This is a genomic window from Amycolatopsis sp. NPDC088138, from assembly GCF_044741685.1.
GTDB lineage: Bacteria > Actinomycetota > Actinomycetes > Mycobacteriales > Pseudonocardiaceae > Amycolatopsis.
Map to the genome: position 1 here is coordinate 478,811 of NZ_JBIUTB010000006.1, position 53,294 is coordinate 532,104.

The 53,294-nt window shown below is 72.3% G+C and carries 58 protein-coding genes, 1 tRNA gene and 1 pseudogene; 27 read left to right on the top strand and 33 right to left on the bottom strand.

What is annotated here, in order from left to right; translation table 11 throughout:
• Positions 1-522: 522 nt before the first annotated feature.
• Both ACIOD2_RS34075 and ACIOD2_RS34080 read right to left on the bottom strand, forming a co-directional pair.
• Positions 523-1,440: a hypothetical protein gene (locus ACIOD2_RS34075; protein WP_400547541.1), complete on the bottom strand. Its 918-nt coding sequence runs from the start codon at positions 1,438-1,440 to the stop codon at positions 523-525.
• A complete protein-coding gene (locus ACIOD2_RS34080; protein WP_400547544.1) occupies positions 1,437-2,306 on the bottom strand; it encodes a helix-turn-helix domain-containing protein in 870 nt (289 codons plus the stop codon). The genes ACIOD2_RS34075 and ACIOD2_RS34080 overlap by 4 nt, the downstream gene beginning before the upstream one ends.
• A 133-nt stretch (positions 2,307-2,439) precedes the next feature.
• Between ACIOD2_RS34080 and ACIOD2_RS34085 the strand changes: the two genes are divergently transcribed.
• On the top strand, positions 2,440-3,765 hold the full coding sequence (locus ACIOD2_RS34085) for an alginate lyase family protein (RefSeq protein ID WP_400547547.1): 1,326 nt from the start codon (positions 2,440-2,442) through the stop codon (positions 3,763-3,765).
• Between the two features lie 11 nt (positions 3,766-3,776).
• Here the strand turns inward: ACIOD2_RS34085 and ACIOD2_RS34090 are convergent, their stop codons facing one another.
• Positions 3,777-4,175, bottom strand: coding sequence for a hypothetical protein (locus ACIOD2_RS34090; RefSeq protein ID WP_400547550.1), 399 nt, complete (start codon positions 4,173-4,175; stop codon positions 3,777-3,779).
• A 176-nt stretch (positions 4,176-4,351) separates the two neighbouring features.
• Between ACIOD2_RS34090 and ACIOD2_RS34095 the strand changes: the two genes are divergently transcribed.
• Both ACIOD2_RS34095 and ACIOD2_RS34100 read left to right on the top strand, forming a co-directional pair.
• On the top strand, positions 4,352-5,806 hold the full coding sequence (locus ACIOD2_RS34095) for a glycoside hydrolase family 76 protein (RefSeq protein WP_400548879.1): 1,455 nt from the start codon (positions 4,352-4,354) through the stop codon (positions 5,804-5,806).
• 36 nt (positions 5,807-5,842) lie between these two features.
• Positions 5,843-7,393: an FG-GAP-like repeat-containing protein gene (locus tag ACIOD2_RS34100; protein WP_400547553.1), complete on the top strand. Its 1,551-nt coding sequence runs from the start codon at positions 5,843-5,845 to the stop codon at positions 7,391-7,393.
• Here the strand turns inward: ACIOD2_RS34100 and dapA are convergent.
• Positions 7,319-8,251: a 4-hydroxy-tetrahydrodipicolinate synthase gene (gene dapA / locus ACIOD2_RS34105; protein ID WP_400547556.1), complete on the bottom strand. Its 933-nt coding sequence runs from the start codon at positions 8,249-8,251 to the stop codon at positions 7,319-7,321. The genes ACIOD2_RS34100 and dapA overlap by 75 nt on opposite strands.
• 73 nt (positions 8,252-8,324) lie before the next feature.
• On the opposite strand from dapA, the gene ACIOD2_RS34110 reads away from it, so the two are divergent.
• Together ACIOD2_RS34110 and ACIOD2_RS34115 are read left to right on the top strand one after the other, a co-directional pair.
• Positions 8,325-9,263 carry a LysR family transcriptional regulator gene (locus ACIOD2_RS34110; protein ID WP_400547559.1) on the top strand — a complete coding sequence of 313 codons (939 nt, stop codon included), beginning with the start codon at positions 8,325-8,327 and terminating at the stop codon, positions 9,261-9,263.
• Positions 9,260-9,850 carry an RDD family protein gene (locus tag ACIOD2_RS34115; RefSeq protein WP_400547562.1) on the top strand — a complete coding sequence of 197 codons (591 nt, stop codon included), beginning with the start codon at positions 9,260-9,262 and terminating at the stop codon, positions 9,848-9,850. The genes ACIOD2_RS34110 and ACIOD2_RS34115 overlap by 4 nt, the downstream gene beginning before the upstream one ends.
• Here the strand turns inward: ACIOD2_RS34115 and ACIOD2_RS34120 are convergent.
• Positions 9,731-10,381: a response regulator gene (locus ACIOD2_RS34120; RefSeq protein ID WP_400547565.1), complete on the bottom strand. Its 651-nt coding sequence runs from the start codon at positions 10,379-10,381 to the stop codon at positions 9,731-9,733. The genes ACIOD2_RS34115 and ACIOD2_RS34120 overlap by 120 nt on opposite strands.
• 11 nt (positions 10,382-10,392) lie before the next feature.
• A complete protein-coding gene (locus ACIOD2_RS34125) occupies positions 10,393-11,571 on the bottom strand; it encodes a sensor histidine kinase (protein ID WP_400547568.1) in 1,179 nt (392 codons plus the stop codon).
• A 162-nt stretch (positions 11,572-11,733) separates the two neighbouring features.
• On the opposite strand from ACIOD2_RS34125, the gene ACIOD2_RS34130 reads away from it, so the two are divergent.
• A complete protein-coding gene (locus ACIOD2_RS34130) occupies positions 11,734-12,186 on the top strand; it encodes a hypothetical protein (RefSeq protein WP_400547569.1) in 453 nt (150 codons plus the stop codon).
• 3 nt (positions 12,187-12,189) lie between these two features.
• On the opposite strand, the gene ACIOD2_RS34135 is transcribed toward ACIOD2_RS34130, so the two are convergent.
• The gene (locus ACIOD2_RS34135) at positions 12,190-12,954 is read right to left on the bottom strand and encodes a DUF1206 domain-containing protein (RefSeq protein ID WP_400547572.1); all 765 of its coding nucleotides are present in this window, start codon (positions 12,952-12,954) and stop codon (positions 12,190-12,192) included.
• A gap of 100 nt (positions 12,955-13,054) precedes the next feature.
• On the opposite strand from ACIOD2_RS34135, the gene ACIOD2_RS34140 reads away from it, so the two are divergent.
• A complete protein-coding gene (locus tag ACIOD2_RS34140; protein ID WP_400547575.1) occupies positions 13,055-14,167 on the top strand; it encodes a DNA alkylation repair protein in 1,113 nt (370 codons plus the stop codon).
• Positions 14,168-14,602: 435 nt separating this feature from the next.
• Here the strand turns inward: ACIOD2_RS34140 and ACIOD2_RS34145 are convergent, their stop codons facing one another.
• The gene (locus ACIOD2_RS34145; protein ID WP_400547578.1) at positions 14,603-15,532 is read right to left on the bottom strand and encodes an NADP-dependent oxidoreductase; all 930 of its coding nucleotides are present in this window, start codon (positions 15,530-15,532) and stop codon (positions 14,603-14,605) included.
• A gap of 61 nt (positions 15,533-15,593) precedes the next feature.
• On the opposite strand from ACIOD2_RS34145, the gene ACIOD2_RS34150 reads away from it, so the two are divergent.
• Positions 15,594-16,247 (top strand): TetR/AcrR family transcriptional regulator, encoded by a 654-nt coding sequence (locus tag ACIOD2_RS34150; protein WP_400547581.1) that lies wholly within the window; start codon positions 15,594-15,596, stop codon positions 16,245-16,247.
• On the opposite strand, the gene ACIOD2_RS34155 is transcribed toward ACIOD2_RS34150, so the two are convergent.
• Both ACIOD2_RS34155 and ACIOD2_RS34160 read right to left on the bottom strand, forming a co-directional pair.
• On the bottom strand, positions 16,207-16,584 hold the full coding sequence (locus tag ACIOD2_RS34155) for a hypothetical protein (RefSeq protein ID WP_400547584.1): 378 nt from the start codon (positions 16,582-16,584) through the stop codon (positions 16,207-16,209). The genes ACIOD2_RS34150 and ACIOD2_RS34155 overlap by 41 nt on opposite strands.
• 77 nt (positions 16,585-16,661) lie before the next feature.
• Complete coding sequence (locus ACIOD2_RS34160) at positions 16,662-17,558, bottom strand: RNA polymerase sigma-70 factor (RefSeq protein WP_400547587.1); 897 nt, start codon at positions 17,556-17,558, stop codon at positions 16,662-16,664.
• 157 nt (positions 17,559-17,715) lie between these two features.
• Here ACIOD2_RS34160 and ACIOD2_RS34165 point away from each other — a divergent pair, with 157 nt between their 5' ends.
• The gene (locus ACIOD2_RS34165; protein WP_400547590.1) at positions 17,716-18,207 is read left to right on the top strand and encodes a carboxymuconolactone decarboxylase family protein; all 492 of its coding nucleotides are present in this window, start codon (positions 17,716-17,718) and stop codon (positions 18,205-18,207) included.
• Positions 18,208-18,238: 31 nt separating this feature from the next.
• Entirely contained in the window at positions 18,239-19,042 is an 804-nt protein-coding gene (locus tag ACIOD2_RS34170) for a helix-turn-helix domain-containing protein (protein WP_400547593.1), read from the top strand.
• A 4-nt stretch (positions 19,043-19,046) separates the two neighbouring features.
• On the opposite strand, the gene ACIOD2_RS34175 is transcribed toward ACIOD2_RS34170, so the two are convergent.
• A complete protein-coding gene (locus tag ACIOD2_RS34175; RefSeq protein WP_400547596.1) occupies positions 19,047-19,403 on the bottom strand; it encodes a nuclear transport factor 2 family protein in 357 nt (118 codons plus the stop codon).
• A gap of 146 nt (positions 19,404-19,549) precedes the next feature.
• Here ACIOD2_RS34175 and ACIOD2_RS34180 point away from each other — a divergent pair.
• Positions 19,550-19,789: pseudogene (locus ACIOD2_RS34180) on the top strand (SDR family oxidoreductase); the annotation flags it as partial.
• A 165-nt stretch (positions 19,790-19,954) separates the two neighbouring features.
• On the opposite strand, the gene ACIOD2_RS34185 reads toward ACIOD2_RS34180, so the two are convergent.
• Positions 19,955-20,830 (bottom strand): LLM class flavin-dependent oxidoreductase, encoded by an 876-nt coding sequence (locus tag ACIOD2_RS34185; RefSeq protein ID WP_400547598.1) that lies wholly within the window; start codon positions 20,828-20,830, stop codon positions 19,955-19,957.
• A gap of 1 nt (position 20,831) precedes the next feature.
• Positions 20,832-21,851 carry an aldo/keto reductase gene (locus ACIOD2_RS34190; protein ID WP_400547601.1) on the bottom strand — a complete coding sequence of 340 codons (1,020 nt, stop codon included), beginning with the start codon at positions 21,849-21,851 and terminating at the stop codon, positions 20,832-20,834.
• A 92-nt stretch (positions 21,852-21,943) separates the two neighbouring features.
• Here ACIOD2_RS34190 and ACIOD2_RS34195 point away from each other — a divergent pair, with 92 nt between their 5' ends.
• The 3 genes from ACIOD2_RS34195 to ACIOD2_RS34205 all read left to right on the top strand — a co-directional run bounded on the left by ACIOD2_RS34195 (position 21,944) and on the right by ACIOD2_RS34205 (position 24,387).
• A complete protein-coding gene (locus ACIOD2_RS34195; RefSeq protein WP_400547604.1) occupies positions 21,944-22,519 on the top strand; it encodes a TetR/AcrR family transcriptional regulator in 576 nt (191 codons plus the stop codon).
• A gap of 84 nt (positions 22,520-22,603) precedes the next feature.
• Positions 22,604-23,230 (top strand): isochorismatase family protein, encoded by a 627-nt coding sequence (locus tag ACIOD2_RS34200; RefSeq protein WP_400547607.1) that lies wholly within the window; start codon positions 22,604-22,606, stop codon positions 23,228-23,230.
• A 20-nt stretch (positions 23,231-23,250) separates the two neighbouring features.
• A complete protein-coding gene (locus ACIOD2_RS34205) occupies positions 23,251-24,387 on the top strand; it encodes an alpha/beta fold hydrolase (protein ID WP_400547610.1) in 1,137 nt (378 codons plus the stop codon).
• Here the strand turns inward: ACIOD2_RS34205 and ACIOD2_RS34210 are convergent.
• Entirely contained in the window at positions 24,374-24,835 is a 462-nt protein-coding gene (locus tag ACIOD2_RS34210; protein WP_400547613.1) for a MarR family winged helix-turn-helix transcriptional regulator, read from the bottom strand. The genes ACIOD2_RS34205 and ACIOD2_RS34210 overlap by 14 nt on opposite strands.
• Before the next feature lie 400 nt (positions 24,836-25,235).
• Between ACIOD2_RS34210 and ACIOD2_RS34215 the strand changes: the two genes are divergently transcribed.
• Positions 25,236-26,087, top strand: a complete 852-nt coding sequence (locus ACIOD2_RS34215; RefSeq protein WP_400547616.1) for a geranyl diphosphate 2-C-methyltransferase — start codon at positions 25,236-25,238, stop codon at positions 26,085-26,087.
• A gap of 44 nt (positions 26,088-26,131) precedes the next feature.
• Complete coding sequence (locus tag ACIOD2_RS34220; protein WP_400547619.1) at positions 26,132-27,205, top strand: family 2 encapsulin nanocompartment cargo protein terpene cyclase; 1,074 nt, start codon at positions 26,132-26,134, stop codon at positions 27,203-27,205.
• Here ACIOD2_RS34220 and ACIOD2_RS34225 read toward each other — a convergent pair.
• Positions 27,193-28,605, bottom strand: a complete 1,413-nt coding sequence (locus ACIOD2_RS34225; protein ID WP_400547622.1) for an MDR family MFS transporter — start codon at positions 28,603-28,605, stop codon at positions 27,193-27,195. The genes ACIOD2_RS34220 and ACIOD2_RS34225 overlap by 13 nt on opposite strands.
• Before the next feature lie 109 nt (positions 28,606-28,714).
• Between ACIOD2_RS34225 and ACIOD2_RS34230 the strand changes: the two genes are divergently transcribed.
• Positions 28,715-29,299 (top strand): TetR/AcrR family transcriptional regulator, encoded by a 585-nt coding sequence (locus ACIOD2_RS34230; RefSeq protein WP_400547625.1) that lies wholly within the window; start codon positions 28,715-28,717, stop codon positions 29,297-29,299.
• Positions 29,300-29,307: 8 nt separating this feature from the next.
• On the opposite strand, the gene ACIOD2_RS34235 is transcribed toward ACIOD2_RS34230, so the two are convergent.
• From ACIOD2_RS34235 to ACIOD2_RS34275, 9 genes are all read right to left on the bottom strand, one after another.
• On the bottom strand, positions 29,308-30,141 hold the full coding sequence (locus ACIOD2_RS34235; protein WP_400547628.1) for a hypothetical protein: 834 nt from the start codon (positions 30,139-30,141) through the stop codon (positions 29,308-29,310).
• A complete protein-coding gene (locus ACIOD2_RS34240; RefSeq protein ID WP_400547631.1) occupies positions 30,138-30,767 on the bottom strand; it encodes a hypothetical protein in 630 nt (209 codons plus the stop codon). Before ACIOD2_RS34240 ends, ACIOD2_RS34235 begins: the two co-directional genes overlap by 4 nt.
• A gap of 48 nt (positions 30,768-30,815) precedes the next feature.
• Positions 30,816-31,901, bottom strand: coding sequence for a hypothetical protein (locus tag ACIOD2_RS34245; protein WP_400547634.1), 1,086 nt, complete (start codon positions 31,899-31,901; stop codon positions 30,816-30,818).
• A 141-nt stretch (positions 31,902-32,042) separates the two neighbouring features.
• The gene (locus tag ACIOD2_RS34250; protein WP_400547637.1) at positions 32,043-32,597 is read right to left on the bottom strand and encodes a GTP-binding protein; all 555 of its coding nucleotides are present in this window, start codon (positions 32,595-32,597) and stop codon (positions 32,043-32,045) included.
• Between the two features lie 16 nt (positions 32,598-32,613).
• Complete coding sequence (locus tag ACIOD2_RS34255; RefSeq protein WP_400547640.1) at positions 32,614-32,985, bottom strand: DUF742 domain-containing protein; 372 nt, start codon at positions 32,983-32,985, stop codon at positions 32,614-32,616.
• A complete protein-coding gene (locus tag ACIOD2_RS34260; protein ID WP_392762778.1) occupies positions 32,982-33,407 on the bottom strand; it encodes a roadblock/LC7 domain-containing protein in 426 nt (141 codons plus the stop codon). The genes ACIOD2_RS34255 and ACIOD2_RS34260 overlap by 4 nt, the downstream gene beginning before the upstream one ends.
• A 69-nt stretch (positions 33,408-33,476) precedes the next feature.
• Complete coding sequence (locus ACIOD2_RS34265; protein WP_400547644.1) at positions 33,477-35,876, bottom strand: nitrate- and nitrite sensing domain-containing protein; 2,400 nt, start codon at positions 35,874-35,876, stop codon at positions 33,477-33,479.
• A 369-nt stretch (positions 35,877-36,245) separates the two neighbouring features.
• Positions 36,246-37,247: a helix-turn-helix transcriptional regulator gene (locus tag ACIOD2_RS34270; protein ID WP_400547646.1), complete on the bottom strand. Its 1,002-nt coding sequence runs from the start codon at positions 37,245-37,247 to the stop codon at positions 36,246-36,248.
• 49 nt (positions 37,248-37,296) lie between these two features.
• Entirely contained in the window at positions 37,297-37,569 is a 273-nt protein-coding gene (locus ACIOD2_RS34275; RefSeq protein ID WP_400547649.1) for a hypothetical protein, read from the bottom strand.
• A 508-nt stretch (positions 37,570-38,077) separates the two neighbouring features.
• Here ACIOD2_RS34275 and ACIOD2_RS34280 point away from each other — a divergent pair.
• Genes ACIOD2_RS34280 through ACIOD2_RS34295 form a run of 4 tightly spaced genes read left to right on the top strand, consistent with a single transcriptional unit; the run spans position 38,078 to position 41,433 of the window.
• Positions 38,078-39,475 carry a fatty acid desaturase gene (locus ACIOD2_RS34280; RefSeq protein WP_400547652.1) on the top strand — a complete coding sequence of 466 codons (1,398 nt, stop codon included), beginning with the start codon at positions 38,078-38,080 and terminating at the stop codon, positions 39,473-39,475.
• Positions 39,475-39,663 carry a ferredoxin gene (locus ACIOD2_RS34285; RefSeq protein ID WP_400547655.1) on the top strand — a complete coding sequence of 63 codons (189 nt, stop codon included), beginning with the start codon at positions 39,475-39,477 and terminating at the stop codon, positions 39,661-39,663. The genes ACIOD2_RS34280 and ACIOD2_RS34285 overlap by 1 nt, the downstream gene beginning before the upstream one ends.
• Positions 39,660-40,805: an NAD(P)/FAD-dependent oxidoreductase gene (locus ACIOD2_RS34290; RefSeq protein ID WP_400547658.1), complete on the top strand. Its 1,146-nt coding sequence runs from the start codon at positions 39,660-39,662 to the stop codon at positions 40,803-40,805. Before ACIOD2_RS34285 ends, ACIOD2_RS34290 begins: the two co-directional genes overlap by 4 nt.
• A 1-nt stretch (position 40,806) precedes the next feature.
• Positions 40,807-41,433: a TetR family transcriptional regulator gene (locus ACIOD2_RS34295; protein ID WP_400547661.1), complete on the top strand. Its 627-nt coding sequence runs from the start codon at positions 40,807-40,809 to the stop codon at positions 41,431-41,433.
• Positions 41,434-41,497: 64 nt separating this feature from the next.
• On the opposite strand, the gene ACIOD2_RS34300 is transcribed toward ACIOD2_RS34295, so the two are convergent.
• From ACIOD2_RS34300 to ACIOD2_RS34320, 5 genes are all read right to left on the bottom strand, one after another.
• Complete coding sequence (locus ACIOD2_RS34300; protein ID WP_400547664.1) at positions 41,498-43,234, bottom strand: pyruvate dehydrogenase; 1,737 nt, start codon at positions 43,232-43,234, stop codon at positions 41,498-41,500.
• Positions 43,235-43,276: 42 nt separating this feature from the next.
• Positions 43,277-44,128, bottom strand: coding sequence for a haloalkane dehalogenase (locus tag ACIOD2_RS34305; RefSeq protein WP_400547667.1), 852 nt, complete (start codon positions 44,126-44,128; stop codon positions 43,277-43,279).
• A gap of 10 nt (positions 44,129-44,138) precedes the next feature.
• Complete coding sequence (locus tag ACIOD2_RS34310; protein WP_400547670.1) at positions 44,139-44,597, bottom strand: MarR family winged helix-turn-helix transcriptional regulator; 459 nt, start codon at positions 44,595-44,597, stop codon at positions 44,139-44,141.
• 61 nt (positions 44,598-44,658) lie between these two features.
• Entirely contained in the window at positions 44,659-45,879 is a 1,221-nt protein-coding gene (locus tag ACIOD2_RS34315) for a kynureninase (protein ID WP_400548882.1), read from the bottom strand.
• Positions 45,876-46,259 carry a DUF5997 family protein gene (locus tag ACIOD2_RS34320; protein WP_400547673.1) on the bottom strand — a complete coding sequence of 128 codons (384 nt, stop codon included), beginning with the start codon at positions 46,257-46,259 and terminating at the stop codon, positions 45,876-45,878. The genes ACIOD2_RS34315 and ACIOD2_RS34320 overlap by 4 nt, the downstream gene beginning before the upstream one ends.
• Positions 46,260-46,300: 41 nt before the next feature.
• Here ACIOD2_RS34320 and ACIOD2_RS34325 point away from each other — a divergent pair, with 41 nt between their 5' ends.
• Positions 46,301-47,044, top strand: coding sequence for a LysR substrate-binding domain-containing protein (locus ACIOD2_RS34325; protein ID WP_400547676.1), 744 nt, complete (start codon positions 46,301-46,303; stop codon positions 47,042-47,044).
• A 13-nt stretch (positions 47,045-47,057) separates the two neighbouring features.
• Here the strand turns inward: ACIOD2_RS34325 and ACIOD2_RS34330 are convergent, their stop codons facing one another.
• Entirely contained in the window at positions 47,058-47,339 is a 282-nt protein-coding gene (locus ACIOD2_RS34330) for an isoamylase (protein ID WP_323331519.1), read from the bottom strand.
• Positions 47,340-47,546: 207 nt separating this feature from the next.
• Here ACIOD2_RS34330 and ACIOD2_RS34335 point away from each other — a divergent pair, with 207 nt between their 5' ends.
• Entirely contained in the window at positions 47,547-48,062 is a 516-nt protein-coding gene (locus tag ACIOD2_RS34335; protein WP_400547680.1) for a hypothetical protein, read from the top strand.
• A gap of 45 nt (positions 48,063-48,107) precedes the next feature.
• Positions 48,108-48,290 (top strand): hypothetical protein, encoded by a 183-nt coding sequence (locus ACIOD2_RS34340; RefSeq protein ID WP_400547683.1) that lies wholly within the window; start codon positions 48,108-48,110, stop codon positions 48,288-48,290.
• Between the two features lie 164 nt (positions 48,291-48,454).
• On the opposite strand, the gene ACIOD2_RS34345 is transcribed toward ACIOD2_RS34340, so the two are convergent.
• On the bottom strand, positions 48,455-49,456 hold the full coding sequence (locus tag ACIOD2_RS34345; RefSeq protein WP_400547686.1) for a hypothetical protein: 1,002 nt from the start codon (positions 49,454-49,456) through the stop codon (positions 48,455-48,457).
• A gap of 190 nt (positions 49,457-49,646) precedes the next feature.
• Here ACIOD2_RS34345 and ACIOD2_RS34350 point away from each other — a divergent pair, with 190 nt between their 5' ends.
• Both ACIOD2_RS34350 and ACIOD2_RS34355 read left to right on the top strand, forming a co-directional pair.
• Positions 49,647-50,609 carry a hypothetical protein gene (locus tag ACIOD2_RS34350; protein WP_400547689.1) on the top strand — a complete coding sequence of 321 codons (963 nt, stop codon included), beginning with the start codon at positions 49,647-49,649 and terminating at the stop codon, positions 50,607-50,609.
• Between the two features lie 55 nt (positions 50,610-50,664).
• Positions 50,665-51,138: a hypothetical protein gene (locus ACIOD2_RS34355; RefSeq protein ID WP_400547692.1), complete on the top strand. Its 474-nt coding sequence runs from the start codon at positions 50,665-50,667 to the stop codon at positions 51,136-51,138.
• Positions 51,139-51,191: 53 nt separating this feature from the next.
• Here the strand turns inward: ACIOD2_RS34355 and ACIOD2_RS34360 are convergent, their stop codons facing one another.
• Positions 51,192-51,464 (bottom strand): hypothetical protein, encoded by a 273-nt coding sequence (locus ACIOD2_RS34360; RefSeq protein WP_400547695.1) that lies wholly within the window; start codon positions 51,462-51,464, stop codon positions 51,192-51,194.
• 178 nt (positions 51,465-51,642) lie between these two features.
• Here ACIOD2_RS34360 and ACIOD2_RS34365 point away from each other — a divergent pair.
• Positions 51,643-51,716 (top strand) — tRNA-Ile (locus tag ACIOD2_RS34365).
• 180 nt (positions 51,717-51,896) lie between these two features.
• On the opposite strand, the gene ACIOD2_RS34370 is transcribed toward ACIOD2_RS34365, so the two are convergent.
• A complete protein-coding gene (locus ACIOD2_RS34370) occupies positions 51,897-53,216 on the bottom strand; it encodes a hypothetical protein (protein ID WP_400547698.1) in 1,320 nt (439 codons plus the stop codon).
• Positions 53,217-53,294: the final 78 nt, after the last annotated feature.

Sequence of the window (53,294 nt, forward strand, 5' to 3'; positions counted from 1 at the left end):
CGCGTCGGTCGGCGATGGCGGCGATCGCCTAGCAGGGTCGTGCTCGGGGTGCGGTGAGGCCTGCTGCTTGTCTGGCGGGGGATTGTGAGCGCGGAGGTGACGGCCTTCGGGTGCGCGGCAAAGGATGTTGCGGCGCGGCGTGTGGCCCGCCGCTCGTCCGGCCGGAAACGGGAGCGCGGAGCTGAAGCGGTGGTGGTAGTTTCCGCGGATGCCGGCCGACGACGAGTGGTACGCCGTGCGCTGCGTCTTCCGGTGGGACGGCGCCGGTGGCACGCCGTTCGAGGAGCGGATCACCTTGTGGCGGGCCGGAAGTCTCGACGCCGCCACCGAGCTGGCCGAGCGGGAAGCTCGCGAGTACGCCGAAGCCGCGGGCGTGACCTACCTAGGCGTACGCGCGCGCTGCGGGAACGGGGCGAGATCCGGCCGGGTACCGAGATGTTCTCGTTGCTGCGGGACAGTTCCCTGCCGCCGTCGGAGTACCTGGACGCGTACTTCGACGACGGCCGGGAACACCAGGGCCGCTCAGCAGCGGGCTAGCGTCGTCCGCAGCAGGTTCGGGTCGGTCTGCGTGAGGTAAGCCGCGCTGAACACGTAGACCTCGTTGCCCCGCACCGCGATCGACGTCGGGTTCTGCAAACCGTCCGCGGCGTCCAGGATCGTCGACGCCACTCCGTCGGCGCCGATCCGGACGACCTTGTTCGGGCTGTCGAGCGCGGCGAGGATCTCGTTGCCGCGGCCGGTGAACGTGAAGTCGTCGACCCCCGCAAGATCGGTGGCTTTGACCTGAGGCGCGCCCGCCCGGCCGTCCGGGAGGATCGGGATGCGGAGCACCGTGCCGCGGTCGAGGTTGGTCACCCACAGCGCGCCGTCGTGGAGCTTGGCGCCGTTCGCGCCGAGGAAGCCGGCCGGGGCCAGCTCGGCCGCGGTCGACCAGGATTTCGCCGCACCACCAACGAAAGGGACCGTCCACACGGTACCGAGCACCGAATCGGTGACGTAGAACCGGTGGCTGTCGAACGCCAGGCCGTTCGGCAGCCCGGTCCCCGGCAGGGCCGCGATCCGCACCGGCGTGCCGCCCGGCCGCAGCCGCCACAGGCCGGTCAGGTCGTCGGTGCCGGTCGCGTACAGGACGTACAGGGTGCCGTCGGACGTCCGGACGATGCCGGTCGTCAGCGGGAACCCCAGTGCCGGAGCGCCGCCGCCGCCGGTAGGTGCGGGCAGCGTGGCCAGGATCCGGGTCCGGCCCGCCCGGTCCACGCGGGCGACCTGGCGCGCGCCGGCGAAGGTGACGTCGGCGGAACCGTCGGGTTCCAGGGCGACGTTCTCCGGCTGCTGCCCGGCGGCGACGTCGAAGTGCACGACGGTGCGTGACGCGGCGGAAGCCGGGGTGGCGGTGAAAACAGTCGCCAGAACAGTGAGGGTCAAGAGCGTCTTCTTCATGATTCCTTCGTTATCGGCGAAAGGGTCAAAGCCGGCCGGGCGAGCAGCAGCAACGCGTGCGCCGAGGCCGAATCCGGCTCCGCCGTCGCGACCACGACCTTCTGCCCCGGCTCGGTGTGCAACGTCTGCTGGGTGACCGTCATGGCCCCCACGACCGGATGGTGCATCTCGTGGATCCCGACGTCGCAGGCGCGGACGCGGTGGTCCGACCACAGCGCGGCGAACTCCGGGCTCTTCATGGAGAGTTCGCCGATCAACGACGCCAGCAGCGGGTCGTCGGGGTGCTGCCCGGCCGTCAAGCGCAGGTTGCCGACGACGTCGCGGGCCTTCGCCGCCCAGCCGGGGTACAGCTCGCGGGTGTGCGCGTCGGTGAACACCAGCCGCGTCATGTTGGGACGGGCGGCTTTGTCGCCGGGCGAGCCGAACGCGAGGTGCCCGGCGTGGAGCGCGTGGCCCGTGCGGTTCCAGGCGAGGACGTCGCCACGCCGGCCGAGCACGACGACCGGGACGTCCCCGAGCGCGGCCACCAGCTGCCGCGTCGCGGGCGACAGCCGTTCGGGCGCTACCCGGCGGCGTCCGGGCCCGCGGCGAGGAGCGGCCAGGTTGTGCAGGTGACGGCGTTCGTCGTCGTCCAGCCCGAGCGCTCCCGCGAGCGCGTCGAGCACCTCGGCCGAGGCGTTGAGTGAGTAACCCTGCTCCAGCCGCGCGTAGTACGACGCGCTGACGCCCGCCAGCAGCGCGAGCTCCTCGCGCCGCAGGCCCGGCACCCGCCGCCGGTCCCCGTACGGGGTGAGCCCGGCGGCCTCGGGGCTCACCTGCGAGCGCCGGGTCCGCAGGAACTCACCGAGCTGCCGTCGTCCGTCCATGGCTCCAGTCTCGGCGCTCCGGACGTCCCCAGCCACACCCTGGCACGGGGACCCTTGTGGAACCGACGACGTTCAGGTATCCAATCAAGCGTCACATTTATGTTTTGTGTTCATGTACATGAACGGAGTAGCAGTGTCGCCACTCAGAACCTTCCGCCGTCTCGGTGTCCTGACCTTGGTGACGGCGACCCTCACCCTGCCGCTGTCCGGGATCGCGTCCGCGGCGCCGGCCCAGGACAGCGGCAGCGTGTGCTCGCTACCCGGGATCGAACGGCTCTGCCCGCCGAAGACCGTCGTGCTCGACGGGAACCGCCTGCTGCTGAACAAGCTCGCGCTGCTCGTCGGGGACCGGACCGTGAAGACATCGCTCGGGAACCTGATCAAGCAGGCCGACGTCGCCGTCAAGGACGGCCCGTGGACCGTCGCCGACAAGGAGCGGGTGCCGCCCAGCGGGGACAAGCACGACTACCTGAGCCTCGCGCCGTACTGGTGGCCCAGCCAGCCGAAGACCGACGCGAACCCGCTCGGCTGCCCGTACGTCCAGCGCGACGGCGTCCTCAACCCCGAGACCACCGCGGTGTCGGACAAGGCCGAGCGGCTCAAGGCGTTCAGCTCGATCTACCAGCTCTCGCTGGCCTGGTACTACACCGGCAAGGCCGACTACGCGCGGCGCGCGGCGCTCGACCTGCGCACCTGGTTCCTCGACGCCGCGACCAAGATGAACCCGAACCTGAACTTCGCGCAGGGCATCCCGTGCAAGAACGACGGGCGCGGGATCGGCATCATCGAGTTCTCCTACACCTTCACCCAGGTGCTCGACGCCGCCGCGATCCTGAGCACCGGCGCACCGGGCTGGTCGAAGGCCGACGAAGGCGCGTTCAAGGGCTGGTCGGGCGAGTTCCTGACCTGGCTGCGGACCAGCCAGTACGGCAAGGACGAGGCCGCGGCCCAGAACAACCACGGCACGTTCATGGACATGCTGACCGCCGGGATCGCGCTCTACACCGGGCAGGACGCCGTCACCAAGGACATCCTCCAGAAGGCCAAGGCGGGCCGGATCGACCACCAGATCGCCGCGGACGGCAGCCAGCCGGAAGAGGTGGCGCGCACCCGCACGTTCCACTACTCGACGTTCAACCTGGTCGCGCTGACCCGGCTCGCGCAGATCGGCCGCCACGCCGGCGTTGACCTGTGGGGCTACCGGAACCCGCAGGGCGGCAGCATCTTCAAGGCCGTCGACTTCCTGCTCCCGGCGGCCACCGGCGGCGCGTCGCAGTGGCACTACCCGGACCTGAACTTCACCCAGTACGCGGCGCTGGACAGCGTGCACGCCGCCGCGGACGCCGGTGACCGGCAGGCCCGCGCGGCACTCCCGAAGGTCCCGGCACCGCCGGGCGGCGACCTCTACCCGGTCCGGCCGGCGGCCGAGCAGCTGGACGACATCTCGACGACCGGCTGAGCCCCCCCGGTTCAGCTGAGCAGCTCCGTGATCGCCGCGGTGGGGACGAACTCGTCCGCCACCGCGGCGAGCGCGGGGTCGAGGGTGACGAACCGGTCGGCCTGCAGCTTGGCGACGGCGAGGTACTCGGCCATCCCGACGTCGGGCCAGTCCAGCCGCACCGCGATCTTCCACGCCGTCGAGCGCGACACGCGGTCGCCGAGCAGGCGAATCTTGAGGCCCGCCAAGCGCTCCAGCAGGACGAGGCCTTCCTCGTCCGTCCGCTCGCCGCGCCGGACGCTCTGGTAAAGGTGCTCCATCGCGTGCGACCGCAGCACGTTCGGGGCGACGAGCCGGTGCTCGGGCGCCACCACCACCTGGCCCTCGGCCAGGCGCAGTGCGGTCAGGGCGTCGATGCCGTACCTGGTCATGCCCCAGGATAACCGGCCCGCAATTTGTCTGGACCAAAAACCGGACAATCGTTGACAGCCGACCGGTTCGGGGCTCAACCTGAAACCGGTTCACCGCCGGGCCCGGGCGGGTTCTCCCTGCCCCCAGTGATCTTCACGCGGATCTCGTGTTCAGCGAGGAGTTCGTCATGCCCGGAATCTGGTTTTCCGTCGTGCTCACCGCCGCGGCACTCGTGGCCCCGCCGACCGCGACCCCCAGTGCGACCCCCACCGCGACCCCGGCCTCGGTGCTCGCCACCATCTGCAACAAGTACTGCGACGCCGCCGATCCGGCGAGCTCGCCCGGCGACCGCCGACCCGTGTCCTCGACGCTGTTCTCGCGCACGATCGCGCTGCACTTCGACGACAGCGACGCGATGGGCTGGGCCACGATCGACAACGGCAGCCCGGGTGACGAGGTGTGGCTCGACCGTTCCTTCGACGGCGGCCGGTCGTGGGCCTCGGGCAGCAGGCTCGGCGCCACCGCCGTCCCCGCGAACAACCGCGGCTGGCGCACCCTGATGTACAACGTGGACGACTGGAACAACACCGGCGTCGGCGCGCTGCGGGCGTGCGGGAAAGCCGTGGACCGGGCGGACATCGCCTGCACGGCGTGGGCCCGCACGACCTGGAACGCCGGGGAGCGGCGGACGGCCGCGGCCACCGCGCAGATGATGTTCTACAACAACTCCACGGGCTTGTTCGACACCACCGGCTGGTGGAACTCGGCGAACGCGCTCACCGCGGTGATCCGCAACGTCCAGGTCACCGGGATGCCCAGCTACCGCTACGCGATCGCGCGGACCTATGACAAGAACTTGGGCGGCGCGCTGGGGCAGTTCCGCAACGACTACATCGACGACACCGGCTGGTGGGGCCTCGCCTGGGTGCTGGCCTACGACGTCACCGGCGACAGCCGCTACCTGAACACCGCCCGCGCCGACGCCGACCACATGGCCTCCTACTGGGACGGCACGTGCGGCGGCGGGGTCTGGTGGAGCACCGCGCGGACGTACAAGAACGCGATCGCCAACTCCCTCTACATCCAGCTCAGCGCGGCGCTGCACAACCGGATCGGCGGCGACAGCGTCTACCTGAACCGCGCGAAGAGCGGCTGGACCTGGTTCCAGGGCACCGGCATGGTGAACGGCTCGTCCCTGGTCAACGACGGCGTCGACCTGGGCACGTGCCGCAACAACGGCAGCACGGTCTGGTCGTACAACCAGGGCGTGCTGATCAACGCGCTGACCGAGCTGAACCGCGCGACCGGCGACGCCGGGCTGCTGACGACGGCACGACGGCTGGGCGACGCCAACGTGAACTCGTCGTCGCTCAACACCTCCGACGGCATCCTGCGCGACCCGTGCGAGGGCGGCGACTGCGGCGGCGACGGCCCGTCCTTCAAGGGCGCCGACGTCCGCGGCCTGGCCGCGCTCAACGCGGCGCTGAGCGACCACCCGTACACGACGTACCTGCGCCGCCAGGCCGATCGGGCGTACTCGGCGGACCGCAACGCGCTCGACCAGTACGGCCTGCGCTGGGCCGGCCCGCTCGACAAGATCGACGCCGCCCGCCAGCAGAGCGCGCTCGACATGGTCAACGCGGCGTCCTGAATGGACGGTGCACCCGGCTTCCGGAGGTTTCCCTTGATGCGCCGCCTTTTCGTCGTCACCGCCTTGTTGGCGTTCAGCGTCGTCGTGGTGCCGGCGGCGTCCGCCGCGGCGCTCGGGCCCGCCGTCCGGATCATGCCGCTCGGCGACTCGATCACCTGGGGCGTCGGCAGCGCCACGACGTCGTCGTACCGGGCGCCGCTGTCGCGGATGCTGGACGCGCAGTCGCGGTATTCGGCGCGGTTCGTCGGGACGCAGGCGTCGGGAAGCCTGCCGGGGCCCGCCAACGAGGGCCACAGCGGGTACACGATCGACCAGCTCACCGCCGGGATCGACGGCTGGGCCGCGTTCGCCCGGCCCGACGTGGTGCTGCTGCACGTCGGGATCAACGACCTCAACCGCGGCGTCGACGTCGCCCATGCGCCGCAACGGTTGCGGACGCTCGTGGACCGGATCTTCGCGGACCGGCCCGGAGTCGCGCTGCTGTTCCTGGGACTCATCCCGACCACTCCCGGGCTGGAGAGCGCGACCGCGTCGTTCAACAGCCAGGTGAAGGCCATGCAGGCGAGTGAACAGCAGGCGGGACACCGGTTCCGCTACGTCGACCCGCCGGCGCTGACCTCCGCCGAGATGGCCGACGGCTTACACCCGGACGACGCCGGGTACCAGCGGATGGCCCAAGCCCTGTACGGGCCGCTGGACCAGGCCTACACCGACGGCTGGATCGCGACGCACCCCACGCTCGGCGCGGCTTCGGAAGCCGGTTCGGGAAAGGTGCGCTGGGCGGACTTCGACGGTGACGGCCGGGCGGACTACCTGACGATCGCGAGCACCGGTGCGGTGTCGGCGTACGTGAACCGGGGTGGTGACGGCCGTGGTGGCTGGTCGGTGCTGGGCCAGGTGGCGACCGGCACGACCACGGATCCGGCACGGGCGCGGCTCGCGGATTTCGACGGTGACGGCCGAGCGGACTACCTGACGATCGCGAGCACCGGTGCGGTGTCGGTGTTCCTGAACCGCGGCGGTGACGGCCGCGGCGGCTGGCTGAACCTCGGCCAGGTGGCGACGGGCACGACCACGGACCCGGCGCGCGTCCGGTTCGCGGATTTCGACGGCGACGGGCGGACGGACTACCTGACGATCGCGAGCACTGGCGCGGTTTCCGTCTACCTGAACCGCGGGGGAGACGGCCGCGGCGGCTGGCTCGGCCTGGGCCAGGTCGCGACCGGGACGACGACCGACCCGGCGCGCGTCCGGTTCGCCGACTTCGACGGCGACGGCGCGGCCGACTACGCGGCGATCGCCGATTCCGGCGCGGTCACCCTGTACCTGAACCGCGGCGGCGACGGCCGCGGCGGCTGGTGGCAGTACGGCCAGGTCGCCACCGGCCTGACCACGACGGCCGACCGCGTCGCGTTCGCCGACTTCACCGGCGGCGGCACCGCCGACTTCACCGGCGGCGGCACCGCCGACTACACCCTGACCGACCCGTCGACCAACGCGGCGACGGTCTATTCATGGCAGGGCGGCGACGGCCACGGCGGCTGGACCGACCTCGGCAAGGTGGCCGCCGGCGTCCCCGTCGGCTAGGACCTCCCGCAGCCGTTGGAGGTGGTGTGGCGGTGACTCCAGCAGCGGCAGCCGCACCGTCGCGTGGGGGATGATTCCCCGCTGTGCCAACGCCGCCTTCGCCATGATCGCCCCCTGGGACGTCCGCATGATCGCCTCGGCCACCGGGAGCAGCGACGCCTGGATCGCCCTCGCCGTGCCCAGATCGCCGCCGCGGACCGCGTGGATCAGGGCCGCGTTGCGGTCGGCGAAGACGTTGCCCACCACGCTGACCAAGCCCGTCGCGCCGGCCGCGAGGTAGGGCAGGTTCAGCTCGTCGATGCCGCAGTAGTAGGCCAGCGATGTGCGGGCCAGGACCGTCATCGCCTCGAACAGGTCGCCCTTGGCGTCCTTGACCGCCTGGATGCGCGGGTGACCGGCCAGCTCCAGCAGGGTCGGGACCTCGAAAGTGACGCCGGTGCGCGCGGGGACGTCGTAGAGCATCACCGGCAGCGAGGTCGCGTCGGCGACCGCGACGCAGTGGGCCACCACCCCGGCCTGGGTGGGCCGCGAGTAGTACGGGCAGACGAGCAGCAGCGCGTCGGCGCCCGCGGCCTCGGCTTCGCGGGCGCGGCGGACGCTCGTGGCCGTGTCGTAGGTGCCGATCCCGGCGGTCACCCGCGCCCGGCCCGCCGCCCGCGCGGCCACGGCGCGGACGAGCCGGGCCGACTCGGCGTCGGTCAGCGTGGGGGATTCGCCGGTCGTCCCGCCGACGACCAGGCCGTCGCAGCCGGTGGCCAGCAGGTGGTCGACCAGGCTCGCGAGCCCGGGGTCGCCGATCGCGCCGCCGGGGTTCATCGGGGTCACCATGGCGACGAGGTTGGTGCCGAAAGGCGTCATGGCGCCGACTCTCCCGCGCTCGACTACCACGGTCCAGCGATGCTATTTCGCCAGTATTGAGTAGCTTGGCTTCATGATCGACGTCGATGCCCTGCGTGCGCTCCGGTCCGTGGCGGCGCTCGGGACGCTGGTGCGGGCGGCCGACGAGCTCGGGTTCACGGCCTCGGCGGTGTCGCAGCAGCTCAAGCGGCTGGAACGGCAGCTCGGCGTGGCCGTGCTCGCGCCGGCCGGCCGCGGGGTCGTGCTCACCCCGGCCGGGCGGGCCCTCGTCGACGCGGCGCCCGAGGTGTTCCAGGCCCTGGAGCGCTGCGCCGAAGCCGCCCAGTCGGTCTCGGCGGGCGCGCCGCGCGGCACACTCCACGTCGTGGCCTTCTCGACCGGCATCCGCGGGCTGCTCGCGCCCACCCTGGCGGGGCTCGCGGCGCGCTGCCCCGACCTGCGCGTCCGGATCACCGAGCAGGACCCCGACGAGGCGCTGCACAGCGTCGACGCCGGCACCGCCGACGTCGCCCTGGTCCACGACGCCGACGGCCTGCCGGTCCCGCTGCGCCCGTCCCTGACCCGGCGACACCTGCACACCGACGTCGGCGACGTCGTGCTGAGCCGGGCGCACCCGCTCGCCGAGCGCGGCGAGCCCCTCGACGAGGGTGATCTCGCCGGGCACGCGTGGGTGACCAGCCCGCCCGGCACGGTGTGCCACCAGTGGTTCCGGCGGCTCGTACCCGACGAACCCGACGTGCGGCACCTCGTCGACGATTTCGCCACCCAGCTGGCACTCGTCGCCGCGGGGGACGTCCTCGCGCTGGTTCCCCGGCTGGCCCGCCCGCCGCTGGGCGGCGGACTCGTCTCGCGATCCCTGCGGCGGCCACCGAAACGCGAGGTCCACGCCGTGTGGCGCCGCAGCGCGGACGCCAGCCCGGCGATCCGGGCACTGCTCGCCGAACTGTCCACAAGGGACAAAGAGAGGCTCAACGCGCGCCCCGACCCCGGGGCGGAGATCATAGGGCCATGACCGGTTCCCCGCCCGAGGGCCGCATCGGGCCCGGCGTCGTCGGGCGCAGGCTCGTCCAGTTCTTCCTGGACGAGATGCTCGTCTTCGTGCCGATGCTGCTGCTCGCCGTGCTGGTGGTGGTGCTGTTCCACCCGAGCGGGCTGGTGGCGCTGGTGACGTTCCTCAAGGTCGTCTTCATCACCATGATGGTGCTGGACTTCCTGGGCCTGTGGTTCGTCACGACGTGGTGGCCCTACCGGCACGGCGGCCAGACGCCGGCGATGCGGTGGCTGCGGCTGCGCGTCGTCATGCTCGACGGCTCGCACCCGCCGTTCCGGCTGTTCTTCGTGCGCCAGCTGCTGATGCTCATCGACGGTTTCGCGTGGGGGATCGCCGGGGTCGTCGTGATGCTGTGCACGCGGCGGCGCCAGCGGTTCGGGGACGTCGTGGCGCGCACCGTCGTCGTCCGGGTGCCCAAGCGGGCGAAGTCAGCGGACGAGGCCGCTTTCCCAGGCCCAGATGGCTATCTCGGTGCGGTTGCGGGCCCCGAGCTTGCGCTTGGCCGCGCCGATGTGCGTCTTGACGGTGGGCAGCGACACCACGAGTGAGCGGCAGATCTCGTCGTTCGTCGCGCCGCGGGCGATCGCTCGGACGACGTCGAGCTCGCGCGGGGTCAACGGGTTCTCCGGTGCGGTGGCGCGCCGGGGATCTCGGTGCGCGTAGTGCGCCAGCAGCCGGGTCGTGATCGCCGGAGACACGAGCGCCTCGCCGTGGGCGGCCGCGTGCACCGCCTCGATGAGCAGGCTCGGCCCGGCGTCCTTGAGCAGGAAGCCGCAGGCGCCGGCGCGCAGGGCCGCGTGGACGTTCTCGTCGAGGCCGAACGTCGTGACCATCACGACGTGCAGCGGGTCCGGCACGTCCGGGCCGGCGAGCAGCTCGGTGGCCCGCAGCCCGTCCACGCCGGGCATCCGGATGTCCATCAGCGTCACGTCCGGGCGCAGCTCCCGGGCCGCGCGCACGGCCTGCTCGCCGTCGGCCGCTTCGCCGACGACCTCGATGTCCGGTTCGCCTTCGAGGATCAGCCGGAACCCCGCGCGGACCATCGCCTGGTCGTCGGCGATCAACACTCGCGTGGGCAACCGTTCCCTCCTCAGCCGGGCCCCAGCGGCAGCCGCGCGGCCACCCGCCAGCGCTGCCCCTCCACCGGGCCCGCGTGCACCGTACCGCCCACCGCCGCCACCCGCTCGGCCATCCCGAGCAGGCCGTAGCCGCCGCGGCGGGCGGGCCGGGCGGCGCCGTCGTTGACCACCTCGACCCGCAGCTCACCGCGGGGTTCGTGGCGCACGAGCACCCGGACCTCGGCGGCGTCGGGCGCGTGCCGTCGCACGTTGGTGAGTGATTCGGTGAGCAGCCGGTGCGTGGTCGTCACGACCTCGGGCGTCACCGGGAGGACCGCGAGGTCGTCGCTGACGTCGAGGTGGATGCGGGTGTCGTCGGGCACCGCGCGGTCGACGGCGGTGGCGAGGTCGGCGGGCGGGACGAAGAGGTCCTCGCCGTCGGTCCGCAGCGCGCCGACGAGCCGGCGCATCGCGGAAAGCGCCGCCGCACCGGCGGTTTCGAGCTCGGCGAACGTCGCGGTGTCGCCGTCGGTGCGTTCGGCGACGCGGTGCGCGGCCTGCACGCGCACGACGATGCCGGTGATCTGGTGCGCGACGAGGTCGTGCAGCTCCCGGGCGAGCCGAAGCCGTTCGGTGGTGCGGATTTCGAGGACGTCGGCGCGGTTGCGGGCCTCGGCGTCGCGCAGGACCAGCCCGACGGCGAGCGCGCCGCCCCACAGCAGCGCGGCCACGGCGGCGAAGAGCGCGGCCGGGGTGCCGGCGCCGTAGCGCAGGATCGGGGCGAGGGTGGTGGCCGCGCCGCCGAGGATTGCGAGGGCGGCTGCGGGCCGCGGGGCGAGCCGGTGGCAGCAGGCGCCGACCAGCAGCGCGATGGCGAGCGCTTCGGCCCCGCTGGGCAACGGCGGCAGGCGCTGGCCCGCCGCCCCGATCACCGCCGTGATCGCCGTGCCCAGCAGGGAAAGCCCGGACACCGCGGCCGCGAGCGCCGCGGTGTGGTCGGGAAACCGGCGGCGCAGCACGGCCAGCAGCGCGACGACCGGGCCGAGCCCGGGGGCGAACTCGAGGGTGAGCGTGGCGAGGTTGCCCTGGGCCGGTCCGGCGCGGATGGCGAGGGTCATGTCGAGCAGCACCAGCGCGCCGAGGACGGCCGCCTCGGCCACGAGCGGGCCGCGGCGGCCCGGCAGGACGAGCACCGGTCGCGCGGAGGTCATGGGCCGATGGTGCCCCACGCGGCGGCGTCGTGCCGCGTCACCGGCGCCATCTCATCCCTGGGTACGAGACGGCGCCGGCGATTTCGTACCGCCGGTTGATCGCTTCCGCGCCGCGCCTGGCCAGACTCGGGACGGAAGACGAAACGAGACGGAGGGATTCCGATGCAGGAGACCGCTTTCGTGCCCGGCCCGCGGCCGGTGAACGGGAAGATCACCGGCCTGCCCGGCTGGTACTTCGTGCTGGTCGGCCTGCTCGTGGCCAGCAACGACCTGAGCACTCAGTTCGCTGACCGCTATTCCTGGGTGGCGTACCTGCCGCTGGCGCTGGTCGCGGTGCACCTCGTCCTGTGGTTCACGCTGCTTTCCCAGCGCCGGCAGTACCTGCGGGCCGTGTGGCGCAGCAAGCAGGCCCTCGGCCTGGTCGCCGTGCTGTTCGCGGTGCGGCTGGGGCTGCAGTTCGGCCTGGCCGCGCTGACCGACCACGTCGCGCCGTTGCACAGCTACACGCACCTGATCATCGGGCTCGTCATGCTGGTGCTGACCACGGCCGGGGCCTGGTTCGACCAGTGGCTCGTGCTGCGGGTGGTGAACAAGCAGCAGCACCCCGGGTTCTGAAGCTCAGATCTTGCGGAACCGCGCGTCGAAGAGCGCGAACACGCCGAACACGGCGATGCCCGCGGCGAGGACGAGCAGCAGCGGCTGCCCGTACGGCTGGACGGCGAGCGTCTTCAACGCGGGATCGAGGCCGGCGGCCTTGGCCGGGTCGTAGTTCACGGCGGCCAGCACGAACATCACGCCCACGACGGCGTAGGCCACCGCGACGGCGCACCAGCCCACCTGGCCGAGGCGCTCGGCCGACCGCCGGACGGTCCGGGTGGCGCCGCCGAACTCGAGGTCGTGCAGGAACGTCTTACGCAGGCCGCGGTGGATGAGGAAGGCCGCGACGCCGAGCACGCCGATCCCGGCCGCGACCACGACGACCGCGCCCCACGGCTGGGCGAGCAGGCCGGCGACCAGGGACTTGCCCTTGCTCGGGGCCCCGACGGCGGTCTTGCCCGCGCTGTAGGCGACGAGGGCGTACAGCGCGACCTCGATCCCGCTGGTCACCCGCCGCAGCACCCGCCGGCGGCCCTTGACGTGCCGGTGGCCGGCGATTGCCTCGGTCAGCTGCCAGATGGCGAGCACTCCGGTGCCGGCCGTGACCAGCCACAACAGCCAGACGCCACCGCCTTCGGCGACGAGCTGGAGCGCGCCGGCCTTGTCGGCTTTTTCGTTGTCGCCCAAGGCGACCTGGGCGGCCAGCCAGGCCACGACGAGGTGCACCACGGCGTAACAGGCCAGCCCGACTCGGGCGATCAGGGCGAACCCCTTGAAATCGGGCATCCGCCGATCCTTGTCTACCGGGCCCGGAATGACCAGCACGGTTTTTGTCGGTGGTGGTGCGTACGGTCGAGCCGACCGAACATCCAGACCGGAGGACCCCATGCCCTTCGCCGACGAACTGATCGGCACCCCCGCGGCCCGCGCCCTGATCGCGGGCCTGCGCGTCGCCGCACCGAAGGCGCGGCTGACCGGGTTGCGCGCGGCCGAGGGCGCGCTCGGCCCGCTGTCCCTGCGCGAACGCAGCGACCTCCTGCGTGACGCGCTGCTCGCGGACCTGCCGGGCGACTACGCGTCGCTGGCGGCGGTGGTGCGGACCGCGGCTGAGGAGTCGCCGTCGTTCACCGGCTGGCTGATCTGGCCGGTCACCAGCGCGATCGCGGTCAAGGCGGTGGGCGACGGTAGTTCGGGCGCGTTCGACGACGCCCTCGCGCTCTTGGCGGAGCTGACGCCCCGGCTGACGGCCGAGTTCGCCCTGCGCGTCCTGCTGAACCACGATCTGGACCGAGCGCTGGGCGTGATCCAGGGCTGGACGGCGTCGGACAGCCCCGACGTGCGCCGCCTCGCGTCCGAGGGCACCCGCCCGATGCTGCCGTGGGCCGTGCGGGTGCCAGGCGTCCTCGCGTCGCCGAAAGCGACCCTGCCCGTTCTCGACGCGCTGTACCGGGACGAGAGCGAGTACGTCCGCCGCTCGGTCGCCAACCACCTCAACGACCTGAGCCGCCGCGAGCCGGACCTGGTCGTCGAGACGGCGTCCGCGTGGCTGGCCGAACCCGGCCCGGATGCGGCGGCCACGACCCGCTTGGTCCGCCACGCCCTGCGCACGCTGGTCAAGCAGGGCCACCCGGGCGCGCTGGGCCTGCTGGGGTTCGCCCCGGCCCGCGTCGACGTGACCGGCCCGCTGCTGGTGTCGGACACGGTGGTGATCGGCGAATCGCTGGCGTTCACGGCCTCGGTCCGCAACCTGGAACCGGAACCGGCCCGCCTGGCGATCGACTACGTGGTCCACCACCGCAAGGCGAACGGCACCTCGACGACCAAGACGTTCAAGCTGACCACCCAGCTCGTACCACCGGGGGAGACCTACGAGCTGGCCCGCGAACACTCGTTCCGGGTGATCACGACCCGCCGCTACCACCCCGGGCCGCACGCGGTGGAGCTGCAGATCAACGGAGTCCGCGCGGGGCGCGCGGACTTCGACCTGGTGACCGGCTAGCCCGGCCCCGAGCGCCCCAAGGCGGCCTTGGTTGCGTCTGACGCACCGAAGGCCGCCTTGGGTGCGTCTCGCGCACCGAAGGCCACCTTGGGGCGCCGGTTCGCCGGAGATCCGGAGTTTTGCCGGTGCCCGCCCGCCTCTGCCGAGCGCCCGAGGTTGTCGGCGGCCGGTCCGGCACCGCGCCCCAAGGCGGCTTTGGTTGTGTCTGGAGCACCGAAGGCCGCTTTGGGTGCGTCTCGCGCACCGAAGGCCACCTTGGGGTGCCGGTTCGCCGGAGATTCGGGTTTTGCCGATGCCCGCCCGCTCCTGCCGAGCGCCCGAGGTTGCCGGCGGCCGGTCCGGCACCGCGCCTCAAGGCGGCTTTGGTTGTGTCTGACGCACCGAAGGCCACCTTGGGTGCGTCTCGCGCACCGAAGGCCACATCGGGGCGCTTGATCAGTGCAGCAGCACGATCTTCCCTCGAGCGTGCCGGCTCTCCATGAGTTCGTGTGCGGCCGCGACCTCGTCCAGCGGGAACGTCGCCGCCACCGGGATCCGCAGCCGGCCCTCGTCGGCGAGGGTGACCGCGATCGCAAGACCGTGCAGCGCCAACGGATCCGCACCCGGAGTTCCCGGTGCGCCGTGGGAGAAGTGCACGCCGTGGGCCGCCGCGGTGAAGTCGGCCAGCGTCACCACCCGCGCCGGATCACCCGCTACCGCCACGAGATCCGGCAGAGCGCCGCCTGCGCAGTCGACCACCGCGTCCACTCCGGACGGTGCCAACACACGCACCCGCTCCACCAGCCCGGGTCCGTACGTCGTCGGCTCCGCGCCCAGCGAACGCAGGAACTCGTGGTTTCCCGCGCTGGCCGTGCCGATCACCCGCGCGCCGCGCGCGGCCGCGAACTGGACGACGGCCGTGCCCGTCCCGCCCGCCGCGCCCTGCACCAGCACCGTCTGCCCGGCGCCGACCTCGAGCCGGTCGAGGACGCGGGTGGCCGTCTCGGCCGCTCCCGCCGCGCCGCCCGCCTCCGCCCAGCTCCACGCCGAAGGCTTCCGTGCCCACGCTGCCAGGACCGCGAAATCGGCGTTGGCGCCGCGCGTCGCCGCGGGGGCCGTGCCGAACACCGCATCGCCGACCGCGACGTCCGTGACGCCGGCGCCGATCTCGTCGACCACGCCCGCGGCGTCGAACCCGGTGCGGAACGGGAACGTCACGGGCACGGCGTCCCGCAGCTCGCCCGAGCGAAGGCGGATCTCACCGGGCGAAACCGCGGAAGTCCTTACGGTGACACGGATCTCGCCCGGTCCGGCGTGCGGCGCCGGCACGTCGGCGACCTCCACCACGCTGGACGGACCGTAGGAGGAAAACTGGACTGCTCTCATGTGACCGAACGTAACGGAGCACCCCGTCCGGTTGGCTAAAGTGAGAGGGGTGACGGCTCAAGTGAGAGCACCCCTGCGCTCGGACGCCCGCGACAACCGCGGGCGCATCCTCGAGGTCGCCCGCGCGGCCTTCGCCGCCGACGGCCTCGACGTGCCGATCCGTGAGATCGCGCGGCGCGCCGAGGTCGGCGTCGCGACCGTCTACCGGCACTTCCGGACGAAGGAAGCCCTGCTCGCGGAGGCTTTCGCCGAGCAGCTGGCCTCGTGCCGGGTGGTCGTCGAAGAGGGCCTCGCGGCTGACGACCCGTGGCGCGGGTTCTGCCTGGTGATCGAGCGGCTCATGGAGGTGCACGCCCTCGACCGCGGCTTCGCCCGCGCGTTCACCTCACGACTGCCCGACATCGCCGAGTTCGCCGCGGACCGTGATCGAACCCTGCGGCTGCTGCTCAGGCTGGTGCGGCGAGCCAAGGAAGCCGGCGCACTGCGCGACGACTTCGTGGTCGAGGACATCAGCCTGGCGCTGATGGCGAACGAGGGCATCCGCGCCGACTCGCCCGAGCTGCGCGTGGCGGCGTCACGCCGGTTCGCCGCCCTGATGATCCAGTCGTTCCGGGCGGAGCCGGTCCGCGCGCCGCTGCCGCCCGCCGTCCGGCTGCCGCTGTCCCGGGCCGAGCTCAGCAGGGCCCGAAGTACCGGCACTCGATCAGCGCCCTGAGGTCGTGGGCCGCGGCGCGCGACTCCAGGTCGTCGAGCAGGGAGGCGAAGCCGTCGACGGGGACGACCTGCTCGGCCGTGTCGTGCTCGGCGCAGCCGCTGCCGTGGAGGTTGCCCGCCGGGACGACGCAGAAGATCTCCGCGCCGTCGTCGCCGAAGCTGAAGTAGGCCTGCAACGGGACCGGGGTCGCGTCGGCGACGGGGTTGCACCGCGCGCCGCCGAAGCTGCCGGGGTACTCCCAGCCGGCGTCCGGATCGGCGGCGTCCGCGTCGAGGCGCCAGCCGCGCCCGGTGAGGAACTCGTGCACACGCTGCCGGCCGGTCGCGGTCTGGGCCATCAAGGCGATCCCTTTCGAAAGAGGCGAGGAACGTCCAGTGTCGCCGGACCCCGCCCGCCACGAACGGGTGACCACGGTCAGCGGCGGAGCGTGGTCTCCTCCGCCATCCCCGACAGCTTCGCCGGGTTGCGCACCGCGTAGACCCCGGTGACGAGACCGCCCTCGACGCGCAGCGCCACCACCGTGTCGAGCTCGCCGTCGATGGACAGGACCATCGCCGGGTGGCCGTTGACCTGCGCCGGCCGCAGCACCGCCTGCCCGTCGACCCGGTCCAGCCCCCCGAACAGCACCCGGCCCACCTTGTCGGCACCCACGACCGGCCGCAGCACGGCCTGCTTGACGCCGCCGCCGTCACCCACGAGCACGACGTCCGGGGCGAGCAGGTCGAGCAGCCCCTGCAGGTCACCGGTTTCGATCGCGCGCTGGAACGCCGCGAGCGTGTCCCGCGCGGTGGCCTGGGAGACCGTTTCGCGCGGGCGGCGCGCCGCGACGTGCGACCGCGCCCGGTGCGCGATCTGGCGGACCGCCGCGCCGCTCTTGCCGACGGCGTCGGCGATCTCGTCGTAGGGCAGGTCGAACACCTCGCGCAGCACGAACACCGCGCGCTCGGTCGGCGTGAGCGTTTCCAGCACCAGCAGCATCGCCATCGAGACGTGGTCGGCCAGCTCGACGTCCTCGGCGACGTCGGGCGTGGTCAGCAGCGGCTCGGGCAGCCACGAACCGACGTAGGACTCCTTGCGCCGCCCGAGCGTCCGCAGCCGCTGCAGGGCCTGGCGGGTGGTGATCCGCACCAGGTAGGCGCGGTGGGACTGCACGGTGGCGAGGTCGACGCCCACCCACTTCAGCCACGTCTCCTGCAGGACGTCCTCCGCGTCGGCGGCCGAGCCGAGCATCTCGTAGGCCACGGTGAACAGCAGGTTCCGGTGGGCGAGGAACACCTCGGTGGCGTCGGTCCCGCTCGTGCTCCCCGTCATGGTGGTCCCCCTCCGGATCCGGCTGCGTCCCCCATCAGATACCGGCCGCCGCCGTTCTGTGACAGACGGGCGCTGTGGCGTGGGTCACTGTCACAACCGGGCGGGGTACCGGCATCTGGTGGTCGTCAACGCACGCACCACGAGATGAGGCACAGTCATGGAAGCTCGATTCAGCATGCTGGACAACGAGTTCGCCGCCCGCTTCGGCAAGCGGTTCGCCGGGGTCAGCCTGATGATCGACCAGTCGCCGCTGCCCAAGGTCGTCCAGGAGCTGGTCAAGATCCGCGCCAGCCAGATCAACGGCTGCGGCTTCTGCACCGACATGCACACGAAGGACGCCACGGCCGACGGCGAGACCGCGGTCCGGCTCAACCTGGTCGCGGCCTGGCGCGAGGCCACCGTGTTCACCGACGCCGAGCGGGCCGCGCTGGCCCTGACCGAGGAGGGCACCCGCCTCGCCGACGCGCACCAGGGCGTGTCCGACGAGACGTGGGCCCAGGCGCGCAAGCACTTCGACGACGACCAGCTCGGCGCCCTGGTCTGCCTGGTCGGCCTGATCAACGCGGCCAACCGGATGAACGTCATCGCGCGCACCCCGGCGGGGTCCTACGAGGCCGGCATGTTCGCCGACTTCGTCCCGAAGGACTGAAGAAGGAGGACTGACGAACTAGCCTGGCGTCATGCCGGACACCGAACTGGGAGGGTTCCTGCGCGCCGCGCGCGGGCACGTGACGCCGGAGGCCGCGGGGCTCCCGGCGGCCGGGAGCCGTCGGGTCGCGGGGTTGCGCCGCGAGGAGGTGGCCGTGCTCGCCGGGGTGAGCGCGGACTACTACACCCGCCTCGAGCAGGGCCGCGAGCGGAACCCGTCGGCGCAGGTGGTCTTCGCCCTCGGCCGGGCGCTGCGACTGGACGACGACGGCCTCGCGCACCTCGCCCGGCTGGCCGGGATCCGGCCGGCCGGGCGCGCCCGCGACGTCGTGCACCCCGCGCTGCTGGAGCTGCTCGGCGCGTTCCCGGCCGCCGCGGCCTACGTGCTGGGCCCGGCGTTCGACGTGCTGGCCGAGAACCCGGTCGCGGCGGCGCTGCTCGCCCCGTTCGGCGGCGAGCGCAACATGGTCCGGATCCTGTTCGGGCACCCGCGGGCCCGCGAGGTCTTCGCGGAGTGGCCGGTCGTCGCGGGCGCTTCGGTGCGCGCGCTGCGCCTGAACGCGGGGCAGTACCCGGACCACGCGGGGATCCGGGAGGTGGTCGAGCAGTTCCGGTCGTCGGCGGAGTTCCGCGCGTTGTGGGACGACCACGCGGTCGGCGGGCTTTCCCGGGCGTACAAGGTGTTCGTGCACCCGCGGGCCGGCCGGATCGAGCTGACGTACCAGACGTTCGACGTCCGCGACGCCCCCGGCCAGCAGCTGCTGGTCGGCACTCCGGCACCGGGAACGCCGAGCGCGGCGGCGGTGGCGTTGCTGCGGGAGCTGCAGGCGGTCTGAGGCCTCAGGCCTCGTTGTTCCACATCCGGAACATCCGGCAGCGCCCCTTCGGCGTCAGGGTGAGCACCCAGAGGTTTTCGAAGGTGCCGAGCTCGGTGTAGGTGCCGGTGCCCCGGATCGCGGCGGTGTCCCCGGTGGTCGTGAGCAGCGTCCAGCCGAACGTCCAGCCGCCTTCCTGCCAGTGCTGCCGGCCGAGCCAGCCCTCGACGATCGCGTCGCGGCCGATCCAGGCGGTCTCGTAGGGCTGTTCGTGGTACTCGGCGTCCGGGGTGAACAGGGCCCGGATGTCCGGGCCCGCCGCGGTTTCCCAGGCGTGCACGTACTTCTCGACCCAGGTACGGACCTGGCGGGGCGTGGTCATGCCGCCAGTCTGCGGCGGCAAGGGGGAACGCGGCAGGGGGGGGGGGGGGCCGGGGGCCCCCCCCCCCCCCCCCCCCCCCCCCCCCCCGCGGTTCCGCCCGCCTGGTGGACAAGATCGGCGCGAACGCCGAATGGCACGAGCTCGACGTGACGAGCCTCGAGAGCGTGCGGGCCTTCGCCGAGGCGGCGCACCGCACCCACGGCCGAATCGACGTGCTCGTCAGCAACGCCGGGGTGATGCCGCTGTCCCGGCTGGACGCCCTGCGGGTCGACGACTGGAACCGGATGATCGACGTCAACCTGCGCGGGCCGCTGCACGGTCTCGCGGCCGTGCCGCCCGTCATGCGGGCGCAGGGGTCCGGGCACGTCGTCACCGTCGCGTCCACCTCGGGCCTGCGGGTGGATCCCACCGCCGCGGTCTACAGCGCGACCAAGTTCGCGATCAGGCCGCCCGGTCCGCGGCCCGCGCCGCGTCCGGGCTGCTCGCGATCCCCGCGGCCGCCATCGCCTACGCCGTGGCGCAGCCGCCGGACGTCGACGTCAACGAGCTCGTCATCCGGCCGACGTCACAGGCCTGATCAGCTCGTCGGCCACCCACTTCGCGACGCCGTCCGGGTACGGCGACGCCACGCTGAGGACGAAGTGCCCGAAGCCCGCGTCGAGGGCTTCGCGGATCGCGCCGCGGGTGGCGCCGGGGTCGTCGTAGGACACCGGCAGGTGGATCGAGCGGGTGATCGACGCGGGGTCGCGGCCGATCTCGCCGCAGTAGCGGTCCAGCAGGGCACTGCGGCTGACGACGTCCTCGAGGTCGCCGCCCGGGATGTTCCACACGTCGGCGTGCTCGGCGACCACCCGCAGCGTCGCGGCCGCGCGCCCGCCGATGACGATCGGCGGGTGCGGCCGCTGCACCGGTTTGGGGTTGCCGAACGCGCCGGTGAGCCGGTGGTGGACGCCGTCGAAGTCGAACGGCTTGTCCTCGGTCCACAGCCGCTTGATCACCGTGCAGGCTTCGGCGAAGCTCGCGACGGCGTCCGCGGTCTCCTGGAACGGCAGGCCGTGGGCGGCGTACTCGCGCCGGGCCAGCGGGTGGCTGGGCCGCGAGCCGACGCCGATGCCGAAGTCGAGGCGGCCACCCGAAACGACGTCGACGGTCGTGGCGATCTTGGCCAGCATCGCCGGCGGCCGGAAGCGGTTGCTGGTCACCAGCAGGCCGAGCCGAAGCCGGGACGTCTGCGCGGCCAGCGCCGAAAGCAGCGTCCAGCCCTCGAAGATCGGCCCGTCCGGGTCGCCGAAGATCGGCATGAGGTGGTCGAACAGCCAGGCGTGCTCGATCTCGGGGATCGTGTCCGCCTCGCGCCAGACGCGCAGGATGTCGTCGTAGGAGACCTGCGAAGGCGCGGTCATGATGCCGAATCGCGGAGTGGGCATGTCAGCGGCGCCTCAGGGTCGGGTCGAGCAGGGCGGGCGGGGTGTCGAACTTCTCGTCGGCGGCCAGGTCGACGCCCGGCGCGACGATCGTGTCGATCTCGTCGAGGACGTCGGCGGGCAGGACCGTGTCGGCGGCGGCGAGCTGCGAGTGCAGGTGCTCGAGCGTGCGCGGGCCGATGATCGCGCTGGTCACGGCGCGGTGCGCGGTGACGAACCCGAGCGCGAGCTGGATCAGCGTCAGCCCGGCCGCGTCGGCGACCTTCACCAGCCGCTCGACGGCGTCCAGCCGCGCCTGGTTGGCGGGCCGGGCGAGGTCGAAGCGCTGCGGCAGGACCTGCGACCGGCTGGTGGTGATCTCGCGGCCCGCGCGAACCGCGCCGGAGAGCCAGCCGGACGCGAGCGGGCTCCACGCCAGCACGCCGAGGACGTACTCCTCGGTCACCGGCAGCACGTGGGTCTCGATGCCGCGCTGCAGGATCGAATAGCTGGGCTGCTCGGTGACGTACCGGCTCAGGTGGTGCTCGCGGGCGGCCCACTGCGCCTGCACGATCCGGTAGGCCGGGAAGGTCGACGAGCCGAAGGAGCGGATCTTGCCCGCGCGCTGCAGGTCGGTCAGCGCGGAAAGCGTTTCCTCGTCGCTGGTGGCCGGGTCCCAGCGGTGCATCTGGTAGAGGTCGACGTGGTCGACGTCCAGCCGGCGCAGGCTGTTGTCCAGCTCGGAGACCAGCCAGCGGCGAGAGCTGCCGCGGTGGTTGCGCTCCTCGCCGATCGGCATGGTCGCCTTGGTGGCGAGCACGAGGTCGTCGCGGCGCCCGGCGATGGCCTTGCCCACCATCACCTCCGACTCGCCGTCGCCGTACATGTCGGCGGTGTCGACGAGGTTGATCCCGGCTTCGAGGGCGGCGTCGACGATGGCGGTGGCCTCGTCCTGGGTGGTGCGCCCGATGGCGCCGAAGTTCATCGCGCCGAGCGCGAGGGAACTGACCTGCACACCGGTGCGGCCCAACGTGCGGTACTGCATGAGACTGGTCCTCCATGGCATCATGGTCAAACGGAACGTTGCTCCGCTAACGATACGGAGCATTGTTCCGTTTAGCAAGGACGGGAGACGTCGTGGTGGACGAAGGGGCTGCGCGGCCGAAGCGGGCGGACGCGCGGCGCAACAAGGAGACGCTGCTCGACGCGGCCGCGGCGGTCTTCGTCGCCTCGGGCGTGGACGCGCCGGTCCGCGACATCGCCGCCAAGGCCGGCGTCGGGATGGGCACGATCTACCGCCACTTCCCGACCCGGGCGGACCTGATCATCGCCGTCTACCGGCACCAGGTCGAAGCGTGTGCCGAGGCCGGTCCGGCGCTGCTCGAAAGCAGTGAGAGTCCGCACGCCGCGCTGGGGCGGTGGATCGACCTGTTCGTCGGCTTCCTGGTCACCAAGCACGGCCTGGCGGGGGCGATGCAGTCCGACAACGCCGGGTTCGAGTCGCTGCACGCGTACTTCCTCGACCGGCTCGTGCCGGTGTGCACCCAGCTGCTCGACGCCGCGGTCGCGGCGGGCGAGGTGCGCGCCGACCTGGCGGCCATCCAGTTGATGCGCGGCGTCGGGAACCTCTGCATCGGCGCGGACAGCGACGACGGTTACGACGCGCGCCGCCTGGCCGGGATCCTCGTCGCGGGGCTGCGCCTGCCGCGGTGACCCGGGTCTCACCGCGAAAAGTGGTCAAGAGTCCTGATAGTCATTAATCTTGACTAAGTCAGGCCCGCGACCCGAGGAGCGACCATGTCCGCGAACAAGTTCACCGAACGGCTGACCCGCGACAACGCGGCGTTGCTGCTGGTCGACCACCAGGTCGGCCTCTACAGCGGCGTCCGGGACATCCCGGTCGGCGAGCTGAAGCACAACGTCGTCGCGCTGGCGAAGGCCGCGCGGATCCTCGGGCTGCCGGTGGTCGTCACGACGACCGCGGCCGACAGCATGTGGGGCCCGCTGATCCCCGAGCTGGCCGAGGTGCTGCCCGCGGGCCTCGAGGTGATCGACCGCTCGAGCGTCAACGCCTGGGACGACGAGCGCGTCGCCGGCGCGATCCGCGCCACCGGGCGGAAGAAGCTGATCGTCACCGGGATCTCGACGGAGGTGTGCCTGGCGTTCCCGGCGATGGCCGCGACGGCCGAAGGGTTCGACGCCTACGCCGCGATCGACGCCTCCGGCACGTTCTGGCAGGCCAAGCGGGAAGCGGGCCTGCTCCGGATGCAGCAGGCCGGCGTCATCCCCATCGACTACTCGACCGCGATGGTGGAGATCCTGGCCGACAACGCCGATCCGCTCGCCGGTGACGTCTACGCGGCCCTCGACATGCCGTTCGCCGTGATCGTGGGCCAGCTGGCCGCCGCGTACGCCAAGAACTGACCGCGAAGGGGTTTCCTGCGATGTCCGTCATCGAGCTGACCACGTTCACCGTCCGCCCGGACCGCACCGCGGCGATGCTCGCGGCGCGCCCCGGGATGGTGGCGGCCTTCCGCGAGGGCCGTCGCGGCTTCGTCTCGGCGAAGCTCGTCCGCCTGGATCCCGGTACCTGGCTGGACTTCGTCGAATGGACCGACGACACCGCCTGGGACGAGTCGAAGGCCAAGGGCGGCGACGACCCGCGGATCGCGGCGTTCTTCGCCACCATCGACGCGCTGGTGAGCGCCCGCCGCGGCGCCCGCTACGACGACGAGCAGGACGGCCCGCGCCGGGTGCGCACCATCGCCTACGGCCCGCACCCTTCGCAGGTGGGCGAGCTCTACCTGCCGCCGGGTGCCGGGCCGTTCCCGGTGGTCGTGCTGCTGCACGGCGGGTACTGGTCCGCACTGCACGACCGTCGCGGGATGACCGGCGTGGCCGACGACCTGGTCGCGCGCGGGTACGCGGTGTGGAACGCCGAGTTCCGCAGGCTCGGCGACGGCGGCGGGTGGCCCGGCACGTTCGAGGACGTCGCGGCCGCGCTCGACGCGGTGGCCGGCCTGGACCCGGCGCTCGACCCCGCCCGCGTCGCCGTGCTGGGGCACTCCTCCGGCGGCCAGCTCGCGGTGTGGGCGGCACACCGCGCGGCCCTGCCCGGCGACGCGGTGGGGGCGTCGCCGGGCGTGGTGCCGGTGGCGGCGGTGTCGCTGGCCGGGGTCCTGGACCTGGCGAAGGCCGACCGCACGCGGCTCGGCGCCGGGCTGCCCGATCCGGCCACCGCGCCGGACCTTCCGGACGTCATGCCCGCGGCGGGCATCGGCGAGGGAGTGGTGAACCTGCTGCTGGGCGGGCACGTCGACGACGTCCCGGAGCGCTACGCCACGACGTCGCCGGCCGCGCTGGCCGACACGGGTGTGCCGGTGCTCGCCGTCCACGGTGCCGCCGACGACGTGGTGCCGCCGTCGTATAGCCGTTCGTACGCCGAGAAGGTCGCGAGCGCGGAGTACCTGGAAGTGGCCGGTGCCCACCACTTCGACGTGCTCGACCCCGCGCACGAGAACTGGGCCCGGGTGACCGGGTGGCTGGGCAAGCACCTGCCGGCGGGTGTCACTCGCGGGTGACGGCGCGCTGTTCCTCGGTGATGTCGGTGAACAGGCGCTTGAACCGCGCGTAGTCCTCGTGGCCGAGGCGCTCGGCGTGCCGCTCCTGCATCGCGGCCATGATCTCGTCCGCCGCCGTCATCTGGGCGAGGCCGCGATCGGTGGGGCAGATCAGCTTCGCGCGGCGATCGCTCGGGTCGGGACGGCGTTCGACGTACCCGAGGGTCTCCAGCTCGTCGATGAGCGTGCCGACGATCTGCTTGTGCTGGCCCGACAGGCGGGCCAGCTCGGTCGCGCGCACGCCGCCGGGATCGAGGTAGGCGAGCACCGCGCCGTGGCGGGGGTTCAGGTCGCCGAACCCCCGCGCGGCCAGCGTGGTGAACAGCTCCCGCTGCACCGCGAACAGCAGCCGGCCCGCCAGGACGCCCAGATCGGGGTCCGTCGCGTTGCGCTCGGCTCGGGTGACCATGGGAACACCCTACCCAGCGCCTGAGGCGGAAGTAAGCACCCGCCGGAGATCCCGACCGCCCACTGTGGAGGGTGCCACGGCAGACCACAGTCCCGCAGCCGCCTCACGACCCCCGGGCCGGTCGTGTTGGCCACTCGCCAAAGCGGCGGATCGTTCACCCGCTGTCGTCCACCGTCATCCGACCAGGGAACGCAATCGGCCGCCCGGGTTGCTTTCGCGGGCTTCGGTCCTGGCGCTCGGGAGGCCCCGATGGTCCGATCAGGCCGCGGAATCGCGGGCTCCCGTTTCCCGGAGTGAACGTTCTTGTGACCCGCGACAACGGCCCACTAGCGTTGGTCATCGGGCCGAGGAAAACGTCCGGCCCCATTCTTTCCGCCATGGGAAAAACAAGGAGCCGCCCGTGATCTCCACCGACCAGCCCGTGATCCGCAGCGCGTACCAGCAGTCCATCGCGGACTACTGGAACCGGGAAAAGGATCCGGTCAACCTCCGGCTGGGCGACGTCGACGGGCTCTACCACCACCACTACGGCATCGGGGAATACGACCCCGCGGTGCTGGAGACCCCCGAAAACATCCGTGACGAGGCGATCATCGCGGAGATGCACCGGCTCGAGACGGCACAGGCCGAGGTGCTGCTCGACCACCTCGGCGCGGTCGGGCCGGGGGACCGGCTGCTCGACGCCGGCTGCGGGCGTGGCGGCTCCAGCATCATGGCCAACCAGCGCTTCGGCTGCCAGGTCGACGGGGTGTCCATTTCGGAGCAGCAGGTCGCCTTCGCCAACGAGCAGGCGAACAAGCGCGGGGTCGCCGGCCGGGTGCGCTACCACCTGCGCAACATGCTCGACACGGGTTTCGAAACCGGGGCCTTCAAGGGCGCCTGGAACAACGAAAGCACGATGTACGTCGATCTGCACCAGCTCTTCGCCGAGCACGCGCGCCAGATCGCGCCGGGCGGCCGGTACGTCACCATCACCGGGTGCTACAACGACGTGACCGGCGGCCGGTCGCGCGCGGTGAGCCAGATCGACCAGCACTACATCTGCAACATCCACGCCCGCGGCGACTACTTCAAGGCGTTGTCCGCCAACGGTTTCGTGCCCATCAACGTCGTCGACCTCACCGCCGCCACCATTCCGTACTGGGAGCTGCGCGCGCAGTCGTCGGTGGCCACCGGGATCGAGGACCCGTTCCTCACGGCGTACCGCGAAGGCAGTTTCCACTACCTGCTCATCGCCGCCGACCGGGTCTGACCGTGGCGACCGGCACCGGCACCGCCCCGGGGTGTCCTCTGTGGATGGTGGACGACGCGCTCGCGTTCGCCGCCGGGCCGTCGGGGATCGGCACGTCCGCGGCCCGGATCACGGCGGACCTCGCCCACGAGCCGGCCTACGCGGAGCGGGAGTGGGGTGACGGCACGGCTTCGCCGTTGTACGTCCCGGTGGTCGAACGCGTCGACGAGCCGCTGGCCGAGGAGGTCGACCGCCGGCTCGTCACGTGGGCCGCGGACTGCGGGTTCACCGGCGAGGGGCTCGACCAGATCGCGAAGGCGGGCTTCGGCCGGCTGGCGATGCTGGCCCACCCCGACAGCGAAGACCCGGACCTGCTGCTGATCGCCGCGCAGCTCAACGCCGTCTGGTGGGCCGCCGACGACTACTACGCCGACGACAGCGCGCTCGGCGCGTCCCCGACCGAGCTGCCGCCGCGCCTGGCGCTGGTGATGGCGGCGATGGACCCGGTCGCCCCGGCGGGCGAGTTCACCGGCCCGCTCGAGGAGGCGCTGCGGGCCGACCCGATCCTGGTCGGGCTGAACTCGGCGGTCGGGCACCTGGGCCGGCACGGCACGCCGACGCAGGTCCAGCGCGTCTGCTACGCCACGTTCTCGATGTTCGTCAGCTGGGACGCGTACGCGGCCTGGCGCTACACCGAGGCGTACCCGCCGGCGTGGGAGTACCTGGCCGCGCGCCAGCACGACAGCTTCTACACGTCGATGACGCTGTGCGACCCGGTCGGCGGCTACGAGCTGCCCGCCGCGTTGTACTACGACCCGCGGGTGCGCCGGGCGATGATGCGCGCCGGCACCGCCTGCGTGCTGGTGAACGACCTGTACTCGGTGGCGAAGGACGCCGCCGACGAGAACCCGGTGTGCAACATGGTCCTGCAGGTCGCCGCCGACCGCGGCTGCTCGGTCGAGGAGGCGACCGAGGTCACCGTGGACCTGCACAACACGATGGTCCGCGAGTTCGAGGCGGGGCACCGCGAACTGCTCGCCGTGCCCGCGCCCGAGCTGCACCGGTTCCTCAAGGGCGTCCGGGCGTGGATGGGCGGCGGGTACGAATGGCACGCCACCAACCCGCGCTACCGAACCTGATCGGAGCTGACCGGGCGGGTTCCGGGCAGCAGCAGGGCGGGGACGACGGCGAGCGCGGCGAACGCGACCGCCCAGGCGAAGGTGTGGCCGAAGGCGGTGACCTGACCGGCCGCCCCGGGGTGGGCGGTCAGCTGGCGCTGGAGGACGACGGCGAGCACGGCGGTGCCGAAGGAGCCGCCGATCTGCTGCACGATCCGGGTCGTGCTGCTGGCGTGCGAGATCCGCTCGGGGGGCAGGTCCCGGTAGGCGCCGACCAGCACGGCCATGTTCGCCGCGCTCAGCCCGGCGCCGCGGACGACCAGGGCGATCGCGAGCAGCAGGCCGTTGGTGTGCTGGCCGCCGAGGGCGAAGGGGAGGGTGCCCGCGGCGGTCAGCACGATGCCGGCCAGCACGACCGGGCGCGGGCCGAACCGGTCGGCGAGACCGCCGGTGCCCCGGGCCAGGAGGCTGCCCAGTCCCTGCGGGGCCAGCAGGAGTCCGGCGGCGACCACGCCTTCGCCGCGCAACTGCTGGTAGTACAGGGGAAGCAGCAGCATCGAGCCGAACAGGGCGAGCCCGGAGAGGAACAGCAGCGCCGACGAGGCGGCGAACGAGCGCGTCCGGAACAGCCGCAGGTCCACCAGCGGGCCGGTGGCGCGCAGGGCGTGGCGGACGAACGCGGCGAGCAGCACCAGCCCGGCCGCCAGCGGGACGAGCGCCCGCGGGCTGCCCGGGCCACCCGAGGCGGCCATCTCGGACAGGCCGTAGACGACGGCGGCCACGCCCGGCGAAAGCAGCAGCAGCCCGGGAATGTCCAGGCGGCTCGCCTTTCCCGGCGGGTCTTCGGGGAGCAGCCGCCAGGCGAGCACGATCGCCAGCAGGCAGAGCGGGACGTTGACGTAGAAGATCCACCGCCAGCTCAGGTGCCCGGCGATGAGCCCGCCGAGCACCGGGCCGAGGATCGGGCCGATCAGCGCGGGCAGCGTCACGACGGCCAGCAGCCGCCCGAGCCGCCGGCCGCCGGCGGCCCGGACCAGCAGGGTCTGCAGGAGCGGCAGCATCAGCCCGCCGCCGACGCCCTGGACCACGCGGAACCCGATCAGCGAGCCGATGTCCCACGCCGCCCCGCACAGGACCGAACCCAGCAGGAAGAGCGTCAACGCCGCGAGCCACAGCCGTTTGGCGCCGAAGCGGTCGGTCAGCCAGCCGCTGGCCGGCACCGCCGTGGCCATCGCCAGCAGATAGCCGGTGCTGACCCACTGCACGGTCGCGACCGGTGCGCCGAGCTGGGTGCCCAGCGTGTGCAGGGCGACGTTCACGATCGTGCTGTCCAGCAGCGGGGCCATCGCCCCGAGGACCAGTACGCCGGCCAGCTTGAGCACTGCGGGCTCCAGCCGGTCCGGGCGGGTCGGTGTGGTCATGCTGCCCCCATCGTCGTCAGAGACGGTCATTAGAGACGGTCCGTCTCTAACGACGTACGGTAGCCTGAGCTGTCAAGAGACGCAACGTCTCTTTCGGAGGGGGATGGGCATGACGCAGACCGGGGCACGACGTCGTGGCGCGGCGCTGGAGGCCTCGCTTCTCGACGCGGCGTGGGAAGAGCTGGCCGCCGTCGGGTACGCGCGCCTGACGATGGAAGGGGTCGCCGCGCGGGCGCAGACCGGCAAGCAGGTCCTCTACCGCCGCTGGGGCAACCGGGCCGAGCTGGTGGTGGCCGCGCTGCGGCACCGGACGGGCTCGATCGTCGACCGGATCCCCGACACGGGAACCCTGCGCGAGGACGTGCTGACGCTCCTGCGGCGGATGACCCGGCGCCAGCACGACGTCAGCCCCGACGTCATCCACGGGCTGCTGGCCGAGGTGCCCGAGATGAACCCGGAGTTCTTCACGGTGATGCGCGAGGCGATGACCGCCGTGCTGCGCCAGGCCGCGGACCGGGGTGAGCTCACGCTCGCCGGCCTGCCCGCGCGCGTCGTCACGCTGCCCGCCGACCTGCTGCGCAACGAGATCTTCTTCGCCCGCGAGCCGATCGGGGAGGACACGCTCCTCGAGATCGTGGACGACGTGTTCCTCCCGCTCGTCGAGGCGACGGCGGGAGGCACGTCAGACCGCTGAGTGCGGTGTCACGCCAGGCGTTCGTGCCAGGACGTGAACGCCGCGACGAGGTCCTCGGGCGCGCCGGCTTCGCGCAGCCGCCGCGTTTCGTCCTCGATGTACTCCCGGTACAGCGGGGCCAGGTGCGCCAGCAGCGCCGGTTCCGCCTCCGCGGGGTCGAGCGGTTCGCCCGCCCGGACCCGCGTCGCCAGGTGGACCAGCGGCGCCGCCGAAGCTTCGGGACGGCCGAGGTACCAGGCGATCGCCTCGTCGTTGGTCGCCGCGCGGCCCGACTCCATCGCCCCCGTGCACCCGAAGCGCAGCGGGAAGAACACCGCCTTCGTGAACCACACCTTGTCGGCCAGCAGCCGCTTCGGCCGGTGGAACTCGGCGACCACCTCGTCGGCCGCCAGGACCGCGACGGCGAACCGCGCGCTCTCCAGCAGCAGCTCCGCACCGCCGGGGCGGGCCACCTTCCCGGCGATCTCCTCGCCGGTCAGCAGCGCGCCGCGCTCGGCCAGTTCCAGGCGGTCGATCGCCGGGAAGCGCCCGTCCTGCTCGCCGCGGCTCAGCGCCGGCAGCGACCCCCAGAACACGGACAGCTTGCGGTGCAACGGACTGCGCTCGCGAAGCTGCTCACCGAGGGTGTCGAACGTGGCCGGGTCGTCGTCGTGGCGCTCGGCCAGGACGACGGCGAGGTCGATGTCGCTCACGGCGGCCGAGTAACCGCCGTAGGAGAGGCTGCCCAGGAGGTAGGTCGCGACGAGGCGTTCGCCGAAGGCTTCTTCGTACGCACGAACGGCTTCGTCGGCGACGCCACGGGCCGCGGCGGTGGCGTCGGGGCCGGGGTCGGTGATCGTCATGCCGCGACGGTATCGCGCTTGGCGCACTCGGCGATGCGGTTCGAGACCACGCCGATCACCTGCCAGGCCCGGTCCAGCACGGTGACGAGCGAGTCGACCGTCCAGTCGTCACGCTGCCGCAGTACTTCGTAGCCCATTTCGAGGTGTTCGACGTCGGCCTCGTCGTGCAGCTCGAAGTACTCGTCCTCGGGAAACGCTTTCGTGCCCGCCTGGCTGAACACGAGGCTGCCGGCTTCGAGGGCGAGGTGCGCGAGCACGGCGCGCTGGACACCGGGCAGCACCGCGAACTGGTCGACGAACCACGACGCGCCCGCCTCGATCACCGGGTCCCAGACCAGCTCCCGGTCCTCCGCGCGGCTGCGGGCCAGGATCTTGTCGTGGCCGATCTCCTCTTCCTGGTGCTCCAGCGCGAGCGCCCGCAGCTTCGGGTCGGACTCGTAGGTGACGCGCGCGCTGATCATCCGCTGGAAGGCGTTCGACCACGGCTGCAGGTAGGTGAGCACGGCCTTCTTGGTCTCGTCCGACGTGGCCTCGTCGGTCAGCAGCCGGATCAGCTCCGACCCTTCGTATTCGCGTTGCCGTTCCTCGTTGTAGGCGGCGACGCGTGCGACGTCCTGCTGGGACATGGCCGGCTCCTTCCGGTGGTGCTGCGGCAGATCGTCTTTCCGGTACCCCTACGCGGGATCGACCGACGCGAGCTGGTCGAAGACGGGGAACCGGAAGTACGTGGTGACGTCGCCGCGGCGGCCCGCGGCGCGGTGGCTGACCAGCTCGAGCAGGCCGCGGCTTTCGGCCAGCGGCCCGGGCGCCAGCGCGGCTACGAGGGCGCGGAACCGGCCGGGGTCGACGCCTTCGCCGCCCAGCAGCGCGGCGGTGCGGTCCACGGCCTCGGCGTCACCGGAGGCCAGCGCGGGGAGGCGGAGGTAGGTCGTGGCCTCGGCGGCCCGGTCCAGTCCGGACCGGAACGCCAGGCAGCTCAACGCGGCTTCCCCGGCGCCTTCCCGGTCACCGGTCAGCACCCGGTAGGCGGCCGCGGCGCCGGCGCTGTCGTGCCGCTGCGCGACGGCGGCGATGCGGTTCAGCTCGGCGACGTCGGCGCCGTGGTTGCGGTAGTAGACCTTCACCCTGGCATCGGCGTGTTCGGCCACGTCGACGGCGAAGAACTCGATCTCCCGCTCGCCGTCGGCGCCCTCCACCCGCCGGCGCGCGTCGTCCCACGCCGGGGTCAGGCCGAGCCGGTCCATGGCTTCGCCCACCGCCGCGTAGCGGTGCGGCAGCGGCCACTCGTACAGGCCGAAGTAGGACTTGTGGACGATCCGCGACGGCGGCCGCCAGGCGACCGAGTGCCACAGCGGCGCCGTCGACGGCCGGCCGGCGCGCGTGGTGAACAGCTCGTGGATCCGGCCCCAGTAGCGGGTTTCCCCGGTGTCCACCGCGGGATCCGGGTCCTCTTCGCCGAGGGTGTCGAACAGCAGGCGCAGCTCCGGGTGGTCCCCGGACCAGTTCACCGACATCTCGGCCGGGAACCCGTCGCCGGCCACGTAGGACGGCCGGGCGGGCTTGGTCCCGATCGGATCGCCGCTCCACGAGGGGAGCAGCCCGCGCAACATCCGGGTGGTTCGCACGGCTTGGTCGACCGGGATCTCCAGCGCCTCGCACGCCGTCGCCCACAACCCGCCCAGGAAATCGCCGAACAGCCGGCCCCGTGCTGGGTAGTTTTCCCTTATATATTCAGGAAACCACGGCAATCGACTGGTCACGTCCGGATGCTATCAGTTGAGTGCATTCTCAACTAAAAAGCTGTACCCGGGTGGTCCAACCAATTGCGCCATGTGGGTTTGCCGGCGTAAGCCCTGGCCACGCAGGGATACGGGACTGTCCCGACCGGACAAAACAAGACATCAGACGGTTGCGGGTACCACGGTCATCGCGTGCTTGACCAGACGAATCAGGGCCAGTTTGCTGGAATCCCGGTCACGTGCGTCACACATGACGATCGGCACACGGTCGGGAATGACCAACGCTTCCCGGATTTCGTCCGGGGTGTACCGCGGCGCGTTGTCGAAACAGTTGACCGCGACGACGAACGGGATCTTGCGGCGTTCGAAGAAATCGATGGCGGCGAAGCTGGTCTCCAGGCGCCGGGTGTCGATGAGCACGATGGTGCCGATCGCGCCGCGCGCCAGGTCGTCCCACATGAACCAGAAGCGCGCCTGCCCCGGCGTGCCGAAGAGGTAGAGCACGTGCCGCGGCGAGATGGTGATCCGCCCGAAGTCGAGCGCGACGGTCGTGGTGGTCTTGCGCTCCACGCCGGACAGATCGTCGACGCCGGCGCCGGCCTCGGTCAGCACCTCTTCGGTCGTCAGCGGCGGGATCTCGCTGACCGAGCCGACCATGGTCGTCTTCCCCGCGCCGAACCCGCCGGCGATGATGATCTTGACCGGGGTGGGGACCATGTCCACCCCGGAGCCGTCAGTACCTGATGAGGCCATCGAGAACCGCCTGGAGAGTTTCGAGGTCCGGCGCCTGCGCCGGATTGTGGGTGGGGGAGCGCGTGATGACGAGGCCGCGTTCGATCAGGTCGCCGCACAGCACCCGGACGACCCCGAGCGGGATCTTCACGTAGACCGCGATCTCCGCGATCGACACCGGGTTGCGGCACAGCTGCACGATCGCCAGGTGCTCCGGGCCCAGCCCCAGCGGCTCCTGTTCGGAGCGCAGGGTCATCACCTGGGTCGAGAGGTCGAGCCGGGCGTACTCGCCCGGCGTCCGGCCGCTGGTGATCGTGTAGGGCCGCACGAGCGGCCCCGCGGCCTCGTCGTACCAGCCGTCTTCCCCGCTCACGTGGCCTCCCGTAGTACGCGTGCCGCGTCGCGCGGCGCGGACGCCAGGTAGTCCCCGACGCGCTTGACCAACCGGTTCATCTCGTAGGCGATCATCTCGACGTCCACGCTGTCCGCCGCCAGCACGGCGAGGCAGGCGCCCTGCCCGGCCGCGGAGACGAACAGGTAGCCGCGCTCCATCTCGATCATGTTCTGCAGGACCGGCCCGCGGTTGAACTGCTTGCTCACGCCCTTGGCCAGGCTGACCAGGCTGGAGGCGATGGCGGACAGCTGGTCCGAGTCGTCCTTGCTCATGCCGGCCGACTTGCCGATCAGCAACCCGTCGGCGGACAGCACGATGGCGTTCTGCGCGCCGACGACGCGGCTCACGACGTCGTCGAGCAGCCAGTTGAGATCGGGTTTCGCGTTCCCGTACTCGTTCATGCTCCAGAGACCTTGACTTTCCTGTGGTGACGACTTTCCTATGTGGACGTTCGGGGTGCGTGACGCGGCTTACGAGTCTTCGGCGCCGTCGCGGCCTCGCCGGGTGCCCTTGTGGAAGGCCGCGAGCGTGCGCGCGGTGCCTTCACCCGGGGCGACTTCGGGCACGGCGTCGTCCTCCGGCTCGTTCTCCAGCTGGGCGACGAGGTTCTGCTGCGGCTCACGCCGCGGCAGGCGCGGCCGGTCGTCGAGCCGCTCCTGCGGCGGTTCCGCCGGGCGGGCGGTGAGCCGCTCCTCCAGCGCCGCCGGCGGGGCGGGCGGCGGGTCGAGCGGGGCCCGCACCGGGTACGGCCGCGGCTTGACCTCACGCTTCATCGGGATCTGACCGGTGAACGAGCTGGGCGTGTCCATCGAACGCAGCGAGCTTTCCTGTGCCGGTGCCTGAGCGGGGGCGCCCACGGGGGCGAGGACCGCGGTGTCCTCGGGCCGGACGAACTCGGCCTCGTCCGGGCCCGGCGCCTGGTCGGTCGCCAGGTGCGCGGTCGGGACGAGCACGGTGGCCCGCAGGCCGCCGTAGCGCGACGGGTCGAAGGTGACGGTCATCCCGAGCTTGGACGCCAGCCGCGCGACCACGAACAGGCCGAGGCTCGAGTCGGCCCGCAGCGCCATCGCGTCGAACTCGGGCGCCTCGGCCATCATCTCGTTGGCCCACTGCCGGACGCCCTCCTTCATGCCGAGGCCCTGGTCCGACACGTCGACCACGACACCGCGGGCGACCGCGCGGCTGGTCACCTCGACCGGCGAACCGGGCGGGGAGAACGTCGTCGCGTTGTCGACCAGCTCGGCGATCAGGTGGATCGTGTCGGCCACCGCGGCGCCGGCGATGGCGACGTCGGCGACCTGCTCGACCTGGACCCGGGCGTACTGCTCGGTTTCCGAGACCGCCGCGCGCAGCACCTCCATCAGCGCCACCGGCTTGCGCCAGCGGCGGCCCGGCTGCTTGCCGCCGAGGATGATCAGGTTCTCCGTGGTGCGCCGCGCCCGGGCGGCGAGGTGGTCGAGCTGGAACAGCGACGCCAGCTGCGTCGAGTTCTCCTCTCGGGCCTCCATCTCGTCCAGGATCTGCAGCTGCTGGTGGACCAGGACCTGGTTGCGGTGGGCGATGCCGAGGAACACGTTGTGCACGCCGCTGCGGGCCTTGGCCTCGCTCGCCGCCGCGTTGACGGCGGTCAGCTGGGCGACGTTGAACGCCTCGGCCACCTGCCCGATCTCGTCCCGGCCGTGGTCGAGCTGCGGGAGCTCTTCGTTCAGGTCGACGGATTCGCCGTTCTTCAGCCGGTCCACGATGTTCGGCAGCCGGTTGCGGGCGAGGTCGAGGGAGTCGTTGCGCAGCCGGGCGAGGCGCGTCATCAGGGCCCGGTCGACGAGCGAGCGGGACACCCGGACCGCGACGATGATCGCCGCGAGCGAGGCGAGCAGGGCCAGCACACTGCCGATGATCGCGTTGCGCAGCTGGGAGTCACCGGAGTCGATGGCCGCCGCGGAGACCTTGTCGGCCTGCTCGATCGCCATGTCGTTGAGGCCCTGGGCGACCTTGCTCGTGGCGCTCTGCCAGTCGGCGCTGCCGACCGGCGGGCCGTCCCGGTCGCTGCCGGACCACGGGCCGTGCTTGACGATCGCGTCTTCGGCGCCGGACAGCTGCTTCCAGGCCGTGCCGGTGGTCAGCGCCTCGTACTTGGCGCGGACCCCGGGGTCGAGGAACGGCGCGATCTGCGTCAGCTGCGTCTTGTAGAACCCGGACAGCTGGGTGAACTGGACGAAGTCGTCGGGGGCGAACGTCCCGGACGCGAGCGCCGTCGAGACGAGCGAAGTCTCGCGCGACATCATGTCGCCGGCGCGGAAGACCGACGTCGCGGTGATGCCGCCGTAGGCGGCCGCGGCGTCCGGCACCACGCGCGCCTGGGTGTCGAACAGGTTCGACGCCGTGTCCAGCACGCCGTTGTAGTACGTGTTGACCTGCGCGCGGTCGATGCTGCGGAAGCCGATCTGCGAGCGCAGCACCGGCAGCTGGTCGAACTGGTTCTTGAGCGCGTTGACCTTCGTCGCGATCTCGTCGGGCGCGCTGGAGATCGTCGCGGCGAAGGCGTTCTGCAGCACGACGAGCTTCTGGTCGGTGGCCTTCTGCTGCGTCTGCAGCCGGGTCTGCCCCTGCCCCGGGTCGTCCAGGTACTGCAGGGCGACCTGGCGCTCCTGCTGGAAGGCGGCCAGCGCGGTGGCGGCGGGGATCGACACCTCGCGCACGGAGGCCGCGACCAGGCGGACGTAGAGGCCGTTGACGAAGAAGTACGAAGACAGCGCCGTCCACAGCACCAGGAGCGTCACACTCGGAATGAGGACGGTCCTGGTGAGCCTTTTGCGGATCGACTTGTCGTACGGCTTGTCGGACTCGTCTTTGTCGTCTTTGTTACGCACGGGGGTTCACGAACTCCTGAGTGACGGTCGGCGATAAGGGGGGACCCGGTCGAGGAAGCAGACACGACGATGGGACACAGTGGCCGCCGTCACTCGTCTTCGCCTCACCCTCCGTGTTGCCGCAGTATCGATCAGGGTCCGTTTTTTACCACGAACTACTGAGGAGCGGTGTGGCTGACCCGGCCCGCGGACGGTTGTCCGGCGTTGGGCGAACACCGTTTACCGTCCGCGCCGGGGTTGTTACCGCCATTTGCGCGGGTCTCGGCGCCGCACGCCAATTCGCACTAGAGGGGACTACGCCGAACGGGTGAAGATGAATTCGTCGGGAGTGATCGTCCCGGTAGGGCAGCGCGAGTGCCCCGGTGCGCGCTACCGCCGTTCGGGTTCTTCGACGATTTCACCAGATTCGGCGTCCGTCCAGGCGATCAGCCGCCGCGCGAGGCCGCGAACTTGATCACGCAGCGCGTCCGGCTCCTCGACCGTGAACGGGCGGTCCAGGGACGCGAGCAGCGACGGCACCCAGTCCAGCCGCTCGGCCCGCAGCCGGACCCGCACCCACTCCGGTTCGCCCGGGATCGCCGCCACGGTCGCGATCCCGGCCGGCAGCCGCGGCCGGACCTGCTCGGCGCTCGCCCGCACCCGCACCGAGACGTCGTGCGGGCGCGGCACCTCCGCGAGCCCGGCGAGGACCCGCTCGCCGGGCTCGAACCCGTCGGGCACCGTGAAGGAGCCGGCCGCGGGTGTCGCGGACGCGATCCGGTCGAGCCGGAACGTGCGCACCTCGCCGCTGGCCGAGTCTTCGCCGGTGACGTACCAGCGCCCGGAGTGGGCGACGATCCCGTACGGGTGCACGGTGCGCTCGCTGCGCCGCCCGTCCCAGGCGGTGTAGGCGACGGCGACGGGCCGCCGGTCCCGTGCCGCTTCGGCGAGCGTCAGCAGCACGGTCGTCTCGGGACTCGTGCCCGTTCGCGCGGGAGCGGTGAAGTCGAGGGTTTCGAGCAGTGCGTCCAGCTTCCGGCCGAGCGCCTCGGGCAGCACGCGGCGCACCTTCGCGGTCGCGCTTTCCCGCGCGACGTCGGAAGTCGTGGCCAGCCCGGCGCGGTCCCCGGCGACCAGGCCGAGGAGCACGGCGAGCGCCTCGTCGTCGGTGAGCATCAACGGCGGCATCCGGAACCCGGGCGCGAGCCGGTAACCGCCGTAGCGGCCGCGGACGGTCCGGACCGGGACGTCCAGGTCGATCAGGTGGGCGGCGTACCGGCGGACGGTCCGCTCGTCCACCCCGAGCCGGCCGGCGAGCTCGGTGACGGTGCGGGTGCCGCCGCCCTGCAGGATCTCCAGCAGGGCGAGCACCCGGGCGGTCGGTCGCGTCACGTGCCCGAGTCTGGCACGGATACCGGGCGGATCCGGCCCGGTATGCGAGCTAGCCCTGGTCCTCCTCGCGGACCGGCAGCGGCCGGCGTGGTTCGCGGACCCCGGCAGGATCGCCGCCACCGGTGATCCAGACGGTGACGGTGCCCCAGCGGGCCAGCGTCGTCCCGGCCGCGGGCAGCTGCGCGACAACGCGGCCGTTCAGGAGGGGATGGGGGCTGTCGGGATCGGGCCCCTGCACGAAAAGTCCCGCGTCATGCCCGGAAAGCCAGGCATCAAGCGCCTGCCTACCTTGGAAGTTCGGCACGATGACCGGTTCGTCCACCTGAGCTCACCCAGTCCCAAAATACCGGATGCGGGCGGCCGTGGCGAGGTCTCACTCGCAGCTTCGGCCGCTGGTGTTCGCCGGCCACGACCTCGCGCCCCCCGCCCTGCCGGGCCGCTTCGGGCCGGGCCGAGGTGGCCGCGGCCCTCGAGGCCGGGCCGAGGTACGAGGACTTCGAGCCGTACGGCCGCGAGCCGAAGTTCTGCCTGTGGCCGAGCGCCCAGGTGTGCTCACCGACCGGATCGCCTGCCGGTCCGGGCTTCCGCGGCCGAGGCGCCGGCCGCCCGGCAGCCGCGCGACCTGGCCTGACCCGCGCCACGCCCGAGAAAGCCGTGAATGGCCCATTGAGGGACTCTGAGTCCCTCAATGGGCCATTCACGGCTTTGGCTTGCCCGGGAGTCGCGGGAGCTGCGCTGACAGCCCACTCGGTTGACAAAGATGTGGGTCTTGTCAATCGAGATGTACATCCTCTATCGTTTTGTAAACCCAGCCAACGGAGGAGGGTGTGATGAGCGAAGCGACCGGGACCGTGCCCGCCGGGTCGACCGAGGTGTGGCGCGATCGCAAGCGGTACCTGTGGCTGATCGGGCTGGTGGTGCCGTCACTCGCGTTCCTCGCCATCGGGCTGCACGCCGCCACCGGCTGGGGGGTCTGGTTCTGGATCGGGCCGATCGTGATCCTCGTGGTCGTGCCGCTCATCGACCTGGCCGCCGGGCTGGACCGCAGCAACCCGCCGGACGACGTGCTCGAGCGGCTCGAGAAGGACCGCTACTACCGCTGGATCACCTTCGCCTTCCTGCCCATCCAGTACGTCGGTTTCGTCGCCGCGTTCTGGCTCGTCGCCCGCGGTGAGCTGTCCGTTGTGGACAAGATCGGGCTGGCGATCTCGATCGGCTGCATCGGCGGGATCGGCATCAACACCGCGCACGAACTGGGGCACAAGAAGGAGAGCCACGAGCGCTGGCTGTCGAAGATCGCGCTGGCGCAAAGCTTCTACGGCCACTTCTACATCGAGCACAACCGTGGCCACCACGTCCGGGTCGCGACGCCGGAGGACCCGGCCAGCAGCCGCGTCGGCGAAAGCTTCTACCGCTTCTGGCCGCGCACCGTCTTCGGCTCGCTGAAGTCCGCGTGGCGGCTGGAGCGCAAACGCTACGCCCGGCGCGACAAGCACCCGTTCCGCATCGGCAACGACGTCCTCAACGCCTGGCTGATGTCGGCCGTGCTGTGGGCCGCGATGATCGCCTGGCTGGGCATCGGCATCCTGCCGTACCTGGTCATCCAGGCCGTGTTCGGCTTCTCGCTGCTCGAAGTCGTCAACTACATGGAGCACTACGGCATGCTGCGCCAGCGCGTCGGCGCGCCTGACCGCCGCCGGTACGAGCGCGTGGATCCCAGCCACAGCTGGAACTCCAACAACATCGCGACCAACGTCCTGCTCTACCACCTGCAGCGCCACAGCGACCACCACGCGAACCCGACCCGGCGCTACCAGACGCTGCGCGACTTCGCCGAGTCGCCGGTGCTGCCGACCGGGTACGCCGGGATGATCGTGCTCGCGCTCGTCCCACCCGTGTGGCGCCGCGTGATGGACCCGCGCGTGCTCGGCCACTTCGACGGCGACCTCTCCCGCGCGAACCTGCAACCGTCCAAAAAGGACAAGATCCTCGCGCGGTACGGCACCCGCGTCACCGAGCAGCAGCAGCTCCAGGACACCCGCGGCGACGCCAGCGAAGGCGGCATGTGCCCGGGCTGCGGGTACGTCTACGACGAGAAGCTCGGCGACCCGCGCGAGGGCTTCCCGGCGGGGACCCCGTGGTCGGCGATCCCGGACTCCTGGTGCTGCCCCGACTGCGGCGTCCGCGAGAAGGTCGACTTCGTCGCGCCGGGCCGGGTGGGTGCGTGATGCGGATCGAAGCGGACCGCGGCAAGTGCGACGGCCTCGGCATGTGCGAGGCGATGGCGCCCGACTTCTTCGAGGTCGGGGACGACGGCACGGTCGTCGTCCTCGACGAGCGGCCCGGCGAGGACCACCGCCAGGACGTCGCCGCCGCGGTGGACTCCTGTCCCGTGCTGGCCCTGAAACTGACATGACCCTCGTCGTCGTGGGCGCGTCACTGGCCGGGCTGCGCGCGGTCGAGTCCGCGCGCCGCACCGGCTACCGCGGCCGGATCGTGCTCCTCGGCGCCGAGGACCACCTGCCCTACGACCGGCCGCCGCTGTCGAAGGCGTTCCTCGACGCCGGCGGCCCGGCCGTGGTGACGCCGTTCCACCCGGAAACCGTGCTGCGGGACGAACTCGGCGTCGAACTCATGCTGGGCGCGCCCGCCGAAAGCCTCGACACAGCCGCTCGTGCGGTGACGGCCGGCGGTGCTGCGATCCGGTACGACGCCCTGGTCATCGCCACCGGCGCGACCGCCCGCCGGCTCCCGGGGGCACGTGCGCTGCGGACCGCCGAAGACGCCGTCGCGGTGCGCGCCGCGCTGGACGAGGGCGCGCGCACCGTCGTGATCGGCGCCGGGTTCATCGGCTCCGAAGTCGCGTCGGCGGCCCGGAAACGCGGCCTGCCGGTGACGCTCGTGGAGGCGGCACCCGTCCCGCTCGTCCGCGCGGTTGGCGCGGAGGCCGGGGCGGCGCTGGCCGGGCTGCACGACGCGGCGGGCACCGACCTGCGGCTCGCCACCGAGGTCGTCGGCGTCGGCAACGGCGTCCACCTGGCCACCGGCGAAGTCCTGCCCGCGGACCTGGTCGTCGCGGGCATCGGCGCGGTCCCGGCGACGAGCTGGCTCGAGGGCAGCGGCCTGACGCTGCACGAGCGTGACCGTGGCGTGGTCTGCGACGCGACGCTCGCCGCGGGACCCCCCGGCGTCTACGCGGCCGGCGACGTCGCGCACGTGGTGAACCCGCTGTTCGACGGCGAGCCGATGCGCCTGGAGCACTGGACGAACGCGGCCGAGCAGGGTGCGGCCGCCGCTCGCCACGCGCTCGACCCGGCGTCGGCGCGCGCTTTGCAACCCGTGCCGTACTTCTGGTCCGACTGGTACGGCCACCGCATCCAGTTCGTCGGGACGCCGCACGCGGACGAGGTGCTCGTCCAGGGCGGCACCACGCTCTACCGGCGCGCCGACCGGGTCGTCGGCGCGCTGACCGTCGACCGGCCGCGCGAGATCATGAAGCACCGCAGGCGGATCGCGGCGCGCGCCCCGTGGTCCGAAGCGCTGAAGGCCACCGCCTAGGATGCGCACCATGAGCGGGGCGGTTCCGGCGCAGGTCGAGGGTGGTCAGCACCGGCGGCCGATCATCACCGCGGCGATCGAGCTGACCGCGAAGTCCGGCTGGTCGGCGGTCACCATGGCGCGGCTGGCCGAGCTGGTCGGCGTCAGCCGCCAGACCGTCTACAACGAGATCGGCTCCAAGACCGCCCTGGCCGAGGCCATGGTCTCCCACGAGCTCGACCGGTTCCTCTCGGTCGTCTCGGCGGCGTTCGAGCGGCACCCGGACGACCTCGTCGAGGCGATGTACGACGCCGTCCGCGCGGTCCTGGAGCTGGCCGACGACAACATCCTGCTGCGCGCGATCGCGACGGCCACCCACGGCACCGACACCGAGCTGCTGCCGCTGCTGACCACCCGGGCGAGCATGCTGCTCACCGGCGCGAAGACCATGCTGGCCGCCCGCGTGGTGTCCTACCGCCCGGAGCTGACGGCCGAGCAGGTCGCGGTGGTGATCGACGTGGTCGTGCGCACGGTGCTCAGCCACGTGATGCAGCCGTCGGACACCCCGGCCCGCACCGCGGACGCCCTGGCCTGGGTGGCCGCGCGGGTCCTCGGCGTCGAGACGAACCCGCGCCTGCGCCACGCCTGAATGTCCTGAAGGGCACCCTCAGGGACAAATAAGCCCTGAAGGTGCCCTTCACGGCAATCGACCGTCAGGGTCGCGGGATGTTGCGCAGGTTGCTCCGCGCCAGCTCCAGCATCCGCCCGACGCCGCCCTGCAGCACCGTGCGGGTCGAGGCCAGCGCGAACCCCCGCACCTGCTCACCCGTGATGTGCGGCGGCAGCGAAAGCGCGTTCGGATCGGTCCGGACGTCCACCAGGAACGGGCCCGGCGACGCCAGCGCCCGCTCCAGCGCCGGTCGGACGTCAGCCGGGTCGTCCACCGCCACCGACTCCAGGCCGCACGCCGCCGCGATCGCCGCGTAGTCCGCCGTGCCGTGGTCGGTCTCGTAGAACGGGTAGCCCGCGACCATCATCTCGAGCCGGATCATGCCGAGCGAGCCGTTGTTGAACACGACCACCTTGAGCGGCAGGTTCTGCTCGCGGACCGTCAGCAGCTCGCCCAGCAGCATCGACAGCCCGCCGTCGCCGGACAGCGAGACCACCTGGCGGCCCGGCGCCGCGGTCTGGGCGCCGATCGCCATCGGCAGCGCGTTGGCCATCGAGCCGTGCCGGAACGACCCGAGCACCCGGCGCCCCGGCCCCGGCGTGAGGTACCGGGCGGCCCACACGTTGCACATGCCGGTGTCGACGGTGAAGATCGTGTCGTCGCCCGCGATGTCGTCGAGCTGCGCGGCGAGGTACTCCGGGTGGACCGGCCGCAGCTTCGCGATGTCCTTGGTGTAGGCGGAGACGACGTTTTCGAGCGCCTTCGCGTGCCGCCGCAGCATCTTGTCCAGGAACCCGCGGTCGGTCTTGGGTTCCAGCAGCGGCAGCACCGCGCGCAGCGTCGCCCCGACGTCGCCGGTGACACCCAGCTCCAGCGGCGTGCGCCGGCCCAGCCGTGCCGCGTCACGGTCGATCTGCACCGTGCGGCGGCCCGGCAGGAAGCTGTCGTACGGGAAGTCCGTGCCCAGCAACAGAAGCAGGTCCGCTTCCTGCGTCGCCTCGTAGCAGGCGCCGTAGCCGAGCAGCCCACTCATGCCGACGTCGTACGGGTTGTCGTACTGGATCCACTCCTTGCCGCCGAGCGAGTGCCCCATCGGCGCGTTGACCTTCTCGGCCAGCGCCAGCACCTCCGCCCGCGCGTCCCGGACCCCGGCGCCCGCGAACAGCGCGACGCTCCCGGCCCGGTTGATCAGCTCGGCGAGCTCGCGGACGTCGTCGGCGGCCGGCTCCTCGATCGGTGTGCGGTAGGCGAGCGGGCTCGTCCCGGTCTCGTGCGCGATCGGCCGGGCGCCGATGTCACCCGGGATCACCAGCACGGACACGCCGTGCTTGCCGACCGCCGTCTGCATGGCGATCCGCAGCAGCCGTGGCATCTGCGCGGCGCCGTTGACCATCTCGGCGAAGTGGCTGCAGTCGTCGAACACCCGCTCCGGGTGGGTCTCCTGGAAGTAGCCGGTGCCGATCTGGTTCGACGGGATGTGCGACGCCAGCGCGAGCACCGGCGCGCCGCTGCGGTGGGCGTCGTAGAGACCCTGGATGAGGTGGGTGTTGCCGGGCCCGCAGCTGCCGGCGCAGACCGCGAGCCGCCCGGTGACCTGGGCCTCGGCGGACGCCGCGAAGGCTGCGCCCTCCTCGTTGTGGGTGTGCACCCAGTCGAAGTCCGGGTGCCGCCGGACGGCGTCCGCGATCGGGTTGAGGCTGTCGCCGACGAGGCCGTAGATCCGGCGCACGCCCGCCGCGTACAGGACTTCGACGAGCTGTTCCGCCACAGTGGTGGCCATCAGGTGTCCCCTTCGCGCGGCGTCCGTCCTTGATCGACAGTATTACCGCAGCCCGTGGCCGTCCGCCCAGGCCGAGAGCTCGGTGGCGATCTCCTTCGGGCGATCTTCCTGGGCGTGGTGCCCGGCTTCGCCGCACGCGACGACGTCCAGCGCCGCGACGTTCTCCGTGCACCACCTCGTCATCGCTTCGCCAATGAGCAGGGTCGGCGAGCCTTCGAACGTCAGCAGCAGCTTCGGGACGTTTTCGCTGGACGCCAGCCACGCGTCGTAGGCCTCGATGCGCGTGACGAGCCCGGCCGGGTCGCCGCCGAGTGGCAGCTGCCGGGCCCAGGCGAGGATCGGGCGGCGGCTTCCGGGCGTCGGGAACGGGGCCAGGTAGGGCTCGAGGTCGGCGACCGGCGTGCGCACGCCGCCGGTGAACGCCTGCCGGACGAACAGGTTCTGCTCCAGCACCAGGTCCTCGCCGACACCCGGCGTGCGGATCTTCCGGGACCGTTCGGCCGCCTGCGGTGACAGGTCTTCCCAGGCCATCGGCTTGACGATCGTCTCGAAGAACGCCAGCCCGCGGACGCGGCCCGGGTGGCGCGCGGCGAAGTCGAACGCGAGCGCGCCGCCCCAGTCGTGCCCGACGAGCACGACGTCGTCCAGGCCGAGCGTGTCGAACCAGGCGTCGAGGTAGCGGGCGTGGTCGGCGAAGGCGTACGGGACGTCGGGCTTGCCCGAGCGGCCCATGCCGATCAGGTCGGGGGCCAGCAGCCGCCCGGCGCCGACGTGGGGGAGGACGTTCCGCCAGCCGTGCGACGACCCGGGGTTGCCGTGCAGGAACACGATCGGGGCGCCGCTGCCGGACTCTTCGTGGTGGATGACCGAATCGAGGACGGGGGTTTCGGGCATGGCCGTTCCTTCAGGAGGGATCCAGTGGGGTGTCGAGCAGGAGGGTGAGCTCGCGGACCAGCGCGTCGGTGCGTTCGCCCTCGCGGCCGCCGAGCGGGGCCAGCAGCCGGTCGAGCAGGGCGCTCACCGTGCTGATCGCCGGGCGCACGATCTCGCGGCCGTGGCCGGTGAGCGTCAGCCGGATGGTCCGGGTGTCGGCGGGGTCGCGGGTGCGCTCGATGAGCCCGTCGGCGTCGAGCGAGCGGGCCAGCTTGGAGACGTAGAGCGCTTCGAGCCCGGTCTGGTCGGCGAGCTCACGCTGGCTCGGCTGCCGGCCCGTGCCGTCGAGGCCGTACAGCGACGCCATCAGCACGTACTGGGCGTGCGTCAGCCCCAGCGGCGCCAGCGCGCGGTCGACGGCCACCCGCCACTTCATGGACAGCCGCCAGACGAGATAACCCGGCGTCGGCCCGTTCGATTCCCTGCTCATGGCCGATACAGTACATGGCTACTAAATACCCGGCTACTACTTTTGGTGGACCTGGCGGAGGTCAGGCCAGCTCGCGGATCCGGGCCATCGCGTCCCGGACCTCGGTGAAGCCGGTGGTCAGCGGGCTGAGCCCGAGCCGGATGCCGTCGGGGCGCCGGAAGTCGATGATCACGCCGTGCTCGATGAGCCGCGCCGACAGCCGCTCGGCGTCCGGGTGCCGCAGGGTGACGTGCCCGCCGCGGCGGTCGTCCTCACGAGGCGAAGCGATCGTGAAGCCGAGCGGGACGAGCCACGCGTCGGCGAGGTCGAGCACCCACCGGCCCAGCGCGACGGCCTTGGCGCGCACGCGCGTGATCCCCGCTTCGGCCAGCAGCGCGACGCCTTCCTGGACGCCGACCATGCCGAGCACCGGCGGCGTGCCGGACAGGGCGCGGCGGATGCCCGGCGCTGGCTCGTAGCGTGCCGCCATGCCGAACGTGTCGGCGGCGCCCATCCAGCCGGTGATCGGCTGGCCGAAGGCGTCCTGGTGCCGGGCGGCGACGTAGAGGAACGCGGGCGCGCCGGGGCCGGCGTTGAGGAACTTGTACGTGCAGCCGACCGCGAAGTCGGCCTCGGCGGCGTCCAGCTCGACCGGGATGGACCCGGCGCTGTGGCAGAGGTCCCAGACGGCGAGCGCGCCGCGCTCGTGCACCAGCCGCGTGATCCCGGCCAGGTCGGCGATCGCGGCGGACCGGTAGTCCACATGGGACAGCACGACCGCCGCGGTGCGCTCGCCGGTGACGGCCGCGACCTGCTCGGCCCCGAAGCCGTCCCACGGGTCGGCGTCGATCCACCGCACGGTCAGGCCCAGCTCGCCGGCGATGCTTTCGACAAGGAACCGGTCGGTGGGGAAGTTCGCGGTGTCCGTGACGAGCTCGTCGCGCCCCGGCCGCAGCGCGACGGCGGCCCGGATCGTCTTGTAGAGGCAGACGGACGTCGAATCGGCGACGATCGCCTGGCCCGGCGCGGCCCCGAGCGCGGCGCGGCCCAGCTGGTCCCCGATCCGCTCCGGCAGCGCGAGCCAGTGCTCGTCCCACGACCGGATCAGCCGCGAACCCCACTCCTGGGTGACGACCTCCTGCAGCCGTTCCGCGGTGGCGAGCAGCGGACGGCCGAGGGAGTTCCCGTCGAGGTAGGCGACGACGCCGGGGTCGGCGATCGGCACGAACCGCGCCCGGAACGGGGCCAGCTCGTCGGCGGCGTCGAGCCGCGCGGCCCGCTCGGCCGAGGTGTCCGCGGTCAGTTCGCCTGCTCCTTGACGTTTTCCTTGACCCGCGCGGTTTCCTTGCGCACGTCGGCCTGGATGGCGCGCTCGCGCTCCAGCCACTCGGGGCCTTCCGTCTTCAGCGCGTCGATCTGCTCGGTGGTCAGCGCGCCGGTGATGCCGCCGCGCGCGAGGCCGCCGATGGACACGCCCAGCCGCGCCGCGACCACCTGCCGCGGGTGCGGCCCGGTGCGGCGCAGCTCGCGCAGCCACTCGGGCGGGTCGGTCTGCAGCGCGTTCAGCTCGTCGCGCGACACGACGCCGTCCTGGAACTCCGGGGGCGTGGCTTCGAGGTACACACCCAGCTTCTTCGCCGCGGTCGCGGGCTTCATCGTCTGGGTGGTCTTGTGCGACGTCATGCCGACCAGGGTAGCCAGCGCCCGCCCGGTAACCTGACCCGGTGACCGGCCCGGACGTTCCCGCATCCTTCCGGCTCGCGTACGTCCCGGGAGCCACGCCCGCCAAGTGGGTGCGGACCTGGGCCGAGCGAGTCCCGGAAGTGCCGCTGCAGCTGGTGCCCGTGGCCGCCGCGGACGCCACCGCCCTCGTGCGCGAGCGCGGCGCCGAAGCGGCCCTGCTGCGCTCGCCGATCGACCGCGACGGCCTGCACGCGATCCCGCTCTACACCGAGACGACGGTCGTCGTCGTCCCCAAGGACCACATGGTCGCCGCGGCCGACGAAGTGGCCGTCGCGGACCTGGCGGACGACGTCGTGCTGAGTCCCCTCGATGACACGATCGAGTGGGATTCGCTCCCGGGTCGCCCCGCTTTGGAGCGGCCGGCCACGACGGCGGACGCGATCGAGCTGGTGGCCGCGGGCGTCGGCGTGCTGGTCGTCCCGCAGTCGCTCGCCCGGCTGCACCACCGCCGTGACCTCACCTACCGGCCGGTGGCGGACGCGCCGCAGTCGAGCGTGGCGCTGTCGTGGCTGGAAGACGAGACGACGGACCTGATGGAGGAGTTCATCGGCATCGTCCGCGGCCGCACGGTGAACAGCACCCGCGGGCGTCAGCCGGCGGCACCGGCTCCCGCCGAGCGGAAGGCACCGGCCCGCAAGCCCACCGGCGGGAAGTCCGCGAAGCCCGGCGCCGGGCGCCGCGGTGGCGCGGTGGCCAAGCGCGGGAAGCCGCGGCGCCGGTCCTGAAGCCCCGGTCCGTCTAGTCCGTCGCGCAGACGCAGTTGCCGTCCGCGCGGTGCGGGAGGTCCGGGTCGTCGAACCAGTGGCCGTCCTCGCCGAGGTAGCGGAACTGGAGCACGGTGCCCGGCACCACCTCGACCGACGTCGAGCGGCGGCCGTTGGACCGCGGCTGCAGGTGGTGGCGGCCGGGGGTCCAGTCGTTGAACGAACCCACGACGCTCACGCGCCCCGGCGGGGCGCCGATGGGCAGGCTGAAGGTGACGCGCCGGGCTCCGGCGCGGCTCTTGCTGATCTTGATCACTCGGCGGTGGCCCTTTCACGGGACGGTCGGGAGGGCGTGCTCGACGCTGAGCGCCGCCCATGATCGCACACCTGTGACGATTCGGTCACGAAGAGTGCTCAAAAGGGGGACACCGCCGCTCAACGGTGCGCCACCGACCGGGTGGACCTGCCGCCATCCATGATCATCTTGCTGTTTTTCGAGGCTTCCGGTGCAAAACTGGCTGCCGTGACCATCACCGTTGATCGTCTCGTCCAGGACCCGTGTTCCTGGCTCAGCGCCGCGACCCACGAGCTCGCCGACGCGCCACCGGCCGACACTCGAGCGGTGCTCCTGACGGTGTGGGACGGGCTGGCCGCCGCGCGGCTGGCCGGCCTGCACGCCGCCACGGCGTCGCCCGGCTGGCAGGCGCGACAGCGCTGCGCCGAAGCGGTCGAATTCGACCTCGCCGTGCAGCTGGCCAAGGACTGCACCGTCGCGCCCGGCCTGGCCGTCCCGGCCCGGCTGCCCGGGGCCGCGGTCGACTGGACGTCCGACCGGGCCGACGCCGCCGTCGCCGTGATCATCCGCTTCTGCCGCACGGCCGAGCGTGTCCTGCGCCGGGCCGGCGAGCTGCGGCCGGTGTGGGAGGACAGCCTCCTCGGCCCGGTCGCGCTGACCCGCTGGCTCGGCGACTGCTGGGCGGGCCGCCACACGTGCTGCCCGCTGCGGCTCCCGGCGCCCCCGCCACCGTGGTGGCGCTGAGCGTGTCCGTCAGGTGAAGGCGGGGCCGGCGGAGAGGAGCATCGGGTGAGACTGGCCGACGCCACCCGTTCGTCCCTGCGAGACCTGCTGGTGGCCGAACTGGCCGCCGCCGGCGCCCGGGCCCGCGACGCGGGCTGCCCACCGGAAATCCTGGCCGAGATCCTCGGCACCCGCCTGAATTCGGCCGCCGACGCCGCTCAGGCCCCCGACCCGCTCGATGGTCCGTGAAGGCCACATCGAGGGACTCAGAGTCCCTCGATGTGGCCTTCACGGATTTGGCGCCGGGGAGGTCAGCGAGTGAGCAGCGCCGGCACCGTGGCCGCCGAAGGTCTGGCTGGCTCGGGTCGTGTGTCATGCGTGGCCGGGCCTTCGGCAACTTGGCGCCGGGACGGTCAGCGGGCGAGCAGGGCCAGCACCGTGGCCACGATCCGGCCGAGCCGGGCCTCGTCGGCCAGTGCGGTGGCCAGCCAGTCGTCACGCGGGGATCCGCTGTGCGGCAACGCTTCGAGCGCGCCCGCGCCGAACACCACCCGGACCACCGCGGTCACCGCCGTCGCCGGGTCCTGGCCGCGGCCCAGCCGGGCCTCGATCGCGCGCAGGGCCTGCTCGGCGAGCGCGGTGAGCCGCGCGTCCTCGACTTCGTGCGGGCGCACCAGCTCCAGCGGCGACAGCTCGGCCGAGTTCTCGGCCGGCATCGGCGCGACCGGCGCGCGCTTGTGCCCGAGCGGGCGTTCGACGTGGGCGGTGTACCACTTCGGCCGGGTGCGCATGGCCGCCAGCACCGTCCGCACCTCGCGGTCGAGGGTGTCGCGCATGTCGTGGGTGGCCGGCTCGCCGGTGACCTCGGCGCGGCGCGCGGCCCAGCCGGCCAGTGGCCACAGCTCGCCGCCCGCGGTCGCCGGCACGCCGGCCCAGAGCAGGATCTGGACGGCGAGTTCGCCGAGCCACGGGTCGCGCCCGAGTGCGTCGCCCAGCCAGCCCGGCAGCCGGGGCCGTTGCAGCGCCCCGATTTCGCCGCGCCGCTTCCGGTGCGCGTCGACGGTCGCCGGGTTGAGCCGGGTGGCCAGCCAGCCCTCCAGGTTCTCGATCGGGTCCGTCGCGCGCCGCAACGCGTGCTCCACCACGGCTTCGACGTCGTCGTGGAAGCCGTCGAGGCAGTCCGGCCGCATCCACTCGAGCCCGCGCAGGCAGTCCGGGTGCCGCCGCTGCAGCTCCAGCGGCTTGGTGATCCGCGCGAACACCAGCGGCCAGGTCACGGTGTAGACCGCGCCGCGCAGCCGGGCCAGATCACGGGCGGGCGCCGCCGAAGCCGAGCCGGCGAGCCGCCCGGCGCGGGCCAGTTCCCGGACCCCGGCGACGTCGGCCGGTCCGGTCGGGTACGTGGTGCCGGGCAATCGATCCTCCAGATGCCTCGTCCGAATGCGCCACCAGGGCAAATGGTCGGCCAGCCGGAGGAGCGGAAAAGGCCGTCGCCAGGCCGAGTTCCGGGCCGACTGGCCAGGAACTGGCCACCCGGGAATCACCTGTTCGGTCCAGCGAATACGACCGATCGCGCGGAAGTCCGCGTGCCACAATCGGTTTCCGATGTCACATGACGGCGGCCTGAGCCGCGAACTGACCGCGCTGCGGCGGGGCTGGGGCCTGGAGACCGATGGCCTCCGGAGCCGCGTCGGCCCGCTGCTGTCCGCCTGGTGCGAGCTGCACCGCACGAAGAACGACCGGGAGGCGCGGCGCGTCCTGCGCGACGCGGTCGAGGCTGCGATCAAGGACTTCCCCGAGGGTGACCAGCTGGCGGTCCGGTTCGCGCTCTGCATCGAGCCGGGCGCGCAGCACCCGCAGCTGAGCGACCGCGTCGAGGTGCTGAGGGGGCGGCTGCGCGTCGCCGAGCGCACGGCCCGCCGGCGCATCGACCGCGCTTTCGCGAGGCTGGCCGCCGAGATCGAAGCGGAGACGCAGTGCGACCCGGACGAGCCGGACCCGGACAAGGGCTGGTTCGTCCGGCGGCTCAAGGCCGTCGTCCAGCTGGACAAGCCGGCGCCGAAACTGGTCGAGGAACGCCTGATCGTCGCGACCCGCGACGGCCTGAGCCGGATTTCCGCGCAGTTCACCGTGCCCCGCACCGAAGACGGCCGCGACGCCGAGCGCCACGTCGCCGCCGGCGTCCAGTACGGCGTCCGGATGGGCGAGCCGATCCGCGAGGGGCAACGGCACTTCCGCTGGCTGCTCGACCTGCCACGCCCGCTGGACAAGGGCGAGCAGCACTCGTACGCCCTGGAGTTCCAGGTCGACGACGGCCTGCCGATCCGCTCGTCGTACGCGTTCGTGCCCCTGGTGACGTGCGAGTCGTTCACGGTCCGCGTCCGCTTCCACCCCGACCGCCTGCCGCGCGTGGTGTGGCGGCTGGACAAGGTCCCGCAGTCGGTCCTGGCCGACCCGCCCCAGCCGGGCGCGGCGCTGCCCCTCGACGGGACGTTCGAGGTGAAGCAGGACTTCGTGGCCCCGCAGCTCGGCTACGCCTACGGCATCCGCTGGCTGGCGCACCCGTAACAGGGCGCGCGGTGGGAACGACCCTGGGTGGGTCGATCTCCAGGGGAGGCCCGTCATGGGAAACAAAGCACGAATCGCGCTCGCCGCGCTGGCCGGGGCATCGGTGGTCACCGCGGGTGTGGTGGTCTTCGCCGGCGCGTCCGCGGCCGTCGGCCCGTCGCCGGCGCCGATCGTCCAGGCCGCGCAGGCCAGCTGCCTGACCGACGGCAACGGTTTCTGCACCGTTTCACACGGTCTCGGCACGGTCCCGGACGCCGTCGTGGTGTCGCCCAACACGCCGAGCGCCTTCAACGCGTTCACGCTCAACACGGTGCTGGGCTCCTACACGCCGACCACGTTCCAGGTGCGCGCGATGTTCTCCCAGACGACGCCGAAGACCTTCGGCCAGATCTGGTTCACCTACGCCGCATACGGTTCCCCGGTGGCGACACCCACGCCGACGACTTCGGATACTCCGACCCCGACCCCGACTACTACTACGACGCCGCCGGCTACCTTGAGCCCGACCACTCCTCCGGCGGGCGGCTGAGCCCAAAGCCGACGGAATCCGCCGTGAAACCCTTGCCCGGCAACGACTTCAGGTCACCTGGGCCGTGGCGACGGCTTGTCTCGCAGTTCCTCGGCGAAGATGGCGTCGACGCGCGAACCGGCGCGCAGCAGGACCCGCGCCGCCGCGCGGACCCCGTAGCCCAGGGCGAACAGCAACAGCAGGCCCACGCCGATGGCCGCGGAGTTCGCCACGAGCGCCTCCCGGTACTGGTGCGCGAGGTAGCCGAGGCCGGCTCCGGCGATCAAGGCGTCGAGCAGTGCCAGCTGGAGGGCCCGGGACGGCGCGGCCCGGAGTGCAATGGCCATCGGGTCACCCTCCGCCGGGGCCGTTCAGCGGCAACGTCCTTGCAACCTAGACGAGCGTGCCCCGTTCGGCAGCCACGACAACCTGTTTGGCCTACCGGATCAGCCCGGATGGCCGCTGTGATAACTTGAACCGAACTGGGTCTTCTTTGCATCAGCAAATCCCCGTGAACCGGGGCCGGGGGCGGTAGCTCAGTTGGTTAGAGCAGGGGACTCATAATCCCTTGGCCGCGGGTTCGAGCCCCGCCCGCCCCACGAGGTGGGTCTTGCTGTTCGCAAGCCTTCGGGCTTGCTCCCGGTGCCCGCCGTATCTACCCGGGGGGCGACCCCCGGACCCCCGGTGCGCAACGCGTGTCCCGTCCGGCGGTTCAAGACATGCCTGAACGGGCCCGGCCGGGGATGCCCGGCCGGGCCCGAAAAGTTGTGCTGCCGCGGTTAGCGGGTTGCTGCTGCGTGCTTTGCCGCTGCGATCAGCTCGGCGTCTTGGCCTCGGGTTGGGGTGGTGGGTGTGCGTCGGGTTGTGTTGTTCACGCAGCCCGGGACGTCGGCTACCTCGTAGCAGTTGTCCGGGTGGTTGCCCGTCACCTCCGCTCCGCCTACCAGCGTCACCTGGCTGTCCAGCGTGTGGATGCCGCCGCCCGTGGCGGGGGAAGGGAAGGAGCCCGCGCCGGGTTCACCCGCGGAGTTGTCGCTGACACTGCTGCCGTCCAGCGTGAGCACGTCGTCGAACACACTGAGCCCGCCACCGCTGCCGCCGTACCCCGCCCAGCCCAGGTACCCGCCGGTCCCCGGAGTGCCGGCGTCGCCGCCTCGGCCGGCGTGGTTGCCCGTGATCTTCGTACCGGTCACCACCGGGTACAGCAGCGGCGCACCCTGCCCGACCGACGCGAACAGCCCCGCGCCGACCCCGCCGCCACCGCCGTCCCCGGAACCGCCGCCGCCCGGGCCCCGCCCGCCGCGCCCGCCGTCGCCGGTGGTGTTGCCGCTGATGGAGCTGTCGGTGATCGCCAGCTTCGTGCCCCGGATGACCTCGACACCACCGCCGAAACCACCGGTGCCGCCCCGGCCGCCGCTGGCCGTGCCGGCACCGTCACCGCCGACGCCGCCGGGACCCGTGGCGTTGCCGGTGATCGTGCTGCCGGTGATGGTCAACGGGACCACGCTGAAGCCGTACGACGAGATCGCGCCGCCGAAACCACCACCGCCGCCACGCCCGGCGCGGACGGTCGCGGTGCCGGCCGGGCCCGGTGCGCCCGCCCCCGAGGTGTTGCCGGTCAGCACGCTGCCGGTGATGGTCAGCGGACCCCAGCTCTGGATGGCGCCGCCGGCCTCACCCGAGGTCCCGTCGCCGTAGGTGTCGACGCCGGTGCCGTCCGGCGCGTGCCCGCCGGTGAGGGTGAGGTCGGTGAGCGTCAGGTCGCCGTCGTTCGCGATGAGCCGGAACTGCGGCGCGTCCGGCGCACGCCGGATCGTGGCGTGGTTGCCGTGGACGGTGAGCTTTCCCTTGACCGCCGGCAGTCCCGCGTCCCACAGGGTGTCGGCCACGGCCGTGAGCGTGTAGACGCAGTCCGGCGTCAGGGTCAGCGTGTCCGCCTCCGTGGACGCACTGGCCGCGCCGACCGCCGAGACCAGCGCGGCCGGGTCGCAGGGAACGGTGGTTTCGGCGGCCTGCGCCGGCGGCGCGGCCAGCGCGAGCACACCCAGCGCGGTCACGGCGGTGGCGGCGGATCGTCTTCGGAGCCGGTTGCCTGTCATGGAAATCCCCTCGGTGCCGGTTTACGGGCTCGGGGGAAGACGACGCGGGCAGCACAAAGAGCCCCCCGGCCATGACGA

Excerpts from the sequence above, each read along its gene's own strand:
- ACIOD2_RS34155 (WP_400547584.1), bottom strand. The coding sequence starts at position 16,584 with ATGGCCCAGACCGCGACCGGCCGGCAGCGTGTGCACGAGTTCCTCACC.
- ACIOD2_RS34200 (WP_400547607.1), top strand. The coding sequence starts at position 22,604 with ATGTCCGCGAACAAGTTCACCGAACGGCTGACCCGCGACAACGCGGCG.
- ACIOD2_RS34110 (WP_400547559.1), top strand. The coding sequence starts at position 8,325 with ATGATCGACGTCGATGCCCTGCGTGCGCTCCGGTCCGTGGCGGCGCTC.
- dapA (WP_400547556.1), bottom strand. The coding sequence starts at position 8,251 with ATGACGCCTTTCGGCACCAACCTCGTCGCCATGGTGACCCCGATGAAC.
- ACIOD2_RS34370 (WP_400547698.1), bottom strand. The coding sequence starts at position 53,216 with ATGACAGGCAACCGGCTCCGAAGACGATCCGCCGCCACCGCCGTGACC.
- ACIOD2_RS34175 (WP_400547596.1), bottom strand. The coding sequence starts at position 19,403 with ATGACCACGCCCCGCCAGGTCCGTACCTGGGTCGAGAAGTACGTGCAC.
- ACIOD2_RS34295 (WP_400547661.1), top strand. The coding sequence starts at position 40,807 with ATGCGCACCATGAGCGGGGCGGTTCCGGCGCAGGTCGAGGGTGGTCAG.
- ACIOD2_RS34170 (WP_400547593.1), top strand. The coding sequence starts at position 18,239 with ATGCCGGACACCGAACTGGGAGGGTTCCTGCGCGCCGCGCGCGGGCAC.
- ACIOD2_RS34205 (WP_400547610.1), top strand. The coding sequence starts at position 23,251 with ATGTCCGTCATCGAGCTGACCACGTTCACCGTCCGCCCGGACCGCACC.
- ACIOD2_RS34240 (WP_400547631.1), bottom strand. The coding sequence starts at position 30,767 with ATGTCCCAGCAGGACGTCGCACGCGTCGCCGCCTACAACGAGGAACGG.
- ACIOD2_RS34145 (WP_400547578.1), bottom strand. The coding sequence starts at position 15,532 with ATGAGAGCAGTCCAGTTTTCCTCCTACGGTCCGTCCAGCGTGGTGGAG.
- ACIOD2_RS34235 (WP_400547628.1), bottom strand. The coding sequence starts at position 30,141 with ATGACGATCACCGACCCCGGCCCCGACGCCACCGCCGCGGCCCGTGGC.
- ACIOD2_RS34280 (WP_400547652.1), top strand. The coding sequence starts at position 38,078 with ATGAGCGAAGCGACCGGGACCGTGCCCGCCGGGTCGACCGAGGTGTGG.
- ACIOD2_RS34285 (WP_400547655.1), top strand. The coding sequence starts at position 39,475 with ATGCGGATCGAAGCGGACCGCGGCAAGTGCGACGGCCTCGGCATGTGC.
- ACIOD2_RS34140 (WP_400547575.1), top strand. The coding sequence starts at position 13,055 with ATGCCCTTCGCCGACGAACTGATCGGCACCCCCGCGGCCCGCGCCCTG.
- ACIOD2_RS34125 (WP_400547568.1), bottom strand. The coding sequence starts at position 11,571 with ATGACCTCCGCGCGACCGGTGCTCGTCCTGCCGGGCCGCCGCGGCCCG.
- ACIOD2_RS34185 (WP_400547598.1), bottom strand. The coding sequence starts at position 20,830 with ATGCCCACTCCGCGATTCGGCATCATGACCGCGCCTTCGCAGGTCTCC.
- ACIOD2_RS34350 (WP_400547689.1), top strand. The coding sequence starts at position 49,647 with ATGTCACATGACGGCGGCCTGAGCCGCGAACTGACCGCGCTGCGGCGG.
- ACIOD2_RS34305 (WP_400547667.1), bottom strand. The coding sequence starts at position 44,128 with ATGCCCGAAACCCCCGTCCTCGATTCGGTCATCCACCACGAAGAGTCC.
- ACIOD2_RS34080 (WP_400547544.1), bottom strand. The coding sequence starts at position 2,306 with ATGGACGGACGACGGCAGCTCGGTGAGTTCCTGCGGACCCGGCGCTCG.
- ACIOD2_RS34260 (WP_392762778.1), bottom strand. The coding sequence starts at position 33,407 with ATGAACGAGTACGGGAACGCGAAACCCGATCTCAACTGGCTGCTCGAC.
- ACIOD2_RS34250 (WP_400547637.1), bottom strand. The coding sequence starts at position 32,597 with ATGGTCCCCACCCCGGTCAAGATCATCATCGCCGGCGGGTTCGGCGCG.
- ACIOD2_RS34360 (WP_400547695.1), bottom strand. The coding sequence starts at position 51,464 with ATGGCCATTGCACTCCGGGCCGCGCCGTCCCGGGCCCTCCAGCTGGCA.
- ACIOD2_RS34135 (WP_400547572.1), bottom strand. The coding sequence starts at position 12,954 with ATGCCCGATTTCAAGGGGTTCGCCCTGATCGCCCGAGTCGGGCTGGCC.
- ACIOD2_RS34290 (WP_400547658.1), top strand. The coding sequence starts at position 39,660 with ATGACCCTCGTCGTCGTGGGCGCGTCACTGGCCGGGCTGCGCGCGGTC.
- ACIOD2_RS34115 (WP_400547562.1), top strand. The coding sequence starts at position 9,260 with ATGACCGGTTCCCCGCCCGAGGGCCGCATCGGGCCCGGCGTCGTCGGG.
- ACIOD2_RS34165 (WP_400547590.1), top strand. The coding sequence starts at position 17,716 with ATGGAAGCTCGATTCAGCATGCTGGACAACGAGTTCGCCGCCCGCTTC.
- ACIOD2_RS34230 (WP_400547625.1), top strand. The coding sequence starts at position 28,715 with ATGACGCAGACCGGGGCACGACGTCGTGGCGCGGCGCTGGAGGCCTCG.
- ACIOD2_RS34220 (WP_400547619.1), top strand. The coding sequence starts at position 26,132 with ATGGTGGACGACGCGCTCGCGTTCGCCGCCGGGCCGTCGGGGATCGGC.
- ACIOD2_RS34090 (WP_400547550.1), bottom strand. The coding sequence starts at position 4,175 with ATGACCAGGTACGGCATCGACGCCCTGACCGCACTGCGCCTGGCCGAG.
- ACIOD2_RS34320 (WP_400547673.1), bottom strand. The coding sequence starts at position 46,259 with ATGACGTCGCACAAGACCACCCAGACGATGAAGCCCGCGACCGCGGCG.
- ACIOD2_RS34075 (WP_400547541.1), bottom strand. The coding sequence starts at position 1,440 with ATGAAGAAGACGCTCTTGACCCTCACTGTTCTGGCGACTGTTTTCACC.
- ACIOD2_RS34300 (WP_400547664.1), bottom strand. The coding sequence starts at position 43,234 with ATGGCCACCACTGTGGCGGAACAGCTCGTCGAAGTCCTGTACGCGGCG.
- ACIOD2_RS34225 (WP_400547622.1), bottom strand. The coding sequence starts at position 28,605 with ATGACCACACCGACCCGCCCGGACCGGCTGGAGCCCGCAGTGCTCAAG.
- ACIOD2_RS34190 (WP_400547601.1), bottom strand. The coding sequence starts at position 21,851 with ATGCAGTACCGCACGTTGGGCCGCACCGGTGTGCAGGTCAGTTCCCTC.
- ACIOD2_RS34355 (WP_400547692.1), top strand. The coding sequence starts at position 50,665 with ATGGGAAACAAAGCACGAATCGCGCTCGCCGCGCTGGCCGGGGCATCG.
- ACIOD2_RS34160 (WP_400547587.1), bottom strand. The coding sequence starts at position 17,558 with ATGACGGGGAGCACGAGCGGGACCGACGCCACCGAGGTGTTCCTCGCC.
- ACIOD2_RS34310 (WP_400547670.1), bottom strand. The coding sequence starts at position 44,597 with ATGAGCAGGGAATCGAACGGGCCGACGCCGGGTTATCTCGTCTGGCGG.
- ACIOD2_RS34100 (WP_400547553.1), top strand. The coding sequence starts at position 5,843 with ATGCGCCGCCTTTTCGTCGTCACCGCCTTGTTGGCGTTCAGCGTCGTC.
- ACIOD2_RS34210 (WP_400547613.1), bottom strand. The coding sequence starts at position 24,835 with ATGGTCACCCGAGCCGAGCGCAACGCGACGGACCCCGATCTGGGCGTC.
- ACIOD2_RS34130 (WP_400547569.1), top strand. The coding sequence starts at position 11,734 with ATGCAGGAGACCGCTTTCGTGCCCGGCCCGCGGCCGGTGAACGGGAAG.